This window comes from candidate division WOR-3 bacterium, from assembly GCA_016934535.1.
In the GTDB taxonomy this organism is placed as follows: domain Bacteria; phylum SDB-A; class SDB-A; order SDB-A; family SDB-A; genus JAFGIG01.
The window spans coordinates 1-52,244 of sequence record JAFGSQ010000054.1; the positions used below are offsets into that span (position 1 = coordinate 1).

Consider the following 52,244-nt stretch of genomic DNA (forward strand, 5'->3'; position numbering starts at 1 on the left):
ATTGATCCTTCTGTTACCAAATCAACTTTTATTCCAAGCTTATCTGTAAGTTCATTTTCAATTCGCAATAATTGAAGAAGTGAAATATTACCATGAAAACGCACAAGAATATCAATATCGCTTCCTTTTCCATCTTCTTTTCGAGCATAAGATCCGAACAATCCTATTAACTCCGGATTATATTCCCTTAAATGCTTGAGGATAATATTTCTAATTTTTTGTCGAGACATACTTCAAATTTAGCAATTTTTTTTAACAAAAGCTATATCATTGATCGATCACCAATCTGCACCAATGATTAAGCACGTAAAGCACGCCATATAAGAGATCTACACAGTTATAAAATTTGCAGGACAAATTTTATAAAGAAAAGTTTCTTTATTCTCCTTCGTGTGACGATATTTTGAATCTTTGATTCAAAAATCGGATTCGCGGTTAATATTCTTTTTTTCTTCTTTCTTATCTTTCGTGTTCATACGCGGTTGATTCTTCTTTATATTTGTGTTCATTAGTGGTGTATATTTTTTCTTATTAAACTCGTAAAGCTATATGCCGCTGCAGCTCGTAAAGATATTTGCCGCTTGACAAGAGATGAAGGATTGACATTCATTATCTGTTTTTATAAGGCAATTGAAGTGTTTCAACAAAATCTGAAACTGATTCGAGTCCAGGATCTTTATGGACAAGTACAGCCTTTTTATCGTGAGCTGTCGCGGCAATAAAAGCGTCGGAAACGGAAAGCCTGTGGTTTGCTTTTATCCTGCCGGCCGACAATGTAATTCTTTCGCAGGGCTCGACGCATTGCAGGGGTAACGCTTTTAGCAATATTACCAATTCTTTTGCCGCGCTTTCTCCTTTTCCCTGCCATGCTATGTAATAAACTTCGGTAAAAGAGATAAAAGAAATAAAACTCTCGCATTTTTTGTTTCTTGATCTCGTTAAAATATCATCTACCGTTTCGCTCCCTTTTTCGTCTTTTATGAGAGTAAACAGTGCTGAAGTATCTAAAACGTATCTTTTATTCACTTTTCCGCTCTTCATTCCTCGATTCTATCAAAGCTTTCAAGAAATCTATGTTTTTATATTTCCCCCTCAACTCATTTACAGGATCTTTTGGTATAGGCAGAACTGATATTGTAAATCCGTCGTCAAGCCAAGCCAGTTTAGACTTTGGGAGAATTTTGTATTTTTTTCTTATGGCCGAGGGTATGGCGGTTTGACCCCTTATGGTTACCGTGCTTAGCATATTAGCCTCCTTTATTATCATTGAAATTATACAAGATAAAAATAATATTTACAAGATAAATTAAGTATTTTACCTGTAATATCTTAAAAAGTCATGACGGGATGGAATTTGACATTTCCATGTTTATGCAATAGCTTATACTATAAAACACGAGGGAATACTAAAGTCAATGTTGTTTGTTTTGATTACAGGAAAGAACATTTTTTAAATGAAATTTGTTATGATCTTAGGATATGTCTTGTTGATCCTGGGCGCCGTTTTATGTCTTTTCTGCTTTTCGATATACGTTCTTTCGCATCTGACATACCTTTCAGTATGTTTCAATAAGTGGGTGATGTCCGAAGCCCCCAGGTATGCAACCGATCCGATATTGTATCTACTCGGCTCATATTTTTGGCTTTTTGTCGCTTTCATCGGAATGATAATGATCATGTTTCAAAAGATTTATGTTAAAGTTCTCGGCGAGAATAAATAAACTTCACCTCCTTGGAAACCGGTATTTTTACGTAACACTGATTTTGTCGTTTCTCGCAGTTCTCACTGCCGTGCCTGTTGTCAACATGTCTATTTTCAGATTCCTCAATAATTTATCGTCGGTAACGGGAGAGAATGTCTGGATTTTTTTTACATTCTTTTCCGACGGGTTGGTCTCTTTTGTCATCCTGACTCCTTTTGTTAGGAAAAAACCTAAAATAATATTTGCTGTCATCATCGCCGCAATAATTTCGACAATATTAAACCAAATACTGAAGAGGTCATTTCACGTCCTCAGGCCGACGAGGGTCCTGGACAGGAACTCAATGATTCTCATAGGACCTGACTGGGGACAGTATTCTTTTCCGTCGGGGCATGCGTCGATGGTTTTTGTACTGGCTTCAGTTATATCCGAAGAGGGGAAGAGGCCGCTTAAAATAATTGTTTTGTTTATAGCTTCAATTATCGCCATTTCACGGGCAGTCGTCGGGGTCCATTGGCCGTTTGACATAACTGCTGGAGCCGCTATGGGATGGATTTCAGGTTGCTTGGGTTACTGTATTGCCGGAAAGATCTTGTGGGGCACAGGCAGAAAAGCGGCGATCTTTTACGGATTTCTTTTGGCAGTATGCTGTATCGTTCTTTTTTTGTGGGACTATTCGGGTTTTGATGGAATCATGCTTTTTCAAAAGACAGTAGCCCTTGTTTTCTTTGCTGTTTGTTTAGTTGAAGTTTTTTATTTGATGAAAAGATCGCCTAAATCTTAAAACACTGCATATTGAATTCTCGTATTCCAAACGATTTTGACTTGATTTTATTCTGAAATTATCGGACAATTCGTTTTTATACATCGGTCATTGCGCTCGTAAAGAGTGAAAACGATATTTTTATCTCGCCCTCGTAGCTCAGTGGATAGAGCATCGGTTTCCTAAACCGGGGGCCACAAGTTCGAATCTTGTCGGGGGCGAAATCTACGATCTTAAAGGAGAAGAAATGACGAAAAATCTTCCTCATCAGGAAATAGGACACGACGATGCTTTTATTAAATACATAAAAAAAATCGTCATTCTCATCAAAAAGTATCCCTATCATTCGGCCATTGTTGTAGTCGCGGCCGTATCTCTCATAGTCCTTTTGTCCAACCTCTTCGGACGAAGAGGCGACACGATGAAAACACAGGATCACATTCTTCTAACCATGAATAATTTTGACGCCCTGTATTACGGAGAAAACACACAGGAAGTCCTGACAGCTTTGACCCAGTCGATGGACAGGCTTTCGAAAATCTCCAACCAGGACACTACATCCAAAGGACTCATAACAACTCTCGAAGGATACTCTTTTGCTCTCCAGCTTCAATACCAAATGGCCGCCGAAAAATGGCAGAAAGTCTTCGGAGGGGAAGTGAATGCGTCCAAAACGGTCGCGCTCGTGGCGACCTTGGGTTTCACGGATATGGTTGACCCGATTAATTCAGTGTCCATAATCTTTCCGAGACTGCAGGAATTCTTTGTAGAAGATTCCGGGCTGGCCATGCTGGCTCTTCTCGACGCCGGCGAAAACGCTGTTTTTGCGCTGATGTACGATACTTCAGCCGCCGTAGACACTTCTACAGTTCAGTTATACGACATGGGAAAAATGGCTCTCGATTTTTCGGTTCACAACATGACCAACTTGTCTCTTAAAAATGAAGCGCTTTTCTACAGAGAAATGATAGACGTCGCCTATCAGGTCAGAAACAACAAAATAGAGACAGAATAAATAACGACTCAAGTATCGGAAATGCATTTTTTAGCTGAAAATGCATTTCGCCTTTTTATTACCCGTGTTTGAGAATCGAACCAGTAGTAAATTTACAGAAAATCAGGAATTGTAACAGAAATTACAACTGATTTTTCAACGGGAACCCCATATTTTTTTCAGTTGTTCGACTGATTCTGCCATGGATTTTTTCTTTTTTTTCTTCTTTTTATCGGATTTTTTTTCAAGAGCCTTCATGCTCAGATTGATCCTTTTGAGTTCTTCGTCGACGGAGACGACTTTCACTTTCACTTTTTTTCCGACTGAAATGAATTCTTCCGGTTTCGTGACAAACGAGTTCGAGAGTTCGGATATGTGTACCAGTCCGTCTATGTGAACTCCGATATCGACGAAAACGCCGAAATTCGTGACGTTTGTGACGACGCCGTCGAGTATCATATCGGTCCTGACTTCAGAGATGTCTGCGACTCCTTCGTTAAAAAGGAACATCTGAAAATCTTCGCGAGGATCCCTGCCGGGATTTTTCAATTCAGTGAAAATATCAAGAACTGTCGGGAGACCGAAGGATTCCGTCGTGTACTTTTCAGGGTTGATTTTTGAAAGCAGTTCAATGTTCGCTATGAGATCGGAAAGAGGTTTTTTGAGGTCATCTGAAATCTGATTGACAATGAAGTAGGATTCGGGATGTATGCCGGTCGCATCCAGCGGCTCGTCCCTGCCTTTGATTCTGAGAAATCCGGCGCTCTGCTGAAAAGCCCGTTCTCCGTACATTCGCACATTCATAAGATCTTTTCTGCTATTGAACGCTCCTAAATTTTTTCTGTGATCCACTATGTTTTTGGCGAGAGTTTCTCCGATTCCCGAAACATATTTCAGCAAATGGCACGATGCGATATTGAGATCGACACCAACTCTGTTGACTACAGAGACTACTACAGAGTCGAGTTTGTTCTTCAAAAGGGTTTGATTGACGTCGTGCTGATACTGACCGACTCCAATAGCTTTGGGATCAATCTTGACGAGTTCGGAGAGCGGGTCCTGAAAACGCCTGCCTATTGATATAGCTCCGCGGACGGTTAAATCTTTGTCGGGAAATTCTTCCCGTCCGGCTTTTGACGCGGAATAAACAGATGCGCCGGCTTCGCTTATGACCGTGACTATTATGTCTTTTCCTTCGACTGTTTTTTTTACAAGTATTTCGGTTTCTCTCGACGCGGTTCCGTTGCCGATGACGATTGCCTGAATGGAATGTTTTTCAATGCACTTCAATATTTTTTTTGATGAATCAGCCAAAGCTTTTTCGGAGCCCACCGAAAAGAACACGAAATCTTCGGCAAGATTTCCGAGTTCGTCAATTATTGCCGTTTTACAGCCTGTTCTGTAGCCGGGATCTACGGCCATCACTTTCATGTGGCCTGCGGGAGGCGATAGAAGGAGGCTTTCAAGATTTTTTGAAAAAATCTCCACGGCTTCAACATCGGATGTCTTCTTTAGTTCAAGCCTTATGTCGAGTTCGATTGATGGCACGATGAGCCTTTTCAGAGAGTCTTCGAGCATCTTGTCCAAAAACATTCTTCTCGGATGAGAACAATCGTAGAGAAGAGTCGAAAGTTCTGAACAGTATGAATCCTTTACGGAGGTGATTGATGTTTTGAGAACTTTTTCCCTTTCTCCTCTGGCTATGGCTAAATATCTGTGAGAAGGTATGAATTTGATCTTTTCTGTAAAATTGTAGTATTTTTCAAATTTAGAGCGTTTGTCGGCCCATCCCTCGGCGGCTGTTACAATTACGACTCCGTTTTCCCTGAGAAAATCGCGGGCTTTTTTCCTGACTTCGGAATTCTCCGAAAACTGCTCGGCGAGAATGTGACCGGCCCCTTCGAGAGCTTCTTCGGGAGTCAGTTCGAGTTTTTTTTCTTTGACATATTTCAGGGACATGTGTTTTGGCTCCCCTTGAATGTCCGGTCTCAATATGTCTTGGGAGAGGTCCAGAAGACCTTTCTCTTTGGCCATGGAGGCTTTTGTCCTGCGTTTAGGCTTGTAAGGGAGATACAAATCCTCGAGTTCGTTCTTTGAGTATACAGATTCTATTTTACTGCGGAGTTCATCCGTGAGTGATCCCTGTTCTGAAATTGTCGTCAATATTGTCTTTTTTCTCGAGTTCAGTTCTGAAATGTAATCACAGAAATCTTTGATCTTTTGGACTACAACTTCATCAGCGCTCTGGATTTTTTCTTTCCGGTATCTCGAAATAAAAGGTACGGTCATCGAAGCGTCGAATAGCTCGATCAGATTGGCTACGGTGGTCCGTTGCACGCCGGATTCGGACACTATATAACTGATGTCCTTATCAGATATGCTGTTTTTTAAAGATGACTCGTCTTGCATAAAATTAACTCAGGAATTATCATAATAGCAAATAGGTAAACAAATATCAAGGCGGTGACGTGTTATCAATAATTGTTTTTTCAGTGTTTGTTGTCGGAACATCAATCCACCGGATTGAATACGATAATCACAGGCACGAAATTGACTTTACTGAAGTCGGACCGGTAAATATCCCTTTCGAAGATATCTCACCGGACGGATTGCGCTACGACTATTACGGCTATCTTCCATATTGGGTTTCAAACTCTGCGTACCAGGAATTCGATTACAGCCTTTTGACTCACCTGGCGTATTTCTCAGTGGAATTATCCGCTTCAGGGAGTATCGGAGCGATACCCAATCAGACAAATTTCAATGAGATAGTATCTCTTTGCCATCCCAGGGGAGTGAGAGTTCACATGACCTTCACTCTTTTCGGCAGTTCGTCGGTTTCCTCTTTTTTGAACAGTTCGGTTGCAAGGCAGGCGGCGGTCTCAAACATAACGTCTCTTGTAAATTCGAGAGGAATAGAAGGCGCCAATATAGACTTTGAATTCGTGACATCATCCGTCAGAGATTCCTTTACTCTGTTCATCAGGGAACTTTCGAATTCCTTGCACAACAGCACAGAAGGAAGAAAAGAACTTTACATAGCGATGCCGTGTGTTCCGGGATGGTATCCCGGTTACAATTTTCAGGCTCTCGCCGACACGTGCGACGGATTATTCATAATGGCATACGATTATCACTACAGCGGCTCTTCAACTGCCGGACCTGTCTCTCCGACTTTCAACAGTTCTTTTTGGGGATATTACGCGGTAAACACTTCTGTCGGAGACATTATCAATTCATACGGCACGGCGAGAGAGAAAGTGATCCTCGGCATTCCGTATTACGGCATAGACTGGCCTACTGAAACGCAGTCTGCAGGATCATCAACAACGGGAAACGGAAGTGCGGTAATATTCAAAAACGCCAAGGCAAACGCGCTGACATACGGCAGATTGTGGGACGATAATTCATCGACTCCCTGGTACAGATACAATTCGACTTCGTGGCATCAATGCTGGTACGACGATTCGGTCAGCGTCATGCTCAAGCTCGAGATCGCAAGAGACAGCCTGCTTCAGGGCGCGGGATGCTGGGCTCTCGGATACGACAGCGGAGAGGACGATTTATGGAACGTGATAGGCCACGTATTCTCTATCGAACCCCCGGAAGGACATTATTCCGCAGAGGTCGCAACTGCCGAACTGAATGTCAGGAGCGGGCCTTCGTCTTCGTATCCGGTCATTTCTCAAATTCACTCGGGACAGAAATTCTGTGTTTTTGACAGGAACGGGAACTGGTACAAAATATACTTTCCCTCAGGAAGCGGTTACGCTCACGGCTGGGCATACGGCGGAGACGGAAATCCTGAGCAGTATTTGAAAGGCGCTAACGGCAACGAAATTCTTCTGGTGACGGCTTCTCTTTTGAACGTACGGTCCGGACCGACAACCGATTCTGCTGTACTGACTCTCGTTTCACGCGGTCAATGTTTCGTCCCGGATACTTTTTCCGGAAATTGGGCGAGAATATCGCTTGCCGACAGCAATATTATCGGCTGGATACACTATGTCAGTTACACGACAACGATTCCCTGCCCCGAAGATTCGAATTGTTTTGAGGCGGCGATTGATTCAATACATTGCAGTGACACAGTTTATTCGGGAGATACATTTACTGTGAGCTTTTATCTATTGAACACGGGCGAATCGCCCCTGGATTCACTTGTTTTGTTGGGATCAGATTCAGCGAGCTGTTTTTATCTGGCCGGTTATTGGCAGGATTCTTTTAATGCCCTGACAACCGGCATTGACGCGCTTCCAGGGCAGTATTCCGCCAGGTATTCCCTGATGTCGGCTCCGCAAGTCAACTCGCCTCAGACGATCACCGAAATCTTCAGATTCAGAAGGAGACAGACTGACATTTCACAGGATCAAAATATAAGCGTGACGGTTTTGCCAGCATCATTTGTCAGCGAAGTGGATACAGAAGAATATTCGTGCTGTTTTTCTGTAAAACCATCATCCGGTTTATTCAGGGACGCCTGCGCTTTTGAGACCAATTCTCCCGGACTTTTCGAATTGACGGTTTTCGATATTTCAGGAAGGATCAGATTCAGTTACACAGGGAAAGACAAATCTGTCGAATTCGGCTCAGGAATTCCCTCAGGTGTTTATTTCTATTCTGCAAAATTCCTCGAAAATCCCGGAATCGGAACGATAACCGGCAAGGTGACAAAAACCGAATAATAATTTATCGTTTTTTGCGGATAGAAAACCAATGCATGCGAAAACACAGTATCATAGAGGAAAAATAGTTTTACGCGGCAAGACAAGGCGTTTGTGTTTCAACAGTTCAATGACTTCTTCAGGAGTGGAAGATCCGGCGATTTTGTCGGCGTAATCCTTGTCCCTGAAAAGACTACCGAGGGAAGCGAGTATTTCAAGGTGCGGAGATTTATCTTCAGGGGACAGTATGAGAAAAACTATTTTTGAAGGAAGTTCGTCTATAGAGCCGAATTTCACACCGTTTTTCGATATGCCGATGGCGATTTCGACTTTTTTCACCTGGCTGGTCCTGACGTGAGGAACTGCGAGACCGTTTTGGAGACCGGTACTCATTGTTTTTTCCCTGTCAAGGATCAACTTCACAACAGTTTCTTTATCTTCAATTTTCCCTTTTTTTGAGAGAACTTCAACAAGTTCGTTTATGACGCCTTCTTTTTCAGAAGATTTCAAAGGGATGGATACACATGAAGGTTCTATGTATTTCGCCAGGTCAATTTCAAATTTTGAACCTCCGTTAGTGACTATTTCTTTTTTCATCTGGACAGGTTTTGCAAGAGATTTAAGATGTTGAGAAGTGTCGAACAACTTTAGAAACGACTCGTAAATGATCGTATTTATTAGCCCGATATCTTCCTGCCTTGCCTTGAAAATCATTTTATCGTTGAAGACGGTCAGCTTTAAAAAAATGTTGTTCCTTCTTATATAATGCAAGTTTTCTTCTGATTTTATATGAGTTATAAAAAAACCTTCCATACTGAAGTTGTTAAGTACGTTTGACAATATGAGAGCAGAAAGCTCCGGATTGGGAATGTCGAAAACCGCTTCGGCTTCTTCGACGGTTTTGGGTTCTTTTTTTACGCCTTTTTTACTGGAACGAAAAGACGCGTCAATAAACGGCGGAGCGATGAGCGTGCTCAGCATAGCCATCATGACGCAAACGCCGAAAGTCTTTTCGTCAAAAATTGAATACATAAGGGCAAAGCCTGCGATTATTAGAGCTACTTCACCTCTCGGTATCATTCCGAGTCCGATTCTGATCGCGCCTCTGAGATTGAAATTCATAAAGTAGGCTGGCAGACCACAGCCTATGACTTTCGAAATGATTGCCGTCCCAGTGAAAATTATGCCGAAAGCGACAATTTCTTTTTGAAGAAAAATCGCGGGATTTAACAGCATCCCCATGACCGTGAAAAAAACAGGAACGAAAAAAGCTTCAAGGGAACCCAAAGATTCCTTGATAACATAACTGATGTCGGTTCTCGACAGAGAAAGACCCATGACATAAGCCCCCACTATCATTGCCAGGCCGGATTTTTCGAAAACACCGCCCATTAAAAGGGCCAGAGATAGGGACAGCAATGAAAACGTCATTCTGTTTTTAAAAACTTTTAGAGCCTTGCCGATTTTTTTCGCCGCGAGAAGAGTCAGAACGGTGAATATCAGCCACGTAGCTACGATTTTCAGTGTAAAGGTAAAAATTTTGTAGAAATTGACGTTAGAAAACTTGCCGGCGGAATTTGTCGACGCGAAAGCGAGTATTACGGACAAGGTGATTATTCCCAAGACATCATCAATCACTGCCGCGGACAATATAGTGATTCCTTCCGGAGTGTCTATTTTTCTTCTTTCGGAAAGAATTCTCACTGTTATTCCTACCGAAGTGGCCATGCTTATACACCCGAGAAGGAGAGATTTGAAAGAAAAATACGGTTCGTGCAGAAAAATTACGGAACAGTAGGATCCGAGTAAAAATGAAAATACTGCTCCGGCAATTCCGATGACACTGGCCGAGAGTGAGTAGTGAAGAAACAGCTTAATGTCGGTTTCGAGGCCTGAAAAAAACAGAAGGATTATTGAAGCGACCGTGGCGAAAGAATATAGCTCTGCGCTTACAGGAAAGTTCATGGCGTGATTGTACGGAAAAAGCCCTTCGGGAAATCCCGGTAGATGTATCTTGCCCAAAACATATGGTCCAATTACGACTCCGGCAATAATCTCGCCCAGAACAGCGGGAAGTTTTATTTTTCTGAAAAGGATTCCAGTGCCTATCGCAGCGATTATTATCAGCGAAAGCTGAAATATGAATTTTGTCATGTTTTCTATCATGTTTGCGCTTGATCTTTCTTTCTGTGAGAATTTAAAAAGTTACGTGATTATACATCCGGTAAAGATAAAATCAATGAGAATATTTTCCGGAAAACAAAATGTTTCGATTGAAAAACGATGTCGTTCATGAAAATATTTGTTAGATTTAATAAATGAAAAACTTATAAATTCATAAACGCGGGAGAAATTCATGAACGCTAAAATATTTTTGTTTTTTTCAATGATATTTTTATGCCGGTCCATTCATTCTTACACGGCTGAAGAAATTGTCAGGAAACTCGACGATCTTTACAGAAGCGAATCGAGTTTTGGAAAAATCGAAATGAAAATTGTCACTCCCGACTGGCAGAGAACTCTCATTTTCAACATCTGGACTCTCGGCATGGAAAAAACATTTATAAGAATAATTTCACCGGAAAGAGAAAAGGATTACGCGACACTGAGAATCGGTACGGATATGTGGAATTACCTTCCTCCGACTAACAGAGTGATGAAAATTCCGCCGTCCATGATGCTTTCTTCGTGGATGGGGTCGGATTTCACTAACGACGACCTCGTCAAAGAATCTTCCTTCGAAGAAGATTACACATACAGAATCGTTAAAATCGAGGATTCAAAAGAAGGCGAATTGTATTTGGAAATGCTGCCGAAAGAAAATTCCGCGGTTGTATGGGGGAAGATAATAACGGCCGTTAGTGAAAACGATTTATTGCCGCTCTGGCAAAAATTTTACGACGAAGACGGAAACTACAAAAGAACAATAACTTATTCTGACGTCAGGATTTTCGGAACAAGAGAAATCCCGTCTGTCATGGAACTCGTTCCGATGGACAGACCAGGCAACAGAACCGAAATCCGTTTCACTGAAATGGAATTCGACGCAGAGATAGACGAAGAGATTTTCACTCTGAAAAATCTTCAGAGAAACTGATGTTTTATCTAAAACTCGCCCTGAGAAATCTTCTTCGTCAGAAAAGAAGGTCCGTCATAACCGGGATAACCATGGCCGGGGGATTCGCACTTTTTTCAATTTCAATAGCATGGGCGGACGGTTCTTACAAGGGTATCATAGAGGTTTTCACTGAAAACAGACTGGGGCATATTCAGATTCACGCGGACGGATATCTCGAATCTCCGTCCATCTATAAAAGCGTGAAAGACGCTTATTCGATAGGTTCTGTCGTCTCTGAAATAGAAGGGGTCAAAAGCTGGACGCCGAGAGTTTTTGCCGGAGGACTCGGAATGGCAGGAGATAAAACAACAGCGGTTCAGATAATAGGAATTGATCCTGAAAAAGAATCGGCGACTTCGAATTTCGAAAGAAAAATGACAGAAGGCGCTTACCTCGATAATTCCGACAGTAAAAAAGTCATCATAGGCAGAGACCTGGCAAAAATAATATCGGCAGAAATCGGTGACACGATTGTGTTTCTTTCGCAGGCGGCAGACGGCTCCATAGCGAACGACCAGTACGAAATAAAGGGAATGGTTTCGACGGGAAATCCGGCTGAAGACAGAATAAACTGCTACATAATCATTGATGACGCATGGGACCTGTTTTACATGCACGGCAGTTGTCACGAAATATCAATATTGGCTCACTCGATGAATGACCTGGATAAGATCGCGGCTGAAATAGAATCGGAAATACCTGAAGAACTTGAGACCAAGACCTGGATTGAATTTGCCGCTCATTTTTACAAGGCCATGCAGGCAGACAGGGCAGGAGACAGAGTGTTTCGCCTGATAATAATGCTCGTGATATCAGTCGGCGTCTTTAATTCAATTTTGATGTCGGTCCTTGAAAGAACGAGGGAATACGGATTATTAAAAGCCCTCGGTATGAAACCCGCCGGTGTTTTCAAGCTTATTTACGCCGAGTTTTTACTTCTCGCAATTTTAAGCGTTTGCGCAGGAAGTTTAATCGCTGCAGGAGCCATATCATACTTGTCAGTCAAAGGTGTTGTCATAGGGAACGGATTTTCTTACGGAGGCATGGTTTTCAAAGAGATGAAAGCCGAATTCAATTTGAGAGCATTGCTCGAACCTCTGTTTCTCCTCTTTATTTCTGTCACAGTAGTCACGTTATTCCCCGCCCTGAAAGCTTCCAAAACCGACCCGAGCGTAACGATGAGGGATTTCGGATGAAGATTTTTTCTCTATGGCTCAAACTTGCCGGAAGAAATATACTGAGGAACAAGAAAAGAAGTTTTTTAACTTCGTTGTCCGTCGGTATGGGTCTTGCCGTTCTTATTTTCACAGACGCCTTTATACTCGGATTTCAGGATTACATGAGAATTTCAGCGACTTCAATATTTTCAGGAGAAGCTCAGATACATGCCGAGAATTATCTCGAGACCATGCAGGCTCAAGACACTTTGTTCGGTTACAGGCAGGTTGTTGAAAGGATAAAAGAGCGCCCGGAAGTTCTGTATTTCGCCCCGAGAATTCTGTCAACCGCAACCGTTACTTCAGCTTCAGACATAAAATACATTTATCTTGCCGGAGTAGATCCTGAAAAAGAAAGAAACATTTCCGTTTTCGACGACTGCCTCGTCGAAGGTGTGTATTTGTCTTCCGACAACCAGCAGGACATTCTATTGGGCAAGGACCTTGCAAGAAGCCTCGGCGTCGATTCCGGAGACAAAGTCGTAGTTACGGTGGCTCAGCCTTTCACGGGTCAGATTTATCAGGAACTTTTCAGGGTTTCAGGCATATTCGAAACGGACATGGAAGAAATAAACAAGACTGTCGTTCTCGTGAATATTGAAAGAGCATCTCAAATACTCGCCCTCGAAGGGAGCGTACACGAGATAGCCGTAAAATTCAAAAACTCATATTACGCAGAGAACCTTGAAAATGATTTTTTCAGCGAATTTTCTTTGGACGGCAACAAGACCGCCGGATGGACGGAATTGTATCCCGACGTGTCGGCGTTTTTTGACCTTGCAAAAATATCTGTCGGAGTAGTTGCGCTGATAATTTTTTTCATAGTCAGTTTGGGAATAGTCAACACTATGTTCATGGCAATTTACGATAGAATATTCGAATTTGGCGTCATCAGAGCCATAGGAGCTAAAAAATCGTTCGTTTTTGGGCTTATCATAATCGAGACTTTTATACTCTGCTTGTGGAGCGTCCTGCTGGGCTGTGTAGCAGGATTTTTAGTCACTTATTTTTTTTCCGTTACAGGTATCGATTATCAGGGCATCGAATATGAAAACGTTCTTTTGAGAACCATTTATCCATCCTTGAATCTGTCGCAATTCTATAAATACCCTTTGCTGCTTTTGGCTCTTTCACTTGCGATAGCAATATATCCGGCGTCTTACGCTTCGCGCATATCTCTCACAAAAGCCGTAAAAAAAACTTTATAAAGGAGCTTTCAATGGAAACGGTCATAATATCCCTAAAAAACCTGAAGAAAACATATAAAGACGGGGGAGTGCCTGTTGAAGCAGTCAGAGGGATCAGCTGTGAATTTGAAAGAGGAGAGTTCACGGCCGTTGTCGGACCGTCAGGTTCTGGAAAAACCACACTGATGAATCTGATGGCCGGACTCGATTCCCCTACGGAAGGTTCGTCTTTTCTCGGAGGAACGGACATAAGCAAGATGAAAGGATCGGAGCTTTCAGATTTCAGAAGAGACAATATAGGATTTATATTCCAATCGTACAATCTGATACCCGTGCTCACAGTGAGGGAAAACACCGAATTCATTCTCCTTCTTCAAGGCGTCGGAAAAAAAGAACGTGACAAAAAAATATCGAATATTCTGACAGAAATCGGCCTCGATGGTTTCGCCGACAGAGTCGTCACAAAACTCTCGGGCGGCCAACAGCAGAGAGTAGCCGTCGCCAGAGCAGTCGCCGCTAATCCGAAAATTATTCTCGCGGACGAACCGACGGCGAATCTCGATTCTGAAAACAGCTTGAATCTAATAAACCTGATGCTCGACATGAACGAGAAACACGGGACAACTTTTATATTTTCCACTCACGATCAGCTTATTATCAGCAAGGCCAAAAGAGTTCTGATAATCAGGGACGGAATGATATTTTCCGACGAAAGAAGATGAGCTGTTCAAAAAAACTCTTTTTATTATTTTTTACTTTTGTCTATTTCTCCGGTCTGTTCGGAGAGACTGTGGATTTTTCCGGTTACATAAAGAATTATTTCAGCCTGTCGGAATTTACTCCGGAAAAATCGTCGAGGGGAATGAACACAAACGCAGCCTATTTGAAAATCCGTTTCATTCCGAACGAGTATTTTAGTTTCAACGCCTCGTACAAACTTTCCATGTCCGCATCGGATCCATACTTCGCGGATTATTTTACGTCTGATGAACTTTCATACAGAGTCACAGACATCAAATCGAGCATATATCCGCGAGAAAATGAAAAGGTAAAAGCGTTTTTCATCAATCATAACATCGACAGGCTCTACGTTTCCCTGAAAACTAAAAAATTCGATGTTTACACTGGCAGACAGCCGATCTCCTGGGGAATGTCCAGATTTATTTCACCGACAGATGTTTTGGCCAAAACTTCATTTTTTAATGTGGACAGGGAAGAATTCAGAGGAGTGGACGCAATCGTGGCAAGATTTCCTTGCGGCACCGGTGAACTGACCGCCGGATCGGTTTTCGGCAGAAACTTTTCAGGAAAAAACTCCGTTCATTACATCAAAACACGGATCGTGTTAAGAGGATTTGACACGGAAATTCTGGCGGCACAGGCAAAAGAAGATTTATTGGCCGGGTTTTCATTCTCTTGTCCTTTCAAGGGAGCTTTAATCTGGTTTGAAAACGCCTGTCATTTCTCGCTCAAAGGATTCAACTCTTCCGCGGGTTTTGATTATTATTTTCCCGGCGGTTTATACGTGTTTTTTGAGTACTATTTTAACAGCTTCGGCGAAAATTCGGCTGAAAATTATCATCTCAATTCGGTCAAAACAGCTTACGAGAAGAATTTCATATATCTTCAGGCAAAGAATTACCTTTCTTTCGGCTTGAACAGGCAAATAAACCCCCTCGTATCTATGTCAATGAAAAGTTCTCTGAACGTCTGCGACGTCTCATTGTTCGTCCTGCTTTCATCGGAGATGAATCTTAGAGAAAATGTCTACATTGAAGTTGGATACGCCACCGGTGTCTCTTTGAACTCTGCTTCCCGGATTTCCGAATACGGAAATTACGGAAAAATGGCTTTCGCTTCTTCAGTGTTTTATTTTTAAAACGCCGAAATATATTTTCACACTCAGTTTGACTAATATATCAAACGATTTTATAATACTTACAAGTGATATGAAATGAAACGAAATGAAAATAAACATCTGACCATTCTGTTCATACCCCACAGCGCGAAAAATCCGCTGACAATTAATATTTCGTACTTTGTAATAAAGCTTATGATTTCCTTGTTTGTTGTTGTAATTCTTTTTTCAGCCGTTTCACTTACTCTTACCAGGTACTACGCGAATCAAAAATCCATTCTCGCCGAGAAAAACGAAGAGCTTCAAAGCGAGAGAGACACTCTTTACAGGATAATTGATCAGGTTGAAAACATTAAAAACGAAATGATGATTCTTGAACAACTCAGACTGAAACTCAGAAACAAACTATACAGCGACAGCGATTCGGGAGACAGCCTTGAGGACATGACTTTTCTGGGACTTCTGCCTTCAATGGGCGGAAGCGCAGGGTGTGAAAGCAGAAGCAGTATTGGAGATGTCTATGAAGAGATCCTGTTCATAAGATCTGAAATCCCCGCGGCTTTTGATCTGGCGGAAAGAACCATTTCAGAAGCCGACAGCATCGAATATGAACTTTCTCACATCCCTTCTATAAATCCCACTGACGGCAACGTCACATCGGGATTCGGATTCAGAAAAGACCCGTTTCTTCCGACCATCAGATTCCACAACGGAGTAGACATTCCAAACGCTTCAGGAACGCTTGTATGGGCCAGCGCTGACGGCGTCGTCAATTACGCCGGAACCATGTCAGGTTACGGAAACATTGTTAGGATTCAGCACAACTGCTCACTCGAGACCATATACGCTCATCTTGACAGCTTCACTGTCCGTTTGCGTGACAAAGTGGCAAGAGGCGACGTAATAGGCTACATGGGTTCGACTGGAAGAAGCACCGATCCTCATCTTCACTACGAAGTCAGGATTTACGATAAACCTGTTGACCCGATGAACTTCATAAAAGATTAGGAGTTTTAAATGCTTGGCAAGAATTCAAAAGGCGAAGGTAAAATTGAAAGCATCGTAGGCCAGACCACCTTTTTCGAAGGGACGGTCTCTTCTGAAAATTCAATCAGGGTTGACGGTAAAATTGAAGGAACGGTCAACGGACATCAGGACGTGATTATAGGAGAAACAGGTTACGTCAAAGGCACGGTCAAGGGAGAAAACCTTATAATAGCGGGCACTCTCGAAGGTGGAGCCGACATAAACGGAACGCTTTTCATAAAAAAAACCGCAACCATTCTGGGAGACGTCACAGTCGGAATGATAGACATAGAAGAGGGCGGTAAATTTCTCGGCAACTGCAAAATGAAAAATGAGCTGAAACTTCTTGAAAGTTCAAAAAAAATTGAACAGGACAGAAACAGGGAAAATCCTGAAGAAACAGAATGAAAACGAGAATTTTTTTTTATTTTCTTTTCGGGTTATTTTTCGCCGCGTGCTCGGCGGACCGGAACGGAATTGAAAGAAGTGAAAACACCATGATTTTGACGAGCGACGCATTTGATAACGGGCAAGAAATCCCCGTCAAATATACTTGCGACGGGGAAAACATGTCTCCTTATTTGTCGTGGGATTCTTTCCCCGAAGAGACCAAATCTTTCGCAATTATCTGCGACGATCCCGACGCTCCCTCAGGGGGCTGGGTTCACTGGGTTGTTTACAATATACCTGTTGAAGTGACTTTTTTACAGGAAGGATTGGCGACGGACAGCGTGCTCGGAAACGGTATAATCCAGGGATTGACTGATTTTAAACGCACAGGATACGGCGGACCTTGCCCTCCCAGCGGTACGCACAGATATTTTTTTAAAATTTACGCCTTGAACGACTCTCTCGACCTTGGACCGGGATTGAACGAAGAGCAGTTATTGCGGAAAATCACCCCTAATATAATCTCACAGGGCGAGCTAATGGGAACATACAGGCGTCAGGGTAGATAAAAAGTCAAACACTGAAAAAGAACTCGACGACGTCTCCGTCTGACATTGTGTATTCTTTACCTTCGGATCTTACCAGATTCAGACTTTTAGCTTTTTGAAAACCGCCCGCTTTTTTAAGGTCCTCGTAATGCACCACTTGAGCTCTTATGAATCCTCTTTCTATGTCGGAATGGATTTTTCCCGCCGCCTGGGGGGCTTTTGAACCGCTTCTAGTCAGCCAGGCTCTGCTTTCTTTGGGACCTGTGGTTAAAAATGAGACAAGATCGAGCCCGTTCATGAGCCTTTTCACGAGGTCGTTCCTTCCAGACGCTCCTACACCGAAATCTTCTCTGAATTTTGCAGCTTCATCTTCGGGAAGATCGGATATTTCAAGTTCGAATTTGGAGCATATAACGACCGCAGGGATCCCTTTGTCCGTGATCATAGCTTCGATTTCATTTGATTTTTCAAGTCTTTCGTCAGAATTAATGACGGCGAAAGCTTTCAAATGAGAGACGAGGCCGATTTTTTCGGCCCAAATAAAATCCTGCGGATCGAGGGCACTTCTCAACGGTTTGTTGTTTTCAAGTAAATGAAATATTTTTTCTGACAATATTTTCTTTTCAAGGTCTTCCATGTTTGTTCTTTTGAATTTATTGTCGTTCAGTCTCAGGAGTCTTCCTTCGACAGTATGAAGATCCGAAAGAATGAGAAAAGTTTCGAGAAGGTCAAGCTCTGAAAGAGGGTCAGGAGAAGGCAGAGCGGAACCGGGCAAGGTGAAATTCCTGAGACAGTACAAAATGGCGTCCTTGCCTTTTGCCTGAGGCACAACTTGTTTTTCAAAGAAGCTTTCGTCTTCCGCGCCGGTTTTCGATGAAGGTGTGTCAACGAGTTCAACTTTTGCATACACTTTCTTTTTCGACGAACTCATTTCAGTGAGCCAATCGACTCTTTCATCGAGAAGGTCGAGAACACCCCTCGCTATTTTTGATCCTGTCAAAAATTCAAGGAGTGTCGATTTTCCCGAACTTTTTCTACCGACTATCTGAATTTCCAATAAACACTCTCAGGCTTTCAAGCATATCTTCGTCGGGATTGTATGCTTCCGTAAAAAGGTTGATTTCTCTGAAATTCCAGTTTTTTATTCCGCCGTTTTCGTCAATTTCAATATCAATCAGGCCGACAGAAGACATGTCCGTGTGAACTCTGAAATTCAATGTGTGGTTGACAAAACTTTCCCATGTTCCGGCAAAACCGTCGAATCCGCCGATAATTATGTCTATGCCGGACACCGCATTGGCTAAAAGAGTGTCGTGCCTGAAACTCGAATGGCTGAGTGATATTACAATGTCGCAGTCGTTCAATAAAAGCTCTTCAACCGATCTTTCGACGGCGGTCGATTCGTCGAGAATTTTATACTCGTTCAAAATACCCTGAGGTAAAAACCATTCCGCGTGACTTGAAACGTGTCCTGTCACCCCGATTCTGACGCCGTTTATATCGTATATTCTGTAAGGGTCAAAAACGAAGTTACCCGAGCTGTCTAAAATCGAGGAAGATATAAAACCGCACGAAAGCCCGGGGGAGAGGATTTTTAAAAATTCCACACCTTTGAAAAGGTCATCAATCCCTACCGACATTGCGTCGTATCCGATTTTATTTGAGGCGAATATCCCCGCTTTAATTTTACCTGTCGAACCGAGAGGCGAGAGTCCCCAGAAATTACCCGCGTCGAGAAGCAGATCCGGTTTTTCGAGGGCGCAAAATCCGGAAAGAGATGCCGCGCCCCCCAATGGCGGAGGGAAGGATGAGCTTATCCAAGTGGCCTCAGAAGGGAGATAACTTCCCTGAACATCCGAGGTAAAGCATATTTTTATCCGTTCAGAAAAAAGACAGTGAACAGCAACTGTAACGAAAATCAGAGACAGTTTAAGGATTCTCATCTGAATAGCCCTCTTCAGCGTCGAGAATGAGCTCTTCCGTACTGTGTTCCCTGATCTTGTCGTAATAGGATCTCACTTCGCGATAGAAATCAGACGATCTTATCATGACCGATATCTCGTTGTTTCTCGCGAGTGCGTAATAAGACCAGTTGGTCGAACCGACGACGACAATTTCGTCGTCAACCAGCAGCAACTTGTCGTGACTTGTGACGTCGGGCGGGTCCCAGAGCACCTGGACTCCGCCTTCCCGGAGCAGTTCGGCCAGCTGAAGGTTCTGAAAAGTGCTTCCGAGATTCCATGAGGAGGCGTCGAGTATGATTTCCACTCTTACGCCTCTGCTTACGGCGTCGAAAAGGTCCTGATAAAGAAGTTCGTTTACTCCGTCAGGGTGAGCCGGATAAGTTCTCGCCTGATACATTATTATCAGGATCTCATTTTCTGCATTTTGAAGAATCTCGTGAAGAATCGGGTAATAATCCCTGTTAGCCATCATGACGACTTCATTGGCTCCGAAAGCCGCCAAAGAAAAGGCTGCAGCCGAAAACAATAAGAAAAGTCCGGTTTTCATGTTTTCTCCTCAGAGTAAATACGTGATTCCGCAGGTCATGCCGACAGAGCTTTCTCTGACTGTAAGAACCGCGTCACCTGGTTTTGGGTAATCTCTCTGATCGTATTGAAAGGACATCGAAAAAGCGATCGGTTCGAAATCCGTCAAAAATCCTGCCGTGAAAAAAAATACGCCGGCTTGTTTCTCGAAGCAGTTTTCCTCGTAACCGCCTCCGAGAGAAAAGACGGTTCTGTTGTAAAATTTATTCTCAAGACCGAAGTAAAATGAATTGACGTCTCTGAGTGAATCATTAAGCTGACCGTAAAAATTTCTCCTGAAGTCAAAATGGATTCTCGAAGGGATGAATCCGGTGTTGCCGACTGATATTCCCAGTCCTGTTTTGAGGGGAGTGTTGGTCTCTTTGTCACTCGTCGAAAAAACAAAACCTGCCGAATAATTTCTGTGAGAGGCTTTCAAGCCGCCTTTGAAAACAAACGCGTTTTCGTCAAATTTTTCTTCTACGATAGTGTCGGTTCTTCCGGTTTCGAAAAAAATGTGTTCGTATTTTTTGTCGTAATTCAACGAGAGATAATCCACTTCGGCTCCCGCTGAAAACGCTTTTCCCGAGTAATTTGCCATAATTCCGAATATGTTGCCGTTTCCCGACGAACTTTTCGAGATTTCGCTTACTATCTGGTAAAAAGCGTTTCTTTCGACGTATTTGTATTCGTAATTGAAGTCTGCAGACTGGACCGCAAAAATACCTGTGCCAAATTTCTGGAAATTGAAATAAATCAAAGCGGAATAAGGTGTCAGATTGATACCGCTGTTCTGAGCTATCGTGAGGCGGCCTATCCTGTTGTTGTAACTGTCGAACACTGACACGACCTCGGATTCAGTTGTATATTTCAGACCGGTGTTGACCGTAAAAGAATATCTGGCCGGCATTGTGTTGGCAGGATTTACAAGAGGATCGGACGTTATGCCTGCGTAGCCTCTTGAAGCCGTCGAGGTCATGCAGGGATATATCTGCCTGCCTGAATTGACGTATTCGAGATATCCCGAATTGAGCAGTGCCGGGAGAGTCAACAACATTAAAAAGAAACGACTAATTTTCATCTGCGTCTCCTTGCATATTTGCTAAAATCTGTAATCCATCAAAACAAACAGGTACAGGTTCGATGACACATCATCGAACCCGGGCCTGACCATGGGTAAATTACCGTCCAGATAAAGTTCTTCGGATCCGTAATAGGGACTGTAAAAAAGATCGTGCCTGACTTTTAACCGCACGAATATATTCTCGTTTATCCTCTGACGGGCGACGAAATACGATTTTATGCCGTGTCCGTAAAGAAAATCTATTCCCATGTCCTCGAATTCCCACATGCTCATCTCTTCTCCGTTCCAGATGTCCATTCCTCCGAGTATGGAAAATCCTTCCGAGAATTTGTGCTCGTATCTCCCGGAAAGATAATATCCGGATATCAATTCGGAACTGCCTTTTCCTTCGCGTTGCGACAGAAGAACCTGGCTCCTCGCGACTGAAAAAGAGAGATAATCGTCATTTTCAAGAAAAAACCTGAGCCTCAGCTCGGTTTCGTTTGTGACGGACGAGCTGTAGTATGATGTTTTCTGCAATTTTTTGTTCTGCCATTTTTGCCTGACACTCAGGCTCATGGGATATGAAAATCTGTATTCTATCGTTCCCTGAGATCTGAAATTATCGAGTCCTGTCGCCAGATTTTTCCACACGTCGACATAAGCCTTTGTCACTGTCAGATTTCTTGTTATCTGATACCTGGTTTCGACGTAAAATCCTTCTTCAGCTTTCGGAACAGGATCATATTGAATGTACGCGTAAAGCGGATTCAGAAGCCTGTACGGCTTTTCAAATTCGGTGTCCTCAAAACGTCTTTGTTCTGAGAAACCTCTCGAGAAAGGATTGTCGTAGCCCAGATCGTAATGCCTGAAGATGAAGTCGAGATAAATGAATTCTTTCTGTATACGCGAAGTCAGTATGAAAGCCTTTGTGCCGTTCTTCTGTGAAGCGTATTCTCCAGAAAAATAACAAAATCCGGCAAGAACCGTTCTCGCTGAAAGTGAATAGGCGGTTCTCTCATCACCGGATGAAGAAAGCAGGAAATTCGCATCTTCGAGATTGTCTCTGTCTCCCGGAATATCAATCAAAGATGTCTCGGGATCGAAGCACTTGTCGTATTCTATCCTGTAAACATAGCCTTCCAGAACCGTCCCGGGCATGAAGCGGTCGAATCTCAGAGAAATACCCGCTCCGCCGAGTTTTTCTTCTACTTTATCTGAATATCCGTCTGTTTTCCAGGGAAGATGAAAAAACATGACTGCCGTGTCCCCGGAATACATCAGTGCATCTCGCCGGGTGTAGCTTCCGAATACGACAGGATACACGAAATTTTTGAAATTCAGTTCAGCGGCGATTCCTCTGAAACCGTATTGTTCGTTTGGATTCAGATCGGGATAAAGTCCTCTTATTCTTTGAGTCTGTCTCGCCCTGAATTCCTCCGAGTTGTCGATGAAAAGACCCTCGGACAATGTCAGCCTGTAGTCTCCGGCTATAATTTTTTCGAGTAATCCGAAATGTTCTAAAAGCATGAAACCGGAAAATGAATTCAGATTTCCGGCGCTTGAATTGTAACTTACACCGGCTCTGTATCTATCTGAGTATCCGCCCTTGATTAGAATCGAATGTGAAAAATTATCACTGATTTCGGAAAGTTCTTCAAGATCTGAAATATTTGATCGCCTGAGAGAATCTATCATGTTTTGAGTCCAGCCTGAGAGTTCCAGGTCCTGATAAACTGAAGAGTTTTCGTCGCCGAGAACATTTATTCTCTGTGACAGTTCGTCCATGTAACTGTTCAGGTCTCCTTCTTCATCGCGCTGGTTTTCAAGTTCCGTTTTATACCTTAAAATTCCCCACGGCCTGTCTTCAATCGGTTTGTCCGGCTCAAAGACATAGTATCTTATGTTCCGGTAACCGTAAGATGAAAGATTTTCTGTGTTTCTGAGTTGACCGAGATATCTGTAATCGCCCCATTTTGATCTGTGACCGACAATTGCAGCGGCGTCGACCATGGAAACGCCGTACAGAGAATTCAACTGTTGAACAGAAGCTTCGTTGAGATCGAGTGGGAAAAGAAGGAGGTTTTCCCAATAATCGATGGCTGACTTACCGGGGTCGTCTTCGGAAGCGAGTCTGTCTTTGAGCTCGTCTATTCTCAGGTTTCTCCAATCAGCGGGATCCTGAGGGGCTAAAGAAAAATTTTCGAGAATAAACACATAATTCTCAGTGTCCATTTTTCTTACGTAATAAAGATCGGTGAAAGTCCTGAAAAATCCGTGTTCGTTCCTGTATTCAATAATATTTTCAGCGACGGTGCTGTCTATGGGAAAAGACAAAAGCTCCTGAAGCGAAACAGTATTTATGTCTTTTTTTTCAGAAGCAACAGCGCTCGCGATGATGAAAAATATAGTCAGCGCAGTCACAGCGAATAACCTACTGACAGTACGTGGGTAATGGGGAGTACGGAGTGTTGTATTACGGCGTAATCGAGAGCGAAGCCGGTGTAATTGAGAGAAAATCCGGCTGAAAACCTGACCGGTTCGGTTTGAATACCCGCCCTCAGCGTCAGATATTCTGAAATGCCGTATTCCTGTCCGAACGCAATCCTCAGAGGGAAACCGATTTCCTGCCTGAAATCCAGGGAAGTGTTTATGTTGTCTGCGGGTTGAAATGATACTCCGGCTCTTATTACGCGGGGAAGATGTTCGGGAGATTCTTTCCCAACGGAAGGAGAATTGATGTTTTTCATTGAAAAACCGATTTTCCAGACTCCGTAAAGAGTTCCCAGTACACCCGCATCAAGACCTATTGCGTATGCAGACCCGAATCTTTCCTGTTTCAGGGAATACGTGTTTACTGAGACACCGGACGAAAAAAACCGGTTCATAATCACTGCGTGAGTGAAAGAAACATAAAGCTCTCTGTGGAGTTCGGCGTCGGAAGATATGAGAGAACTGTCCGAACTTCTGTAGTCGCCTTTGACAGAAAGCCACCTGGCGTTCAGTGCGGTCGATCCGAGAGTGTTCTGAAAAGAAATGGAAGCGCCGGCGGAGTTTATCAATCCGAAAGGCTTTTTATAGAATGCCTTGAGCTGAACTCCGCTCAGGAATGCTATCCCAGCAGGATTGTATACCGCTTCGAGAGGATCGCGGGGGCATGACGTGACGGCTTCCGCCATCCCTTCGGCTCTCGGAGAAGTCTCGACTTCTTCGAAAACCGGCATGAGAAGTGTCGGAAGAAAAATCGCGAATAAAAGCAGGCAAGTGAATTTTTTCATTTTTCACTCCAAAGGCGTTCCGACCACGAGAGGCCGGTTAATTGAAGTTTCTGTACCGTCCGGGGATTTGAAGCTGTAATTTATAATATAGACTCCTATACCCGCGGAAATTCCGTACTCAGTGATGCCGTCCCAGATTATCAGCTGAGGACCGCTGGAGGCGTTTTCAAGAAGCGTTTTTACAAGTCTTCCCTCCATGTCGAATATTCTCAGCGCAATTCTTGATCCTAAAGGAGAATTTAAAAACAAATTGAGATTTTCTCCTATAGAAAAAGAGACGGGATTCGGATAGACAGTGATGTTCTGTGATTCTGAAACCGGTCCGAAATCGACAGGTTGAAGATCCGTCTGGAATCTCGGCAAAAGCTGATATCCCGTGGCCGGAGGTTCATCGTATGTGTACTGGCCTACGACGCCGTATATGCTTAACAATTGACCGGGTTTTATGAATGAAAGGTCAAGCGCCGCGGCGTCGTTCACTCTGACGGTTAGCAGTGTCCTTCCATTCCTGACGGTGAAATCACTGCCTGTGCCGCTTTGCTGTGGGTAAGTCGTAATGACCGAATTGGATACTTTTACGAGTCTTCCTTCGACGATTTCGTGCAATCCCTCGTTTTCTTTGAGCGCTAAAGTGTCAGGTAAAGGTCTTTCCAGTCCCACTAATTCTACTGAATCCGGAGCCGAATAGACAAGTTCAGTCACTCCGTTGTATTCAGTGATCACACCCCTCGCCACGACTTCGGCACCGAGAACAAAAGAAGTGTTGCCTTTGTCCTGTGAAGAAAAAACGTTTATACCGCCTGTCGAATCCTGTATCCAGAAAGAAGTTTTGGTGGTTGATCCGTTGAAAATTGCGGAGGGACCTGTGACTACTCCCGAAACAGCGACGTAACGGCCCTGCATCGAGGAATTGTATCCTCCGGAATCCGGAGATTGTGCAAGAGCTATCGGCAGGACTGCCCAGATTTCCGGAGAGAGGTATGTTTCCTGAAGGAATTGTGCCTGTTCAACCGATGTTTTTGTTTTCAATGTAAATTTTCCGAAAGAATCCGGAGCCGTGACGTTTCTGAAAACTATTTCGCATGAACTGTCCGGCGGCAGGTGGAGGTTCCCGACGAACACAACATACCTTCTCGACGAGCCGTTTCCAGCGACGGAGTCGACAACGGCAGGCTGACTTATGAGGACATCGGAGGTGTTCCCGCTCCAATGCCATGATGTGTCGGTAAATTCGAAAGACGCGCAGTTCAACGAGTCAATCTCGGACGTAAGTATTACGGTTATCTCACCGATCGATGAAACAGGGACGGAAGAGAGAAATGAATTAGCAAAACCGCTTCCGTCTCCGCCTTTGCGTATATCGTAAATGCCTCTCGGCATTAATTGATAACCCGTCGTGAACGGGGATGAAGGGCAGTACTGGGATATCACACCCGTAATTGAAAAACCGTCCGGCGGCAAAGGTTTTCCCGCGATATCACCGGTCTCTATCCTCAGTTCGAAACTTCCGGTTGGATCCTGTATAGTCATGTTCTGGCCTGTTTGCGGAAACACGGGTGCAGTTCTCAAAAGATTGTCGATTCTCACGAGTTTTCCTTCAAAATTTTCCACTCCTCCCGAACCTTCAAGAGAGAGGGTCGAACAGGTTGCTGTGACCGGATCACGCGGCGTGCAGGTAAAAGGTCCCGACAATACAGTGGACGGCGACAGTTCAGTCAAGCCGTTCCATTGTGTCATTGTTCCCTGAAAAACCGCGCTGTCACCTATGGAAAGACCGCCCCCGGGATTGTAAACGCAGACGCCCGCCGTGTTGTCCCAGAGGAAATACTGACCTCCTAATTCTCCGGCAACGGTCATTATTCCGGTTATTTTGACGGTTTCTCCGAGAAGGAGCGGAACGCCCTGAGAATTATTCTGTCTTAAAAGAGATATCGGCACCGTTCCGTCTAATCTGCTGACAAGGATTTCCGGAAAATCCGAAACAGGGGATAGGGAAGTGTCCGATTGGGTTCCCGTGTACACGGCGAGTGTTTCTACTCCCGAAAGCCGAGGGGTCAAGTCGGCAAGGTTTAGATGCCCACCCGCGAGAGAAGTGATCCCTGCGTTTTCAATGTATAATGTGTCACCGGTTATTGTCAAAGTGGCGTTGAGAAATCCTGCTCCCGACAGGGTGTACGAACCCGGAAACTCGAAATTTTCCGGGATCAAGAGGATAATGCGGTTGATCTCGCCGAAATCGACAGAAAAAGATACGACAACATTTTCCGGAACTCCTTCAGTCAGCTGATTTGGATTAACGGTGACTCTTCCAATTCCGGAAAAAGAACCGTATATATCGAAGTCGCCGCGCGGTTCGAGTTTAAAATCGTCGTATGAATAATTAAGTATTCCGACCAATGCGGCGAGAGTGTCACCCAGAGAGGGCATCGTGTAAGAAGCTTCGTCATTGACTCTGCATGGACCGGAACCGTCGTTTATTTCCCATTCGCCGTAGCCTAGATTGACGTCAGTAACCACCGGATTCATGATTCCGACCAGCACTCCTTCGTACATTTCGGCCGTATCCGGATTACTCGTCGCCAGAGCGCTCGTTGTCACTAAAGTTGGCGCTGGAATGTCACAATCCGTCGATAGTACTGTCAGCGAGCTGAGATATCCAATCTCTGTCTTGCCGTAGTATTCTGAGACAGTGCCGGTAACTTTTATCGAGTCTCCCGTTCTCACAGTATAGTAGCTCGTGTAAATCAAAATTCCGCTGTAAGGACCGACTGAATCCTGAATGTATATCGGATCGTTTGTAAAAGTGCCGTTTTGGACCGTCACTACACCTGAAGTAGTCACCACAGTTCCTATGTACTGCCCCGTAGTGTCAGATTGTATGTCTCTGATCCTCACATCAGCCGTTAAAGTGAAAACCGGCAAAATGAGAAAAATTAAAAAAAGACGGCGTTTATCAGCCATTCCGGGCCTCCTTTAAGATTTTCACTTTATTTCACGGACGTTTTTTTCGATTTTTTCAAATTTCCTGCCGCAATTCGCACAAACGCAGGTTTCTTTTTTCTCTCCGTTCAAAGTCAAAGGAAGATTCACTCCGCACTCGCAAATCCAACCTCTGATTTTTGCGGGAACCCCCATGACGAGAGCGTAATCCGGTACATCCCTGGTAATGACTGCTCCGGCCGCGACCATCGCCCATTTACCGACCGTATTGCCGCAGACAATCGTCGAATTGGCGCCGAGGGTTGCGCCTTTTTTAACGGTAGTCGGAATCCATTTTCCGCCTTTTGGATATGGGGCTCGCGGGTTTACGTCGTTTGTAAAAACCATTGAAGGGCCGGCAAAAACACCGTCCTCGAGAGTTACCATGGCGTAAACGGAGACATTGTTCTGAAGCTTGACTCCGTCTCCAAGGACTGCTTTATCGTCTACGTAGCAGTTTTGACTGACAGAACAGTTTTTCCCTATTTTAGCGCCGGATCTGACATGGCTGAAATGCCATATTTTTGTGCCTTCTCCAATGTCAGCTCCGCTGTCGATCACGGCAGTTTCGTGGGCGTAATATTTATCTGACAAGTCGGTCTCCTTTTGACTGAAAAAATTCAATTGTTTTTTTCAATCCTTCGCCGAGAGTGGTTTCAGGTTTCCATCCGAGTTCAGATTGAGCTTTCGCATAACTGGCTACGCTTCTTCGCAGTTCTCCGGGTCTGGTGTCTTTCAAGAGAGGTTCCGGGACGCCACTGAAGTGTTTTTTCATCTCGTTGAAAAGCTCCAGAACGGAAGTGGCGACGCCGGTAGAAATGTTGTATATCTCTCCGGAGGAACCTGAATCAACGGCTTTGACAACCGCTCTGACGACGTCTCCGACGAAAACGTAATCTCTCTCCAGTTTGCCGTGACCATACAGGATTGATTGTTTTTTAGCTTTCAACTGTTTGGCAAAAATCGCCACCACTCCGGCCTCTCCGTGAGGATCCTGCCTGGGTCCGTACACATTGGTGAATCTGAGGATCGTGTAATTCAATCCGAAATTGTGCAGATATGATCTGAGATAATGTTCACCGGCCAGCTTGCTCACTCCGTAGGGAGAAACAGGAACGGGGAAAGTCTTTTCGTCTGCCGGAGACGCGGTGTCTCCGTACATGACACCGGCCGAAGAAACGAAAACAATTTTGCCTACTCCGTTTCTGGCGGCCGAATCGAGAATATTCAAAAGTCCTTGAACGTTGACCTTGAGATCGAAAAGCGGATCCGAGACCGATTTACGTACGTCAATCTGGGCGGCAAAATGAATGATCCTGTCGTATTTGTTTTCAGCGAAAAGCGTACCGAAATCGAACTCTGTAATATCTTCTTTTATAAAAAAGGCTTCGCGGGGAATGTTTTCGTTTTTTCCTGAAGAAAGATTATCCATAACTGTTACGTCGTGTCCCGAGTTTATCAATGCGTCGCAGGAATGCGAGCCTATAAAACCGGCTCCGCCGGTGACCAATATTTTCATTTGCTCTCCTTTTATAGCGGTAAAGCTTCAAGTTAAATTATCGTCACCTTCCTGTCAAGTTTATATGCTTGACAATGTTTTTGTAATGTCTGAAAATTTATTAAAAATTCGGGGGTGCTATGGAAAATCCTAAATTCCAGATAACAGAAGACTTTCTGAAAGAAAATTCAAAAAAAATCAGCGATGAAGACCTTAAGAGGGTCGTCGAGAAAGCCGACGAAATTGAAACAAGGGTAAAAAAAAGCAACATCCTTTCACGTTTTTACGACGACATAAAAATGTCTCTATCGATGATTAAAGACTACACGGCGGGTAAATACAAAAAGATTCCGTATTGGGCGCTCTCTTCAATTGCTTTTACGGTTTTATACATAATAAATCCTGCGGACCTTTTTGCCGATCCTCTGCCGGTTTTAGGTCAGATAGACGACGCCGCACTGATAGGAATATGCCTTTACATGATAGAAAAGGATTTAAGAAAATACAGGGACTGGAAAACCGGTCTTAAATGAAGTTTATCAACCGCAGGTACAGAATAGACGGCGAGATAGGCCAGGGAGCCTACGGTGTTATTTACAAAGTGACCGATCTTTGGGCGGGTAGAAAAAACCCGAAAATCCTGAAGATTTTCAACACGGACAAACTCGGGAATCAGGATCTAGAGGGTTTCAAAAACGAATATTTTTACACAAAGAACATCGACATACCCTGCGCTGTAAAAACCTATTCCTTCGAAAAGATTTACAACATCGACGGATTTTCATTTTACGGAAATTATTATTTCTACACAATGAATTTCGTGAGAGGCGAAAAAATTTCAACTTTTTCCGCATCGTCTAAAAAAGACAGAAAAATACTCGCCGAAAAAATCCTGTTCTCTTTAAAATGGCTTCACGCAAACGGATACGGTCACGGCGACCTGCATCCTGACAACATCCTGCTGGACGAAAACGATCAAATTGTATTTCTCGACTTCATACAGCCGAAAAACATAGAACTTAACAAAGAAAACCTGACCGATTTCGTTATGGAAATAACAGGGATCAAACTTGATCCTGATAAAGAAAGTTTTCGACACGTAACTCCCAAAAGCGTCTTTGAAATCCTCAAAAAGAATTACAAACTCAACATGGGAACTCTTCGGTATGTCAGAAAAACGTTTGACACGGCTTTTAATCGTTCTGAAAAAGACAAAGGCAGATGTTTCAGAATAAATGCAGTCAATTATAAGAAATCTTATTACGATATTGTAAAGGATTATTTTAAATCATACGCTGAAATTCACGATTTTTTCTTCATTGATCTCGATCTTTCAAAAGATCCCTTGGCTTATTTCAGCGAATTCAGAGAACAGATGATTAAATCCCTTGATTTGAGGGGTATAAAATCCAGTGAAATAACAAAAGACGAAGCCATACTAAACGGCGAATCCAAAGCGCTGGAGCACATATTGTCGTCCGTCGTAAAACTTTCCTATTACGGTAAAGTCGCCATGAGCATAGAAGGGGATGATTGCGATCAGAAAATTACAAATGCCGTCGACAGGATTATGAGAGGTTTCAACGGAGAAAACCTGTTGATGTTTACCTGTGTTCCAACAAAATCCGATCAGGAAAGTCACTCGTATGATGTTTTTGATCCGCCTGATAAAGACGAATACGCGGACGAAATTTCCGGCAAAATCAAAGACCTTTTCTACAACATTGACACCGGCAATCTGACGGACTATATGAGAAAAAACGGGAACTATGACCTTTGCGGTGTCCTTGAAAGAGTCCTGAAATCACCTGGCGGAATGGACAGAAACGGGAAACTCCTGATTCTTGGCAACAGAATAAGAAAGCACCTGAATGACGAATACAACGGAAAATTTCTCTCTGTAAAAAAACAGAAAGAATATGAAGAATTTTTCGCTTTTTTTGACCTTCTTATCAAGCCGGCAAATATTTCATTGTTAAAAATGTTTTTATCGGAAAGCTCTGAAAAAAACACGGAGAGGGTGATAGGGGAGCTATTAAATTCAGGTATCGTATCAAGAAACAGCCCAAACTCTCTGAATTATTTCGATGAAAATACAGAAAACAGAGTCGGTTCAATCATAAGAAACTCTGAATTAAAAAAACGTGCTGCAGAACGAATAATCGAATTTCTCGAAGGGAAAGAACTGACGGTTGAAGAAGAAAAACTTCTGCTCAGTTTATATCTTTCATCGGGTTTAATTAATAAATATGCGTCTTATCTATATCACAATTTCATCGAGCCTTTCAGGACTTCGACAAACCTGGCAAAAATCACGGGCGATTTTTTTGAAAAAATCAACATTCGATCCAAGTTAAAAGAATCGGACATTAAAGATCCCGTGTTGAAAGAGGCGGTTGAATACGCTCAGATAAAAACAGCAAATCAGGTGGATATAGTCGAAAGGAACCGAAAACTTAATAATTTTATCCTGAAAAGAAAACCTTCAAAAATAATTCTTATTTACGTTTATTTCGATTTTTTCAATCAGTTCCTAAACGCCGGCGACATGCAGAATTCGAACACTTTTTACACAAAAATACTCCAGGAAAAAGAATATTTCAATGAATTTCAAAAACTTGCTTTTCTGATATACGAAGCTAAATTTTTCATTCTTAACTCTGATTTTTTAAAAGCTCTCTATGATTTGAGGATATTTTTCAAACAAATCGTCAATAAAAAACACCGAAAATACGCTTATTTGCATTTGAATGCTCTTGAGACCCTTTCGGATTGCTATCACAATGGCGGTCAAATGATAAAATTCGTCAACACTCTCAAGATATATATGGTCAAAGCTGAAGAGATTTCAACGGTTTCAAAAGATTTCAGCTATCTATTTTCCTCGAACACAAATTTCGCTTTTTATCACTATAAGTACGGCAATCCTCAAATAGCCAAAAAACACTTTCAAATAGCTCTCGATATCGCTAAAAAAAATGGCGATTACAACGATTTGATTCTCGCGTGCAACAATCTGGCTGCAATAGAAAACGACACTATAATGACACTTGCGTATTTAAAAGACGCGTTAAAATATTCAAAACTTCTGGGCGAGAACATATATATATATCTTGTTCTTTCCAACATACTTTCATTGAACATTGAACCCTTGGAAAAATACAAATTTCTTGAACAAAATTATTCCCTTGTCAAAAGATGTTACAAAGACCATGAAATTTCAGTAAAGTTCTGCCTGAACATCTTTTATTCAATCATAAGCATATTGTTGTCGCTGAATAAAAAAGATGAACTTGTTTCATTTTTCGACCATCTGAAAAAGACTGAAATTGAAAAAAATAAAATGCCCGACGCATATCTTTTTAAAAAAATCGTGGCTTTGTTTTATGAAATTAACGTAAATGGATATAAAAACGAGTATTATAAAATGTTTTATGATATTCTGGACGAATTTAAAAATATAAATAACTATGATTTAATTCTTTACATGTATATTAACGATCTATTTAATCTTATTGACGACAGACAGATCCAGTTTATTTCAAAAAAACTTATAGCATCATTCAAAGACAAGACAACTGGTGATGAAATTAACGCCATCAGGATATTTGTAAAATTAAGATCGTCAAAAATTGATTCCAAGGCGATAATAAGATACATTGAAAGATACGTATCTGGCATATCAAACAGGAATTACATAACATACAGATTAATTTTTTATCTGGCCAGCGCTTATAAAAAAACGGGAAATGTTGAGTATAAAAACCTTTTATCTTACACAGCAAGTGAGCTTTCATTTGAAATGTCGCAATATTCAAATAAACGTTTTTTTAAAAAGACTCACTACGGCAAAGCGCTTGAAATTTTCAGGAAGGATTTTCCTTCTGAGTATAAACTTCTTATAGAAAAAAGAAAAAAAATTCATTTTACAAAGACAGACATGAACGAAGTCAACAGCCAACTTCATTTGAATTACTTTTCAGAAAGAGAAACTCTCTTGAAAAAAATACTTTCAACTTTGCTGGAGACAATGAATTACGACAGAGGAGCATTTTTTTCGTCTTTGCACAGCAAGTCGCCGGAATTAGTGGTTTACAGAAAGAAATATTATTATTCGGACGATGAGATGTTTTTTCTTGACAGGATTCCGCTTGAAAAAGCAGGAGAAATAAACATAAATGAAATATATGATCCAAACCTTTCTGTTAAATCATACATTACGATACCCGTTGTAAATGAATTTTATTACAAACGATTCATGCATCACTTCGTTGCAAAAACAAAAAAATCCAAGTCATCTCTTGGGAGATCAGCTCTGTATGAAAGAGAATTACTGAACGGAGTCTTGTATTTAGACAAGAAAAACGATCTTAGAACTGATTACGACATGGAATATCTCGGATTACTGTCTTTTACGATATCTCAATACTGGAATTACAGCACTGCAGAAAAGCTGTTTATGAGAGACGGACTGACAAAACTGTATCTGAGAAACGTATTTTTAAACAAATTGAGAGAAATGATACACGGAGAAAAGGATTCAGTAGATAAACTGACCCTTATTATGGTGGATATTGACAATTTCAAGAACGTCAATGATTTACTCGGACATGCCAGGGGTGATTATGTTTTGAAAAAACTCGCCGAAATAATGAAAAAGAAAATTAGATCTTCCGATATTCTTGGAAGATATGGCGGAGAAGAGTTTCTGATTGCTTTGCCAAATACAGATATTTACAACGGTAAAATTGTAGCCGATAAAGTACGAGAAGCGGTCGAAAGGTCAAAAATCCTCGGAGATGTCATGAATTTGACTGTCAGCTGTGGAGTAGCTGAGTATCCAAAAGATTCTAACTGGATAGAAGAATTGATTGAGAAAACTGACAAATATCTTATAAAAGCAAAACTATTAGGAAAAAACAGCGTAATATCGTCACTTGATGAGTAAATCCAATGGTTTGATAGATGTATAAAAGAAATGTTGTAGCGAAAAATAAAGCGCCGATAATAAACATTATGTTAAATTGAAAAATCCAATTATAACATAATGTTTAAAAAAACATCATTGAAAAATCCAATTTAACATAATGTTATAACAAAACAGCTATAATATGCGGAGCAAAGAGTTATGTTAAATTGAAAAATCCAAGAACTATTTAATAACGTTTATTACAGGATTTTTCAATCGAACATTCCGGACAAACCGGCGGAACAAAGCGTAAGGAAAAATGATCCGTATATTGAAGCGTACACGCAAATTACAGAAGACCAAAGAGCCATAAATATCGATCCAATAATTATACCGGCAAGAGCAAATTCGTCGCCTTTCTGAGGTGTTTCAGAATTTTTCAGTTGTTTTCTCGCAATAATTCCCGTGACGATAGCAGGTATTGCAGCCAACAGGTGAAGAAAAATGGAACCTATGGCAAGGGAAAAACTGACAATGGCGAGGTCGTTGTATTTTATTTTTTTTGGAGGTTCTGCAATATTATTTTCGGGAACAGGATTTTCTACCGTTTTCTGAACAGGATATTTTTTTTCGTAGCATTCCTTGCAGTAAACTTTTGATTCAGCCTCTTCCCTGCACAAATGACAGATTTTTTTCCCGCAGGAACTGCATTGATCGCACGCAATAATTTCAGGATGAAAATAACAATTCATACATAGAATATACAAAAAAAAACGTCAAAAATAAACACATTTCTATATCCTTGACAGGGGTCAATCAGTGTATTAAATTGATTCCCAATAATGATCAGGAGGACTAAATGGAAAAAAAGATGAATTTTCAAAATGCAATGGACAAAGTAAAAACCGGATGGTCGTGGTTTCAAAAAGACATAATGATGTACGGACTGACCGTTCTCGTCGGAGCCCTGGTGTCTTCGATAACAATCGGAATATTGGCAGGACCGATAATGCTCGGGATATTGAAAGCGGCACGCAAGCAGGAAAAAGGAGAAAAAGTTGAAATCAGCGACGCTTTTTCAATGATGTCAAAATTCATGCCGTCATTTCTTCTCACTATTGTATCAGGAGCGGCTTATGTAGTAATAATGATTCTTTACGGCCTTTTTATATTCATTCTCGGTGCTATAAAACTGGGTTTTTGCATCTGTATAATCCATCCCTTTTTCATAACTGTTTTCTTAGCCGCGCTGATTGTAGGCCAGGTATTTCTTATCCTGGGATTCATGCTCATTCTTTACGAGGACAAGAGTTTTTCTGAAGCCATCAAGGGTTCCATAGGATTCATTAAGACGAACATACCTAAATCTCTCGAGATACTAATCGCTCTTTTTATTTGCAGTCTTTTCGGAATCGTACCCATTGTCGGCGGAATAGCTGCTTACGGTATGATGGCTTTCGTCGCCAACCAGTATTACGACGAACTCAAAGAAGCTCAGGCTTTTTAAGCGACAATATATTCAACGGTAAATAAAGAAGAGGGAAATCTTGTCCCTCTTCTTTATTGTTTTTATTGGCGTCCAATCAGTTAATTTAAGGTTTTATCCTGTCCATCATCCTCGGGAAAGCGACGGATTCTCTGACGTGCTGTAACCCGCATATCCATGAAACCGTTCTCTCGAGACCCAGACCGAAGCCGCCGTGAGGCACCGAACCGTATCTTCTCAGATCGAGATACCATTCAAAATCATCTTTTGGCAGGTTGTGTTCCTTTATTCTGTCTTCTAAAATTTCGATTCTTTCCTCCCTCACTCCCCCACCCACTATCTCTCCGTAGCCTTCGGGCGCTATCACGTCGACTCCCATTGCGAGTTTCGGGTTTTCAGGATCAGTCTTCATGTAAAAAGCCTTGATTTGCGCAGGAAACCGGTGCACGCATATCGGAGAATCGGAGTTTTTAGACAACTCGGTTTCTTCGGGAGCTCCGTAATCGGCGCCCCATTCGATCGCGAAACCTTTGTTCTTGAGCATTTCAACGCTTTTGTCGTACGAGAGCCTCGGGAACGGCGCTTTGACTGATTCGAGAGGCTTGACGTCCCTTTCCAGTATTTCGAGGTCGTGTCTGTGATCTTCCAGTATTCTTTCAAGTATGTGAAGAATGAGATTTTGAGCGTTTTCCATAATAGATTCGATGTCGGCAAAAATCCATTCCGGTTCTACCTGCCAGAACTCGGTCAGATGCCTTCTCGTCTTTGATTTTTCGGCTCTGAAAACCGGTCCGAAACAGTAAACTTTTTCAAGAGCGAGAGCGTTGGCTTCGTTGTACAACTGTCCGCTCTGGGAGAGAAAAACGTCTGTGTCGAAATACTCGACTTTGAAAAGAGTCGTCGTTCCTTCACAGGCGGAGGGTGTGAAAATCGGAGTGTCGACGCAGAAAAAATCTTCTTTTCTGAAATAATCCCTTATGGCGTGGATGATTCCCGATCTTATTCTCATGACGGCGGACTGTTTGGGAGAACGTATCCAAAGATGGCGCATCGAAAGCAGAAAATCCGGACCGCTCGGCTTTCTCGGTATCGGATATTCACCTGAGGGCTCAGATATTATCTCAATATTTTTCAGGGCGACTTCATAGCCGAATTTGGCTTTTTCCTGTTTTAGCACTTTGCCTTCCGCCCTGAAAGCGGTTTCTATGGCGAGATGCCCGCATTTATCGAATGTTTCATCGCTGACTTCGCCCTTGACGACTGTCAGCTGACAAAAACCGGAACCGTCTCTGACCTGAAGGAAATGTATAGGTCCGGAGCTTCTCTTGCCCGTCAGCCAGCAGAAAAAAATTACGTCTTTTCCTTCGTAAACGGAAATATCTGAAATCCGCATAAAAACCTCCGAAAATATGTTTTAGGACAGATACCGGGGCACAGTGATTTCGCCCCTCGGAATATGATACATAAAGAGTTTTTCTTCTTCAACCTTTTCGTAAAGTTTTTCTACGTACGGAATTTTTTCTATGAACACTTTCTTCATGACGGATTCGTCAGCTTCTGTAACGGCCCAAATTTTGTGATCCAGGGCTATTCTTGCCATGTGGTATGATTTATGATACCCGAATTTGTAACCTTTTTTTAAAAATGCGAGTACATCGAGCGGGTCAGTAAATCCTGAAAGCAGATCGTAAAATCCCCTGTCGCCTATTCCGTCGGAACAATGAGCCGAAAAACAAAGTATGCCGTTTTTTTTGAGTGCGCAGGAAGCGTGAATTATCGCTTTTTGAGCCTGATATAGAGTCCGGGAGTAAGGTTCGCCGACTTCGACAAAAACAGCATCTGCCAGGCGTTTGATCGGAACGGCGAAAATTGATGAAGAAAGTGAAGCCGCTTCGTAAAATGAAGTTCTTATGTCGCCTGTGAAAACATCGGCAATCTGATTTTCAGTGCCGACGATTTGGGCTGAATAAATCGGAAAATCAAAGAAGTCCAGAACCTGATCCATTTCCGCGTGGACAGGATTTCCTTCGAGTTTCAATGGCATGGCACCGGACTCAAGGGCGAGTGAATGATTTTTTTCAATGGTGCCGAAAGACGCCAATCCCGGGAGGAACGATTTTCTTCCTCCGGTGAAACCCGCAAAATAATGCGGTTCAACAGAGTTTACAGCGAGAACTGCGCCGAATTGAGTAAGGGCTTTGTTGAAATAAAGCTCGTTGCCGAAAGATGAAACACCGAAATATTCGACTTGCGAAGGATCTCTCGATTCGTGAAACAAAATTTTTCCGGGTTTGAATGAGCCCAATATTTTGGCGAGTTGTTCTTTTGAAGGGTCTTTGTGAGTGCCTGACGCGATTATGACTGTGGACTTTTTTTCAAAATCAGCGTCTGAACCCAGCAATTCGAGGACAGCGGCTGTGGGAGTTGTCCTCTCGTGGTCGTTGACTATTATCAAAATCCTCGAGTAAGAGTCGAGTTCGTCGCGAAGAAGATCAAGTTTATCCTTCCATCCTCCGTTTACTTTCGTATTGTCTTCGGAGGGTTTGAGCGTTTCCAAAAGCATTTTTATCTCACGGCGCTGATAATGTTGCCGCAGGGGGTTTTTTCGAGCAGACCGCGAATTTCCAGATCTGAAATTATGGTCAAAGCTTTTTGCGCTGAAAGTCCGGATTTTTCAACGAGAAGAGGCAAAGATATTTCTCTTTCAGCGCATCCTATCAAGTTGTTTTCTTCTTCGGTCAGATTTTCATTTAAGCTGGAATTTTCAGTCGCTTCAATTCCCGCGGCGAGTTTGAATTCTTCAGTATTTTTAAAATATCTGCATCCGCATTCAATCAGAGCGTCAGAGAATTCAGATTGAGGTTTTTCGGCGCCGGATTTCCAAACCAGAATTTCTTTGCCTGAATCTGCGGAGTATTCGATGAGGCTTTTTGTTCCGCTTTTCAAAGTGCCTTCGATGAAGACAACGAGATCCGACACCGATGCTATGAAAGTATTCGCGAGGGCAAAATCTGAAGCAAAAATCCTGCGGTTTTTCATCGGCGGTAAAAGCCACACTATGGTTCCTTTCGAGGACACAATCTTATCGGTCAGATCGCTGTGGTATGGAGGATATATCGTTCCTAAAGGTGAAGGAAGAACCGCAATCCCGCCGCCGTAATTTACTGCCACGTCATTTTGAACGCAGGATGAAATTCCCGTCGAAAGGTCGGAAATAATTCTGTAACCCGATGAAGCAAGCAGACGCGCTGTTTTCACTGCAGTCGTTACTCCCTCAGGCGTCGGTTTTCTTGTGCCGACTATCGCGGCGGTTCTGTCTTTTATATCGAGAGCTTTGCCGCGGTAGAAATATACTGGAAAATCGCTTAATCTTTTCGGCCCGTTTTCTTCGAATCCGGTCAGAACTATGCCTGATTCTGAAAAGTTTTTGAATTTTTCGGAGAGTTTATCGTTTCCCAGAGCTAGCCTGAAAGATTCGGCGTTGCACGCTTTCTTTGTTAACTTAGACCATTCATTTCTTGAATAATATCTGTCTAAATAACGGACGTCCAATCAGGGAACCTCGATTTCAGATAAATATGAATTGATTTCTTCATAGAGGTCTTCGTGATTTTTAAGAAGCCATTTCATCAAATGATCGACAAAGGAAGGTTCGGAATGCTCAAGATATTCACGGGCGAATCTTTCAGGATTCTTTCTTATGATTTTATCTATGGCCTTGGCGGCTTCTTCGGCCACTGTGCTGTTGTGCGAGTTTATGTTCTCGTAGATAAGCGTCACGCTTCTCGGCTCGCCGATAAGGCTGAGAGCGTAGCAAGCGCTGGATTTCAAATACCAGACTCCATCTTTCATCGAATCGAGGATCATCTGAACAGAATCCGGCCCTTTTTTTCCGAGCGCTTCCGCGGCGGCCAATCTGACGTTCCAACTCTCGTCTCCGAGCGCTTCGACGAGATTTTTGATTGAACTGACCGAGTCGCTTTCAGCGTAGAGTTTTACGTTGTCGATTCTTTCCCTGAGATTGTCAGATTTCAGATCTCCCGTCGCGATTAAAGGAGTTTCAATTATACTTTTTTCTTCAGGCATTACCGACCTCCTAAGCCCGTGATTTCTTTGTATATCATTATTATTCTTTCAAGCAGTAAATCTATGTTTTCTCTCGTCAGAGCCGAAACATAAATCGTTTCGTGTTTTATTTCAAGCTGGGGTATTTTTTTCAACAGATCGATTTTGTTGACGACAATAAGTTTGTTTTTTTCGTACAGACCGGCGTCATAGTTTTTTACTTCATCAGAAAGGACGAAAAAATCTCCGGCCGGGTTTTTGCTCGTTCCGTCCAGAACGAAAAGCAGAATTCTCGTTCTGGAGATGTGTCTCAGAAATTCAAGCCCGAGACCTTTGCCAAGATGCGCGTCTTTTACTATTCCCGGTATGTCTGCAAAACTGATCCTGAAGCCGCCGAGGTCTTCGTAAACGCCTAGATTGGGTATTAACGTCGTGAAAGGATAGTTTGCTATCTTGGGTTTGGCGCTCGAAATAGCCGAAAGCAGAGTGGATTTTCCGGCGTTGGGAAATCCTATAAAACCGACGTCGGCTATGAGATTCAATTCGAGGGAAATTTTCAATGAAGATCCTTCTCTCCCTTTTGTGAATTCGAACGGGACCTGATTCGTCGAAGATTTGAAATTCGTGTTGCCCGCGCCGCCTTTACCGCCTTTTAAGACTGTAATTTCGTCACCTGGATTGACTATGTCGCCGATGACTTCCTCTCCGGGCAGTTTCTTTATAAGGGTGCCGAGTGGAACGTTTATGTAGAGATTATTTCCGTCCGCGCCGTGCTGTTTTCGTTTTTTGCCGTCGCCGCCGTCTTCGGCCTTGAGCGACTTCTTGTATTTGAAATCCCTCAAAGTGCTCATCTTGGTGTCAGCGGCGATTATTACGTTTCCGCCTCTTCCTCCGTCGCCTCCGTCGGGTCCGCCGCGAGGAGCGTATTTTTCTCGCCTGAAACTGACGACACCGTCGCCTCCTTTTCCGCTTGAGATATCTATGACAGCTTTATCAATAAAATACATTTTTGACGTTCAGTTTAATTCCGCGAGGCCTTCTTTGAATCTTTCCAGGCCTTTACGGATGTCCTCTTCGGAAGCCGCGTAGGAAATTCTGACAGCTCCGTCGTCTCCGAACGCCTGTCCGGGAACGAGAGCGACATGCTTTTCTTTGAGAAGATACGTCGTCATATCATCGCTTGTGGCAATGGTTTTTCCGGCGTGTTTTTTACCCATGTAGTCGGATACGTCTATCCACGCGAAAAAAGCTCCTTCCAGAGGCGCGGTGCGTATGGAAGGAACTTCCGAAATCATGTTTTTGAGGAGATCTCTTCTTTTTTCGTAGGCGTTTTTCATCTCATTCACACAGCTGAAACCGGCGTTCAAAGCTGAGAGAGCGGCCATTTGAGAAACTGAGGAAGCACAGGAAATAGTGTGGGAAGCTATTTTCGATGAAGCTTCGGTTATGAACTGATCGGCTAACAGCCAGCCTAATCTCCATCCGGTCATGGCGAATGTTTTGGAAACTCCATTTACTATTATTGTCTTTTTCGCCGCTTCTGGCGAGACATTGGCAAAAGAATGATGCTTTTTGCCGTCAAAGACAATGTGATCGTATATTTCGTCCGAAACAACAAACATCCTGTCGTGTTTTTCAATAACTTTCCACAGGGATTTCAGGAGATCCAGTGAATAGACGTTGCCGACGGGATTTGACGGAGTGTTTATGAAAATCACCTTGGTTTTTTCCGTTATTTTTTCAGAGAGAATTTTGGGATCCAGCAGGTATCCCGTTTTCTTTGTGTCTATGTAAACCGGTTTCGCTCCGGTCAGTTCGACGAGATAAGGATAACTGACCCAGTAAGGCGAAGGTATTATGACTTCGTCTCCCGGATCGCAAAGAGCCATCAGGGCGTTGAAAATCGCGTTTTTACAGCCTGCACAGACGGCGACATTTTCAAAAGTGTATTTCGTTGAAATAAATTCGTTGGTTTTATCGGCGACAGCTTCTCTCAATTCTTTGATTCCTGAAGACGGAAGATAGCGCGTATAACCGTTTTCAACGGCTTCGACGGCCGCTTTTCTGACGTGTTCAGGAGTGTCAAAATCAGGTTCTCCGGCTGTCAGGTTGACAACGTCCACTCCTGATTTTTTAAGTTCTTTTACCATAGAAGAAAGTCTGATGGTCTCTGAAGGTTTTATAAGGCCTGATCTGCTGGACAGGATATTTTTCATTGTCTCTCCTTTTAATTTCTTCTTTTTGACGGAGCGAATTTTTCGTCCAATGCGTCTTTTACAATTTGAGGAACCCATCGGCTGACGTCGCCGCCGAAAGAAGCAATCTCCTTGACCATTGTCGAACTCAGATAGATCAATTCCTCCCTCGGCGTGAGGAAGATGGTTTCAATTTGCCCGTTCAATTTTCTATTCATCAATGCGAGAGAAAGTTCGTATTCAAAATCAGAAACAAATCTCAATCCTCTTATAACTATGTTTATGCCACTTTTCAAAATGTAATCAGCGAGGAGTCCGTCGTGGATCTCGACAGTGACGCCTGCATTCTGGACGACTGAATTCTTTATGAATCTCATCCTGTTTTTCGCGCTGAATACGTATTTTTTGCCGGGATTGTCCGCGACCAGAATTACGAGTTCTTCGAAAATTCCGGAGGCTCTGCGGACTATATCCAAATGGCCGTTGGTAACCGGATCGAAAGATCCCGGATAAATCGCCGTGTTTTTATTCTTCATTTAAAACCTCAAAAAAATACAATGTTTTTCCTCCGTGAGAAATCAAGTCGAATAATCGGAAAATTCCTGCAAGATTGATTCTGTCATTCGAGTGCCATATCACGGTTCCTCCATTTTCAGACAAATTCAGAATTCTTTTTGCGAGATTTTCTGTATCTTTGAAAGCGTAGGGCGGATCAACAAATATAAGACTGAATTTTGTGTTCCATTTTAGAGACATGACGTCCGCTTTGACAACTTTAACTTTCTCGACAATGCTCCATTTCCTGGCTCGTTCCAGAATATATCCTGCTCTGCGCGAGTCTTTTTCGACGAACAATACATCTTTGCATCCTCTCGAAAGCGCTTCAAAGCCGATTGATCCTGAACCTGAAAACAAATCGAGAGCCGAAAGACCGAAAATAGAATCTGAAAGCTTGTCGAACATTCTCTTTCTCATATACGCCGTCATGGGTCTTACACCTTCGCCCACTCCCTCTACGATCCTGTTTTTTAAAGATCCTGCTACTATTCTTGTCCCTTTAGGCATGTTCCCTATCCGGGTTTGTTCTCCGACAGTTTGGAAGCGTTTTCTTTCATTTGTCTGGCGAGCCGCTTTACTTCTTCAAGAAGCTCTTCCCTGTCAATCACTTCTTTTTTCACCAATATGCTGACTAACGCTTCAATTGCGATGGCATTGTTGTAAGGGAGCCTTTCGGGCAGAGGTAATGTCCCGTCGTTTCTGCAGTTTTTGTGAAAAAGTTTTCTAATATAGCTCATATGACAGCCTCCCTGTTAACGGCGTTAAAAGGAATCTCGCCTCTTAAGAAACTGACTATGCTTTCGGCGGACATAACGGCCATTTTATCGCGGGTTTCCTTTGAGGCGCTTCCTATGTGAGGCGCCAGAACCACATTGTCGAGCTTTAACAGTTCTTCCTCTATATCGGGTTCGTGCTCAAAAACGTCGAGCGCGGCGCCGGCAATGGATTTATTTTTAAGGACTTCGCAGAGAGCTTTCTCGTCAATGAGAGGACCTCTCGATGTGTTGATGAGGTATGCTGTTTTTTTCATGGACAACAAGCGTTTCATGTCGAAAATGTGACGGGTTTCCCCGTTCAGCGGCGCGTGTAGTGTTATCACGTCAGAACTTTCAGCAAGTTCGTCCATGTCCGCATACGATGCGCCAAAGGATTTTTCAAATTCGCCGTTTTTTGTCCTCGAAAAGTATATGATCTTCATCCCGAAGCCGGAGGCTCTTCGCGCGACAGCCTGTCCTATTCTTCCGAGACCTACGACTCCGAGGTATTTTCCGTTGAGATCTCCACCCGTCAGAAGTTCGGGCGACCATCCTTTGAATCTGCGTTCTCTCACAAACCTATCTGCTTCGGGAATTCTTCTCACGACAGACAATAACAGGGCAAAAGTGAGATCAGCCGTAGCTTCAGTCAGGACTCCCGGGGTGTTTGTCACTAAAATTTTTTTTTCATTGGCTTTTTCTATATCTATGTTGTCATAGCCGACCGCATAGTTTGCTATGATCTTCAGTTTGTCGGAAAATTCAATCACATCGGAGTCGATTTTATCCGTGAGAAGACACAATAATGCGTCTTTGCCCGGCACTTTTTCTTTCAGTTCTTTTTTAGTAATCGGCCTGTCGTCTTTAGGAAAAATCTCAAATTCGATCGAATTGCCCCTCAGAACATCGAGCCCGGCATCGGGAATCTTTCTGGTGACGAGTATATTTTTTGCCACAGACAGTCTCACAATCCGAGTTCATCCGATATGGAAGTCATGGACGCAAGACATATATCTGCAAACTCGTCGAAGCTCAATCCTGTCTTTTCAATCGTCATTATCTGCTGGCGATTCGCTCCGGCGGCGAATCTTTTTTCCTTGAACCTTTTTTTGATGAATTCCCTGTCAATGGATCCGAGCTTTTTTTCCGGATGCATCAGAGCGGATGCTATGATGAGGCCGCTGAAAGGATCGACGGCGTAAAGACACAAAGACATAAGATCTTCAGGCGGTTCAGTCATGCAATGGTTTTCGATCGCGGAAAGAATTTCGTCGTCCACCCCTTTTGCCGACAGCATTTCTTTTCCGACTTTTCCGTGAAGTTCCGGAGTGTCTTTCGTCAGGTCGTAATCTATGTCGTGCAGAATCCCGGCCGTAGACCATTTGGCTTCGTCTTTGCCGAAATGAAGCGCGAGACCTTTCATACAGGCTTCAACGGCAAAAAGATGTTTTTTCAGGTTTTCATTACCGATGTTTTCATCAATTAATTTAATCGCTTCATTCCTAAGCATTTTAATCTCCCAGAATAAATATTGGTTTCAATTCAATATCAACGGATAATCACCAGGTGTCAGATATTTTTCCCCGCTCGAAATCAAAATAGTGTCGGAAAACCTTATTATTCCCAAACCGGGAACGTTAAGTGACAAGATTGTTACAACTGCTTCATTTTCTCTGAACACATGGTTACTCACGGGGGTAATGTAAAAATAATCGGAAGAAGCTCCAAGTCCGAAACCTGCAACATTCGTTTGAAACTCGGCAAGTTCGCCGAGTGCGTCTGAAAGCGCGTCGGAAGCTTTTCCGGAAAGTTTGCCCACGTCTATCCATTCAGTCATTTTCCTGTAAGCCATTAATGATCTTTCAAGTATTTTTTGCCGTTCCGGGTCCGGTGGTTTAAAAAATGCGGTCCTGCCTACTATGGGAGCTTCGGACTTGTACCCAGCTGAAATCTCATACATGACGAGGTCTCCTTCCTGCAGGCTCCTCGCTGAAGGAACAGGATCAGGAAAACAACTGCCGTTTGAAAAATTGACCATGGTCGGCACACCGATTTTTTCCGCTCCCAGTCTGTGAAGTTCTAAGTCCAACATATTCCTGGTTTCAATTTCGGAGATTCCGGCTTTCAATGAAGGGATCGTCGATAAGATCGCGCCGTTCATCGCCGAATAAGCTTTTTTGATGAAAACTATCTGGTCTCCGTCTTTTTTGATTGCAATTTTAGAGATCGTCGATCCTAGGTTTCTGAATGTAACAATGCCTTTTAAATCTTTTTTTATTAGAGGATTGTCAATAGCCGCAGTTGTTATTTTTTTTTCGCGAAGAGTTCTGGCGATTTCATTGATGAACAAGCCTCCGGTTGAAATGCTTTCTTTCCAGGATGCATTTTGGAATTTGAATTCAACTGGAGACAATCCCTTGAAAATTTCAGAAGTAGAAGAATCCGAGATCAGAATTATTTCGTCGAGAAAAACAACCAGAGTCGCTTTTGTCTCTATGAAATTAACAAAGTTTTCAAGCTTCAGAAGGAAATAAACGTCCAGAATTTTGGTCAGAACACAGCATTCCCAGCCTCTTTCAAGCATTTTAGCGCGCAATCTGTCGAGGGGAGTCACCATTCTACTGTTCCGTCCGGCAATATGAGAATTGTCGGAGGAAGATCTCCTCTGTTTTGGGGAGTAAAAACACACCTGAATCCTATGTTTGAATAGGATATCGCAGGGTAAGCTATCCCCCTGTATGTCGTCGTCGCCAGTTCAATGGAATTTTCGAAAGAACCGCCGCGGATTACTTTGACAATATTTCCGAAATATTCGCTCTGTGCGGAACTGCCGGGATATTTGTTGTACCATGTCGAAGTCCATTCGAAAACGTTTCCCGCCATGTCCAAAGCTCCGTAAGGACTCATGGAAAGTTCTCCGAGCCAGCCTATGTTTTGAGGGACGCTGAATCTGTCTTCTATCGTTCTGGCACCCTGGTCTGTCCATTCGTTTCCCCATGGATAAATCCTGCCGTCTTCCCCGCGAGCGGCTTTTTCCCATTGACTTTCCGTGGGTATCGTCTTTGCAAGCCAGTTTGCGTATGCCGCAGCGTCTTCGTAACTGACATATCTGACAGGTTCGAAATACTTGCTCTGCGGAAGTATCCCGTTCGGCCAGTTAGACGGCTTCTGGTGTCCCGTAGCTTCGCAAAACAGCATGTACTGATAGCAAGTGACCTCGTACTTGTCTATGTAAAAATCATCCAAAAAAATTTCCTGCTCAGGCGTTTCGTCTTCAATTCCTTCGGTTGATCCCATAATAAAAGAGCCTTTTCTGACGAGGACCATTTCCCAAACATTCATGTACTGTTCCGTCATTATTATGGGGGGATCAAACCTGTGTATTTTATTATACTTGATAGTAACTTCAGTGGTCCGGCAAGATGAAAGAATCACTGTGGCCGACAACATCAAAAATAGCGGTAGATATTTCATAGAATTATCGGTGATCCGCATTTTTCGCAATTCCAGGCGTCCGGTCTGTTTTCAAAACCGCATTTTGGGCATTTTATTGAATTTTCACTGTCATCCTGAGCCTCAAACATTACCGAAGTCAGTTCTTCCTCCTCTTCTTCTTCCGGTGATTCCTCTTCCGATGCAGTGTCTCCGTCGTCTTCCTGAAAGAGGCTGTCAAAAGTTTCGTCAAACGAATCTTTTGATTTTATTAGGTCTTCAGTGACGGACTGTACCGTTTTAATCGGTTCGAAATCGTCCGAAGTCGGAGTTTGAATTTTGCCGGAAAAAGCGTCCTGCGCCAACGTTTCGGTTGTTTTTACTTCGGAATGGATGTACTCGTGTTCGCTTTCTCCAGGTTCTTTTTCCGGAATTTTTTCCTGATCGGAAAAAGAGAAAGTTGTCTCGGATAAAAAATCGTCTTTTGAATCGAATTTTGCTTCAATCTCCGCGTCTACGTCGGTTTGAAAGCTTTTCTTGGGCATCTCATAGGGCTCTTCGAAAGTTTTGGTGAAGGAGTCTTGTTTGGCAAATCTTTTTATCAATTCTTCAAAATCGTTCCTCGATTTGCTCAAAATAATCAAGCTGTCGTCATATTGTTTCTTGTTCGAATTCAGAGTATTTATTTTCTGGTTGTAATCATCCTCTCGCATCTCCCCGACCATATACCGGAGATCGATTTCTTCTTTTTGACCCTGTATGGAGTCGATTTTTTTAGTCAAATCTTCTATGTCTTTATCAAGATTTTTAATTTTTATGTTTATCTCCCCTCCCATTCCGCTCATTTGTGAATTGTATTCGTTCAGCTGTTCGGAATAATCCCTCATCACCTTCTCGTAAACATCGGGTCTCACTTTATCTTTAAATTGTTCGGCCTTATTTATCATTTCTTTCAAAGAAATAATCTTGGACAAAATAGCCTCAAAATTTTTCTCTTCGGACATAGAAAAAACTCCTTTAAATATTTATATTTATTATATCACCAATCAGGACTGAAAGTGACAAAAAAAGATCGGATCCTCCTGATCTGACGTCTATGGTCTTGCAAAACAGAATCTCTCTCGCTTTTCCGATTTCTTCATCTTTCCATAATTTTGCCTGTTTTATGTACTCCGGGGCATTTTCGGGAGATATATACAATCCAAATTCATTGAGAAGATAATTTTGTAAAGCAAAACCGTTTGATAAAAACGGATTTTTTTCCGAATAAATCCTAACTGCTTTGAGAACGCTGAAATGTTTGGACAAAACGTTTATCAAGTCATTGCTTCTATGTCCCCACTTCAGAGTTTTCTCAAGATTGACAAGAGCTTCACCCAGTTTTCTTCTTCCCACGGCGTATGAAACGCTCTCCAGAGTGTCTTTCTTCACGAGGACATCCTCAATATCTATGCCTGTTCCGCTTAAAATCCCGCTTTCGATGATTTCAAAAACCTGATGAAGGCCGGCTGCGCTTTCAGGGCCGTTGCTCTCAATCATCGCGTTTTGACGGGGTGTCAGTTTTACAGCGTATATTTTTTCGAGTTCCGAGATAAACGACCGTCTTTCATTAGGATAAGGGTCGAGAAACATGAATGTTTCGGCAAACCGGCTTATTTCTTTTAAAAGAGAAGGGCATTTGCGCGACGAAAGAAACTTTTTGCTGTCGCCGGAGTTTGTAATAAACACGACACAAGTTGTTTCAGGAAAATCAAACAACTCATTTATATCGGCGATGTCTTTTTTCAATTTAAGCTGGTCGGTATTGTAAACAATCAAAACTTTCGATTTTGAAAAAACAGGCAGAGACCATGCGTTTTCAATAAATTTGTCGCACGCGTCTTTTTCGTCTCCCCAAATTGCTATTCTGTCAAATGATCTGCCCGCTGGATCAGTAAGTTTTTCCTCGATGAACTTGACAAAAATTCTTTTTGAGACGAAATCAGGTCCGAGTAAAAGAAAAGAATTGCCCGTTTTTTCTTCGTTGATTTTTGACAGCGCTTGACCTAATTTGAAATGCGGAGTTTTCATAAAGTCAATTCTATTGACATGACGCCGTGTTGTAAACATCTGTCTTATTTATTATGAAACCGAATTTAATAGAAAAATCCGAGTTCTTTTTTAAAATGTTTCATATAAGTCCTGATTTATCATTGAAATGTTGTTTTCAGGCGGCCATTTCTTTGCGACGCCGTATGATTTTCTCGCCTCCGAATCGGACATGAGAGGCGGAGTGCAGATGATGATCGCCTTTAGTTGATCGCTTTTATCAAACTCGACCTGCCATTCTGTTTCGCTGAACTCGTAAAAAAGTATAGTTTCTTCATCATCTTCATCTCTCCAGAATACTCCGGGAAAAAATTTCGTGAAAACTTCTTCAGTAATACGTGTGCCCGCAAAAGCGGTTTTTCCTTCGAAAAGCAATTTGCCTTTAAAAGGCTTGAAAAGCGGATAACAGTTTTGAAAAACAATAAAGATGCAGGTTACCTTTCCGTTTTCGACTTCGAATTCAAAGCCTTTCGAATGGTAGCTGAATGACAAATTTTTGGCACCGGAGGGACTTTCCGGCTTTCCGAATTTTCTCAATGACAGGAAGTCGTCAAAAATTCCAATCCCTGAGAGTTTTGAGTATTTGAAATCGAACGCAAGGGAAAAAAGACCGGCTTCTCCCCAATCCATTCCCGGATATGATTTTCTAAAAAAATCAATTATTATTCCACGAACTTTTTGAAATAAATTCATGATTCATTATAAAAATCATTCCCCCGCCGTGGCAACTTTATATTGCGTTCAAAAACCTGGCAATGATTAATAAATTATTCATAATCCTGAAATAAAAAAGAGGGAGCTGTTGCTCCCTCTTTTTTCTGAAAGTCGGGGCGAGAGGATTTGAACCTCCGGCTTCTTGGTCCCGAACCAAGCGCGCTACCGGGCTGCGCTACGCCCCGATAATCAAGACTTTTCAGTTTAAAACAAAAACCTTAGAGTAAACCTTTCCGCGTTCAGTTGTCAATACGTAGATATAGCTTCCCGAGCCCATTGATTCGGTTGGCATTTCCAGGGAATGAGAACCCGGAGTCTGATGCCCCTCGAAAGCCGTTTGTACGTTTCTGCCTGAGATGTCGAAAGCCTTCAAAGTCACAAAGCCGGAAGAGGGCAGAAAATAATCTATCCTGACCAAATTCGCACCGGACATGTAACTTGCGTTCATGTTGAGCTCAACTTCCTGTCCTGGGAATATTATTTCTTCAACGCCGTTCTGCATGCAGACTACCGCTCCTACCGTCCAGCCGTAGTTGTAGCTGTAAGTGCTCAATTTTTCCCATCCACCTGTGTTGGTCCAGGCCCATTCGCTCTTGTTGGACACGAATGATCCTTCGTTTGCGGGAAAAGGATAGGAAGACGAGTTTTGATAAGTAAATCCGACAAGAACCCACATGTCTCCCGAAGTGTTTACAGGAACGTGATTAGCCCCGAGGACAATTTCGTACCACTGCTCGCTTCCTGAGACCGTGAATGCCGTATTAAGCAGAGTGTCTCCGGGAGCCGTTGATGTACCGTTGCCGAAGACGTAAATTCTGGCGTCGTTGGCGGGATTCGTGCCTTCAGAAAGCATGAAGATTATTCTTTCGATGTATCTTCCGGAATAAGGAGACAGTTCCGTGGGTGTAAAACGGACTCCCATGCCCATCCATTCCGGTGGATCTCCGTAATTGAAGCTGGTTCCCACTGTGCCCCAATCCCAGTATGTAAGCGTGTCGCACTGTGAAGCTGGTTCCGTAGCTATTGTGAAAGCAGCATCGCTGATATCGTAAACTGTCGTCGGATGATTGTAATCTCTGACGCGAACCCGGCACTGAGTTGCGGGAGTGTTTGGAATTGTCCACGACCTCGAGTTGCCGGTGATGTTGCTTGCGATCGAAGTCCATGTTGAACCGTTGTTAGTGCTGTAATGAACATCGAAATTATTTACGTTGTTGTCAGTCCAGGTGATGCTGTGAGATGAACCTATGTACCAGGTTTCACCGCCGTTCGGAGCTGTGACGGTTATATTCGTGTCTGGAGTGGTTCCCTGAAGGGAAGCGAGCGCGTTGATCTTGCCGGCGCCCATGTAGCCGTTGTTGTAATAACTGCAGGAAGGCATAGCGTCGGCGGCGTCGTAAAGCCTCTGGATTATCTGCGCGTTATTCTCTCCCGGAAACTGGCATCTCATTAAAGTGACAAGACCCGCCGTGATAGGGCAAGCCATCGAAGTGCCGTCCATGTACATATATGATCCGAAAGGAACGGTTGAATATATGTTGACTCCGGGAGCGGATATGTCTATCCAGGTTCCGTAGTTCGAAAAATCGGCCTTCTGATTGGAGGAGTTGGTGGCGGCCACTGCGACAGTATTTTCACCCGCAGCGGGATAATACTGGGCGGAAGTGTTGTAATTTCCCGCCGCAGCAATGCAAACAACGTCGTAATTGTTGTAGGCGTCGTTTATTGCAGTCTGAATGGATGATATTGGCGAACTCGCGACCCAGCTCATGGAGATTGCGTCCGCGCCGTTCACGGCTGAAAAATTAATTCCCGAGACAATTGCGGAAACATTTAATTCAGTCCTCACTCCTATAAGACCTATACCGTAACCGATAGATGCTATTCCTGTCGAGTTGTTTGTCACGGCTGCGGCGCAACCCGAGCAATGCGTTCCGTGGTTGTAAGATGTATTCGGCGGAGTCGGGTCGTTGTCGTTGCTGACATAATCGTATCCGGTGATGTAGTTACCGGCGAGGTCTGCATGTCCTCTCTCGCAGGCATCATCAACTATGGCAACTATGTGCGAGTGATTTCCCGTCTGAATATCCCATGCCGCAGGGGCCTGTATATTTGGAAGAAACCACTGGCTGGAGTAGCTCGGATCGTTGGGAGTCAAAAATGGATCCCAGGGAGAAGCGGATTCAATTCCCGCTTTTTCCATCTGGATGTTCAGTTCGCAGAAATCGACGAAAGGGTTGTTGGCAAAAGCGCTGACACTCGACACGGCCTTTTCGTCATCTCGTGAAACGAATACATACATCATGTCCAAACCGTAATCAATGTTCCTGGAATAATCGTAATCGGGAACAATCTGTCTGTATGCGACAATCTCGTATTCGGTGAAAACAGAGTTCAATCCAGGTATGTTCGAAGACACTATTCCGTCTACTGAAGAAAATTCGATTCCTTCTCTCAGACTATTCCTGAATTTTACAATAACTTCGCCCGGTTTATGAATTTCAGCCGATAGAAGATTGGCGGCCAAAACAACAAAAACGGCAAAACAAAAAAAAGCCCTCACTTTCAAATTCGCCTCCTTTTTAAATGACTTGAAAGGCTGTAAGAAATCTTTTAAGATTTGACATTATATCAGGGATTATGAAATGAGACAAATTATTACGGCAATTTTTTGCATGATACTGGCAAAAGAATTATGTTGCCAGGAAATGCCGTTTTCAGAATACGCTCATCCCGGAGAAGGATACTACAAGGAATTCCTGACAACAGCTCTTAAAATCCTTAGAACGACAGAATCCGAAACCGGATTCTTTTTCCCGGAACCCCCTCCGCTTTTCTCCCCCGCTCTCGCCAAAATGCTTGGTCGACCTCTTGAAAGCCCTGATTTTCTGAAAAAAATCCTTTCAGACGCGAAAAATCTCCGGGTTTCAAGGTTCGTATTATCGCTGTGCGAACTGACGGATTTTTTTCATCCAAACCGTGAGATTCATGAAAAAATGTCTCCTGAGAATCTTCTATTAAGAAATTCGTTTATTTTTATAGAAGCGTTCGGAGAAGACCGCGATTCCATTTTATCTCTGGCCAAGGATATTCTCAAAGACGATGCTTCTCTTCTCGATTTGGACCCTTACGAAGAATACAGCATGTCACTCGATTATTCACTTTTTTGCTCTTCGTTCATTGAAATTTCAGAGAAAGTTGATTTATCAAATCACTACGATGTCTTCG

At 42.9% G+C, this 52,244-nt stretch carries 48 protein-coding genes and 2 tRNA genes; 17 read left to right on the top strand and 33 right to left on the bottom strand.

The genetic code is table 11. The annotated features are described in order from the left end of the window. From JXL83_07855 to JXL83_07865, 3 genes are all read right to left on the bottom strand, one after another. On the bottom strand, positions 1 to 230 hold a 230-nt coding region (locus JXL83_07855), incomplete at its 3' end, for a nucleotidyltransferase domain-containing protein (protein MBN2364031.1). Between the two features lie 379 nt (positions 231 to 609). Then, the gene (locus JXL83_07860; protein ID MBN2364032.1) at positions 610 to 1,041 is read right to left on the bottom strand and encodes a PIN domain-containing protein; all 432 of its coding nucleotides are present in this window, start codon (positions 1,039 to 1,041) and stop codon (positions 610 to 612) included. Further along, a complete protein-coding gene (locus tag JXL83_07865; GenBank protein MBN2364033.1) occupies positions 1,019 to 1,246 on the bottom strand; it encodes an AbrB/MazE/SpoVT family DNA-binding domain-containing protein in 228 nt (75 codons plus the stop codon). Before JXL83_07865 ends, JXL83_07860 begins: the two co-directional genes overlap by 23 nt. A gap of 208 nt (positions 1,247 to 1,454) precedes the next feature. Here JXL83_07865 and JXL83_07870 point away from each other — a divergent pair, with 208 nt between their 5' ends. The 4 genes from JXL83_07870 to JXL83_07885 all read left to right on the top strand — a co-directional run bounded on the left by JXL83_07870 (position 1,455) and on the right by JXL83_07885 (position 3,481). Further along, on the top strand, positions 1,455 to 1,721 hold the full coding sequence (locus tag JXL83_07870; protein MBN2364034.1) for a hypothetical protein: 267 nt from the start codon (positions 1,455 to 1,457) through the stop codon (positions 1,719 to 1,721). After that, entirely contained in the window at positions 1,693 to 2,487 is a 795-nt protein-coding gene (locus JXL83_07875; GenBank protein MBN2364035.1) for a phosphatase PAP2 family protein, read from the top strand. The genes JXL83_07870 and JXL83_07875 overlap by 29 nt, the downstream gene beginning before the upstream one ends. Positions 2,488 to 2,614: 127 nt before the next feature. Next, positions 2,615 to 2,687: transfer RNA gene (locus JXL83_07880), tRNA-Arg, on the top strand. 26 nt (positions 2,688 to 2,713) lie between these two features. Then, a complete protein-coding gene (locus JXL83_07885) occupies positions 2,714 to 3,481 on the top strand; it encodes a hypothetical protein (protein MBN2364036.1) in 768 nt (255 codons plus the stop codon). A 135-nt stretch (positions 3,482 to 3,616) separates the two neighbouring features. On the opposite strand, the gene JXL83_07890 is transcribed toward JXL83_07885, so the two are convergent. Continuing rightward, positions 3,617 to 5,869, bottom strand: a complete 2,253-nt coding sequence (locus tag JXL83_07890; GenBank protein ID MBN2364037.1) for a helix-hairpin-helix domain-containing protein — start codon at positions 5,867 to 5,869, stop codon at positions 3,617 to 3,619. A gap of 59 nt (positions 5,870 to 5,928) precedes the next feature. On the opposite strand from JXL83_07890, the gene JXL83_07895 reads away from it, so the two are divergent. Beyond that, positions 5,929 to 8,145 carry an SH3 domain-containing protein gene (locus JXL83_07895; GenBank protein ID MBN2364038.1) on the top strand — a complete coding sequence of 739 codons (2,217 nt, stop codon included), beginning with the start codon at positions 5,929 to 5,931 and terminating at the stop codon, positions 8,143 to 8,145. A 51-nt stretch (positions 8,146 to 8,196) separates the two neighbouring features. Here the strand turns inward: JXL83_07895 and JXL83_07900 are convergent, their stop codons facing one another. Next, positions 8,197 to 10,278, bottom strand: coding sequence for a cation:proton antiporter (locus JXL83_07900; GenBank protein MBN2364039.1), 2,082 nt, complete (start codon positions 10,276 to 10,278; stop codon positions 8,197 to 8,199). Between the two features lie 202 nt (positions 10,279 to 10,480). Between JXL83_07900 and JXL83_07905 the strand changes: the two genes are divergently transcribed. The 8 genes from JXL83_07905 to JXL83_07940 all read left to right on the top strand — a co-directional run bounded on the left by JXL83_07905 (position 10,481) and on the right by JXL83_07940 (position 17,489). Then, the gene (locus JXL83_07905; protein ID MBN2364040.1) at positions 10,481 to 11,221 is read left to right on the top strand and encodes an outer membrane lipoprotein-sorting protein; all 741 of its coding nucleotides are present in this window, start codon (positions 10,481 to 10,483) and stop codon (positions 11,219 to 11,221) included. Continuing rightward, complete coding sequence (locus JXL83_07910; protein ID MBN2364041.1) at positions 11,221 to 12,438, top strand: ABC transporter permease; 1,218 nt, start codon at positions 11,221 to 11,223, stop codon at positions 12,436 to 12,438. Before JXL83_07905 ends, JXL83_07910 begins: the two co-directional genes overlap by 1 nt. After that, complete coding sequence (locus tag JXL83_07915; GenBank protein ID MBN2364042.1) at positions 12,435 to 13,667, top strand: ABC transporter permease; 1,233 nt, start codon at positions 12,435 to 12,437, stop codon at positions 13,665 to 13,667. Before JXL83_07910 ends, JXL83_07915 begins: the two co-directional genes overlap by 4 nt. A gap of 11 nt (positions 13,668 to 13,678) precedes the next feature. Then, positions 13,679 to 14,368, top strand: a complete 690-nt coding sequence (locus JXL83_07920; GenBank protein ID MBN2364043.1) for an ABC transporter ATP-binding protein — start codon at positions 13,679 to 13,681, stop codon at positions 14,366 to 14,368. A 68-nt stretch (positions 14,369 to 14,436) separates the two neighbouring features. Further along, a complete protein-coding gene (locus tag JXL83_07925) occupies positions 14,437 to 15,525 on the top strand; it encodes a hypothetical protein (protein ID MBN2364044.1) in 1,089 nt (362 codons plus the stop codon). Between the two features lie 174 nt (positions 15,526 to 15,699). Beyond that, the gene (locus tag JXL83_07930; GenBank protein ID MBN2364045.1) at positions 15,700 to 16,512 is read left to right on the top strand and encodes a M23 family metallopeptidase; all 813 of its coding nucleotides are present in this window, start codon (positions 15,700 to 15,702) and stop codon (positions 16,510 to 16,512) included. Positions 16,513 to 16,521: 9 nt separating this feature from the next. After that, positions 16,522 to 16,938, top strand: coding sequence for a polymer-forming cytoskeletal protein (locus tag JXL83_07935; protein MBN2364046.1), 417 nt, complete (start codon positions 16,522 to 16,524; stop codon positions 16,936 to 16,938). Then, positions 16,935 to 17,489: a YbhB/YbcL family Raf kinase inhibitor-like protein gene (locus tag JXL83_07940; GenBank protein MBN2364047.1), complete on the top strand. Its 555-nt coding sequence runs from the start codon at positions 16,935 to 16,937 to the stop codon at positions 17,487 to 17,489. The genes JXL83_07935 and JXL83_07940 overlap by 4 nt, the downstream gene beginning before the upstream one ends. Positions 17,490 to 17,493: 4 nt before the next feature. On the opposite strand, the gene ychF is transcribed toward JXL83_07940, so the two are convergent. Genes ychF through JXL83_07985 form a run of 9 tightly spaced genes read right to left on the bottom strand, consistent with a single transcriptional unit; the run spans position 17,494 to position 28,835 of the window. Then, positions 17,494 to 18,525 (bottom strand): redox-regulated ATPase YchF, encoded by a 1,032-nt coding sequence (gene ychF, locus JXL83_07945; GenBank protein ID MBN2364048.1) that lies wholly within the window; start codon positions 18,523 to 18,525, stop codon positions 17,494 to 17,496. Continuing rightward, a complete protein-coding gene (locus tag JXL83_07950) occupies positions 18,503 to 19,411 on the bottom strand; it encodes a hypothetical protein (GenBank protein ID MBN2364049.1) in 909 nt (302 codons plus the stop codon). The genes ychF and JXL83_07950 overlap by 23 nt, the downstream gene beginning before the upstream one ends. Beyond that, on the bottom strand, positions 19,398 to 19,979 hold the full coding sequence (locus JXL83_07955; GenBank protein ID MBN2364050.1) for a hypothetical protein: 582 nt from the start codon (positions 19,977 to 19,979) through the stop codon (positions 19,398 to 19,400). The genes JXL83_07950 and JXL83_07955 overlap by 14 nt, the downstream gene beginning before the upstream one ends. A 9-nt stretch (positions 19,980 to 19,988) precedes the next feature. After that, on the bottom strand, positions 19,989 to 21,077 hold the full coding sequence (locus JXL83_07960) for a hypothetical protein (GenBank protein MBN2364051.1): 1,089 nt from the start codon (positions 21,075 to 21,077) through the stop codon (positions 19,989 to 19,991). Positions 21,078 to 21,098: 21 nt separating this feature from the next. Next, positions 21,099 to 23,483 carry a helix-hairpin-helix domain-containing protein gene (locus JXL83_07965; protein ID MBN2364052.1) on the bottom strand — a complete coding sequence of 795 codons (2,385 nt, stop codon included), beginning with the start codon at positions 23,481 to 23,483 and terminating at the stop codon, positions 21,099 to 21,101. Then, positions 23,480 to 24,337, bottom strand: coding sequence for a hypothetical protein (locus JXL83_07970; protein MBN2364053.1), 858 nt, complete (start codon positions 24,335 to 24,337; stop codon positions 23,480 to 23,482). Before JXL83_07970 ends, JXL83_07965 begins: the two co-directional genes overlap by 4 nt. A 3-nt stretch (positions 24,338 to 24,340) precedes the next feature. Next, a complete protein-coding gene (locus JXL83_07975; protein ID MBN2364054.1) occupies positions 24,341 to 27,298 on the bottom strand; it encodes a hypothetical protein in 2,958 nt (985 codons plus the stop codon). Positions 27,299 to 27,319: 21 nt separating this feature from the next. Beyond that, the gene (locus JXL83_07980; protein MBN2364055.1) at positions 27,320 to 27,910 is read right to left on the bottom strand and encodes an N-acetyltransferase; all 591 of its coding nucleotides are present in this window, start codon (positions 27,908 to 27,910) and stop codon (positions 27,320 to 27,322) included. Next, on the bottom strand, positions 27,900 to 28,835 hold the full coding sequence (locus tag JXL83_07985) for an NAD-dependent epimerase/dehydratase family protein (GenBank protein MBN2364056.1): 936 nt from the start codon (positions 28,833 to 28,835) through the stop codon (positions 27,900 to 27,902). Before JXL83_07985 ends, JXL83_07980 begins: the two co-directional genes overlap by 11 nt. Before the next feature lie 119 nt (positions 28,836 to 28,954). Between JXL83_07985 and JXL83_07990 the strand changes: the two genes are divergently transcribed. Both JXL83_07990 and JXL83_07995 read left to right on the top strand, forming a co-directional pair. Next, positions 28,955 to 29,347 (top strand): DUF1232 domain-containing protein, encoded by a 393-nt coding sequence (locus JXL83_07990; GenBank protein MBN2364057.1) that lies wholly within the window; start codon positions 28,955 to 28,957, stop codon positions 29,345 to 29,347. After that, positions 29,344 to 33,762, top strand: coding sequence for a diguanylate cyclase (locus tag JXL83_07995; protein MBN2364058.1), 4,419 nt, complete (start codon positions 29,344 to 29,346; stop codon positions 33,760 to 33,762). The genes JXL83_07990 and JXL83_07995 overlap by 4 nt, the downstream gene beginning before the upstream one ends. 233 nt (positions 33,763 to 33,995) lie before the next feature. On the opposite strand, the gene JXL83_08000 is transcribed toward JXL83_07995, so the two are convergent. Further along, on the bottom strand, positions 33,996 to 34,475 hold the full coding sequence (locus JXL83_08000; GenBank protein MBN2364059.1) for a DUF4190 domain-containing protein: 480 nt from the start codon (positions 34,473 to 34,475) through the stop codon (positions 33,996 to 33,998). Positions 34,476 to 34,582: 107 nt separating this feature from the next. Here JXL83_08000 and JXL83_08005 point away from each other — a divergent pair, with 107 nt between their 5' ends. Beyond that, positions 34,583 to 35,230 (top strand): hypothetical protein, encoded by a 648-nt coding sequence (locus tag JXL83_08005; GenBank protein MBN2364060.1) that lies wholly within the window; start codon positions 34,583 to 34,585, stop codon positions 35,228 to 35,230. An 85-nt stretch (positions 35,231 to 35,315) separates the two neighbouring features. Here JXL83_08005 and asnS read toward each other — a convergent pair whose 3' ends face one another. The 18 genes from asnS to JXL83_08095 form a co-directional block, all read right to left on the bottom strand. After that, entirely contained in the window at positions 35,316 to 36,602 is a 1,287-nt protein-coding gene (gene asnS, locus JXL83_08010) for an asparagine--tRNA ligase (protein ID MBN2364061.1), read from the bottom strand. A 21-nt stretch (positions 36,603 to 36,623) separates the two neighbouring features. Beyond that, positions 36,624 to 37,772 carry a nickel-dependent lactate racemase gene (gene larA / locus JXL83_08015; GenBank protein ID MBN2364062.1) on the bottom strand — a complete coding sequence of 383 codons (1,149 nt, stop codon included), beginning with the start codon at positions 37,770 to 37,772 and terminating at the stop codon, positions 36,624 to 36,626. Between the two features lie 2 nt (positions 37,773 to 37,774). Then, the gene (locus tag JXL83_08020; GenBank protein MBN2364063.1) at positions 37,775 to 38,761 is read right to left on the bottom strand and encodes a DNA-processing protein DprA; all 987 of its coding nucleotides are present in this window, start codon (positions 38,759 to 38,761) and stop codon (positions 37,775 to 37,777) included. Next, entirely contained in the window at positions 38,762 to 39,295 is a 534-nt protein-coding gene (locus tag JXL83_08025; GenBank protein MBN2364064.1) for a HEAT repeat domain-containing protein, read from the bottom strand. Continuing rightward, complete coding sequence (obgE, locus tag JXL83_08030; GenBank protein ID MBN2364065.1) at positions 39,295 to 40,281, bottom strand: GTPase ObgE; 987 nt, start codon at positions 40,279 to 40,281, stop codon at positions 39,295 to 39,297. Before obgE ends, JXL83_08025 begins: the two co-directional genes overlap by 1 nt. Positions 40,282 to 40,290: 9 nt before the next feature. After that, entirely contained in the window at positions 40,291 to 41,490 is a 1,200-nt protein-coding gene (locus JXL83_08035; GenBank protein ID MBN2364066.1) for a pyridoxal phosphate-dependent aminotransferase, read from the bottom strand. An 11-nt stretch (positions 41,491 to 41,501) separates the two neighbouring features. After that, positions 41,502 to 42,005 carry a pantetheine-phosphate adenylyltransferase gene (gene coaD, locus JXL83_08040; GenBank protein MBN2364067.1) on the bottom strand — a complete coding sequence of 168 codons (504 nt, stop codon included), beginning with the start codon at positions 42,003 to 42,005 and terminating at the stop codon, positions 41,502 to 41,504. Further along, entirely contained in the window at positions 41,995 to 42,534 is a 540-nt protein-coding gene (locus JXL83_08045; protein ID MBN2364068.1) for an RsmD family RNA methyltransferase, read from the bottom strand. Before JXL83_08045 ends, coaD begins: the two co-directional genes overlap by 11 nt. Before the next feature lie 5 nt (positions 42,535 to 42,539). Next, positions 42,540 to 42,764: a hypothetical protein gene (locus tag JXL83_08050; GenBank protein ID MBN2364069.1), complete on the bottom strand. Its 225-nt coding sequence runs from the start codon at positions 42,762 to 42,764 to the stop codon at positions 42,540 to 42,542. Continuing rightward, the gene (locus tag JXL83_08055) at positions 42,761 to 43,738 is read right to left on the bottom strand and encodes a D-glycerate dehydrogenase (protein MBN2364070.1); all 978 of its coding nucleotides are present in this window, start codon (positions 43,736 to 43,738) and stop codon (positions 42,761 to 42,763) included. The genes JXL83_08050 and JXL83_08055 overlap by 4 nt, the downstream gene beginning before the upstream one ends. A gap of 8 nt (positions 43,739 to 43,746) precedes the next feature. Then, a complete protein-coding gene (locus JXL83_08060; GenBank protein ID MBN2364071.1) occupies positions 43,747 to 44,292 on the bottom strand; it encodes an HDIG domain-containing protein in 546 nt (181 codons plus the stop codon). Positions 44,293 to 44,319: 27 nt separating this feature from the next. Further along, positions 44,320 to 45,399, bottom strand: a complete 1,080-nt coding sequence (locus tag JXL83_08065; GenBank protein ID MBN2364072.1) for an aminopeptidase P family protein — start codon at positions 45,397 to 45,399, stop codon at positions 44,320 to 44,322. Then, positions 45,393 to 46,256, bottom strand: coding sequence for an SUMF1/EgtB/PvdO family nonheme iron enzyme (locus tag JXL83_08070; GenBank protein MBN2364073.1), 864 nt, complete (start codon positions 46,254 to 46,256; stop codon positions 45,393 to 45,395). The genes JXL83_08065 and JXL83_08070 overlap by 7 nt, the downstream gene beginning before the upstream one ends. Then, positions 46,253 to 47,218, bottom strand: coding sequence for a zinc ribbon domain-containing protein (locus tag JXL83_08075; GenBank protein ID MBN2364074.1), 966 nt, complete (start codon positions 47,216 to 47,218; stop codon positions 46,253 to 46,255). The genes JXL83_08070 and JXL83_08075 overlap by 4 nt, the downstream gene beginning before the upstream one ends. A gap of 13 nt (positions 47,219 to 47,231) precedes the next feature. Beyond that, positions 47,232 to 48,284 carry a hypothetical protein gene (locus JXL83_08080; GenBank protein MBN2364075.1) on the bottom strand — a complete coding sequence of 351 codons (1,053 nt, stop codon included), beginning with the start codon at positions 48,282 to 48,284 and terminating at the stop codon, positions 47,232 to 47,234. Between the two features lie 90 nt (positions 48,285 to 48,374). Continuing rightward, positions 48,375 to 48,995 carry a hypothetical protein gene (locus tag JXL83_08085; protein ID MBN2364076.1) on the bottom strand — a complete coding sequence of 207 codons (621 nt, stop codon included), beginning with the start codon at positions 48,993 to 48,995 and terminating at the stop codon, positions 48,375 to 48,377. 132 nt (positions 48,996 to 49,127) lie between these two features. Further along, positions 49,128 to 49,201, bottom strand: a tRNA-Pro gene (locus JXL83_08090). 14 nt (positions 49,202 to 49,215) lie between these two features. Continuing rightward, on the bottom strand, positions 49,216 to 51,585 hold the full coding sequence (locus JXL83_08095) for a S8 family serine peptidase (GenBank protein MBN2364077.1): 2,370 nt from the start codon (positions 51,583 to 51,585) through the stop codon (positions 49,216 to 49,218). Between the two features lie 76 nt (positions 51,586 to 51,661). Here JXL83_08095 and JXL83_08100 point away from each other — a divergent pair. Next, on the top strand, positions 51,662 to 52,244 hold a 583-nt coding region (locus tag JXL83_08100), incomplete at its 3' end, for a hypothetical protein (GenBank protein ID MBN2364078.1).

What these genes read in the sequence shown, in the direction of transcription:
- JXL83_07860 (MBN2364032.1), bottom strand. Translation starts at nt 1,041, where the DNA reads ATGAAGAGCGGAAAAGTGAATAAAAGATACGTTTTAGATACTTCAGCA.
- JXL83_07865 (MBN2364033.1), bottom strand. Translation starts at nt 1,246, where the DNA reads ATGCTAAGCACGGTAACCATAAGGGGTCAAACCGCCATACCCTCGGCC.
- JXL83_07870 (MBN2364034.1), top strand. Translation starts at nt 1,455, where the DNA reads ATGAAATTTGTTATGATCTTAGGATATGTCTTGTTGATCCTGGGCGCC.
- JXL83_07875 (MBN2364035.1), top strand. Translation starts at nt 1,693, where the DNA reads ATGTTAAAGTTCTCGGCGAGAATAAATAAACTTCACCTCCTTGGAAAC.
- JXL83_07885 (MBN2364036.1), top strand. Translation starts at nt 2,714, where the DNA reads ATGACGAAAAATCTTCCTCATCAGGAAATAGGACACGACGATGCTTTT.
- JXL83_07890 (MBN2364037.1), bottom strand. Translation starts at nt 5,869, where the DNA reads ATGCAAGACGAGTCATCTTTAAAAAACAGCATATCTGATAAGGACATC.
- JXL83_07900 (MBN2364039.1), bottom strand. Translation starts at nt 10,278, where the DNA reads ATGACAAAATTCATATTTCAGCTTTCGCTGATAATAATCGCTGCGATA.
- JXL83_07905 (MBN2364040.1), top strand. Translation starts at nt 10,481, where the DNA reads ATGAACGCTAAAATATTTTTGTTTTTTTCAATGATATTTTTATGCCGG.
- JXL83_07910 (MBN2364041.1), top strand. Translation starts at nt 11,221, where the DNA reads ATGTTTTATCTAAAACTCGCCCTGAGAAATCTTCTTCGTCAGAAAAGA.
- JXL83_07915 (MBN2364042.1), top strand. Translation starts at nt 12,435, where the DNA reads ATGAAGATTTTTTCTCTATGGCTCAAACTTGCCGGAAGAAATATACTG.
- JXL83_07920 (MBN2364043.1), top strand. Translation starts at nt 13,679, where the DNA reads ATGGAAACGGTCATAATATCCCTAAAAAACCTGAAGAAAACATATAAA.
- JXL83_07930 (MBN2364045.1), top strand. Translation starts at nt 15,700, where the DNA reads ATGATTTCCTTGTTTGTTGTTGTAATTCTTTTTTCAGCCGTTTCACTT.
- JXL83_07935 (MBN2364046.1), top strand. Translation starts at nt 16,522, where the DNA reads ATGCTTGGCAAGAATTCAAAAGGCGAAGGTAAAATTGAAAGCATCGTA.
- JXL83_07940 (MBN2364047.1), top strand. Translation starts at nt 16,935, where the DNA reads ATGAAAACGAGAATTTTTTTTTATTTTCTTTTCGGGTTATTTTTCGCC.
- JXL83_07950 (MBN2364049.1), bottom strand. Translation starts at nt 19,411, where the DNA reads ATGAGAATCCTTAAACTGTCTCTGATTTTCGTTACAGTTGCTGTTCAC.
- JXL83_07955 (MBN2364050.1), bottom strand. Translation starts at nt 19,979, where the DNA reads ATGAAAACCGGACTTTTCTTATTGTTTTCGGCTGCAGCCTTTTCTTTG.
- JXL83_07960 (MBN2364051.1), bottom strand. Translation starts at nt 21,077, where the DNA reads ATGAAAATTAGTCGTTTCTTTTTAATGTTGTTGACTCTCCCGGCACTG.
- JXL83_07970 (MBN2364053.1), bottom strand. Translation starts at nt 24,337, where the DNA reads ATGAAAAAATTCACTTGCCTGCTTTTATTCGCGATTTTTCTTCCGACA.
- JXL83_07975 (MBN2364054.1), bottom strand. Translation starts at nt 27,298, where the DNA reads ATGGCTGATAAACGCCGTCTTTTTTTAATTTTTCTCATTTTGCCGGTT.
- JXL83_07985 (MBN2364056.1), bottom strand. Translation starts at nt 28,835, where the DNA reads ATGAAAATATTGGTCACCGGCGGAGCCGGTTTTATAGGCTCGCATTCC.
- JXL83_07990 (MBN2364057.1), top strand. Translation starts at nt 28,955, where the DNA reads ATGGAAAATCCTAAATTCCAGATAACAGAAGACTTTCTGAAAGAAAAT.
- JXL83_07995 (MBN2364058.1), top strand. Translation starts at nt 29,344, where the DNA reads ATGAAGTTTATCAACCGCAGGTACAGAATAGACGGCGAGATAGGCCAG.
- JXL83_08000 (MBN2364059.1), bottom strand. Translation starts at nt 34,475, where the DNA reads ATGAATTGTTATTTTCATCCTGAAATTATTGCGTGCGATCAATGCAGT.
- JXL83_08005 (MBN2364060.1), top strand. Translation starts at nt 34,583, where the DNA reads ATGGAAAAAAAGATGAATTTTCAAAATGCAATGGACAAAGTAAAAACC.
- asnS (MBN2364061.1), bottom strand. Translation starts at nt 36,602, where the DNA reads ATGCGGATTTCAGATATTTCCGTTTACGAAGGAAAAGACGTAATTTTT.
- larA (MBN2364062.1), bottom strand. Translation starts at nt 37,772, where the DNA reads ATGCTTTTGGAAACGCTCAAACCCTCCGAAGACAATACGAAAGTAAAC.
- JXL83_08025 (MBN2364064.1), bottom strand. Translation starts at nt 39,295, where the DNA reads ATGCCTGAAGAAAAAAGTATAATTGAAACTCCTTTAATCGCGACGGGA.
- obgE (MBN2364065.1), bottom strand. Translation starts at nt 40,281, where the DNA reads ATGTATTTTATTGATAAAGCTGTCATAGATATCTCAAGCGGAAAAGGA.
- JXL83_08035 (MBN2364066.1), bottom strand. Translation starts at nt 41,490, where the DNA reads ATGAAAAATATCCTGTCCAGCAGATCAGGCCTTATAAAACCTTCAGAG.
- coaD (MBN2364067.1), bottom strand. Translation starts at nt 42,005, where the DNA reads ATGAAGAATAAAAACACGGCGATTTATCCGGGATCTTTCGATCCGGTT.
- JXL83_08045 (MBN2364068.1), bottom strand. Translation starts at nt 42,534, where the DNA reads ATGCCTAAAGGGACAAGAATAGTAGCAGGATCTTTAAAAAACAGGATC.
- JXL83_08050 (MBN2364069.1), bottom strand. Translation starts at nt 42,764, where the DNA reads ATGAGCTATATTAGAAAACTTTTTCACAAAAACTGCAGAAACGACGGG.
- JXL83_08060 (MBN2364071.1), bottom strand. Translation starts at nt 44,292, where the DNA reads ATGCTTAGGAATGAAGCGATTAAATTAATTGATGAAAACATCGGTAAT.
- JXL83_08065 (MBN2364072.1), bottom strand. Translation starts at nt 45,399, where the DNA reads ATGGTGACTCCCCTCGACAGATTGCGCGCTAAAATGCTTGAAAGAGGC.
- JXL83_08070 (MBN2364073.1), bottom strand. Translation starts at nt 46,256, where the DNA reads ATGAAATATCTACCGCTATTTTTGATGTTGTCGGCCACAGTGATTCTT.
- JXL83_08075 (MBN2364074.1), bottom strand. Translation starts at nt 47,218, where the DNA reads ATGTCCGAAGAGAAAAATTTTGAGGCTATTTTGTCCAAGATTATTTCT.
- JXL83_08080 (MBN2364075.1), bottom strand. Translation starts at nt 48,284, where the DNA reads ATGAAAACTCCGCATTTCAAATTAGGTCAAGCGCTGTCAAAAATCAAC.
- JXL83_08085 (MBN2364076.1), bottom strand. Translation starts at nt 48,995, where the DNA reads ATGAATTTATTTCAAAAAGTTCGTGGAATAATAATTGATTTTTTTAGA.